Genomic DNA, 57,671 nt, shown 5'->3' on the forward strand with positions numbered 1-57,671 from the left:
GGGACACTGTTCGGTGACCAGGTGCTGGCCTCTGCCTTGCTCGACCGGCTCCTACACCACGCCACCACCATCAACATCCGCGGCAACAGCTACCGAATGAAGGACAAGCTGCGCGCCGGGGTGACACATGCGCTGAAGGAGGAGGTGACCGCATAGACCGAACATATGTCTGGGGAAAGATGCGCGATGATTTTGGGGAACTGAATCCGCTGTTTGTGGGGAATTGAGCGCGATTTTTTTGGGGAGTTTTAATCCGCTATTGACAGGAGATACAACCACAGGAGGTTTTGTTAACGATCATGTTGAAGACACAACGGAAACCTACGGGAAATACTCCTGGCCCTACTGGCGAACCTATGGAGTTGTCGAAGCTCCGACTATGGGGCAGAGAGGATATGTTGACTTAACTCTTTCTAGAGGCGGTAGCAGTTGGCACTTGCATTTAGAAAAGAGATTTGGTCTAAGTGCCTATTAAAATGGTAGAGCCTTCTCAAATTCGGGAAGGCTCTGTTGGCTTGTAAAAAATAAACAAAATGTAAAGGGTGTTACTATGAGGGGATTCTTGCCGTTCGTATCTGTGTGCATTCTCTCGCTGGTTCTCACAGCAGGCTGCTCGACCAAGCATGATGCGACGTTTGCGGGGGAGAGCGAACATTGGTCCGCAACGTACAATCTGGATTCCCAAACAGGGAACCAGGACAAAACGGTTGTCACGTTGCGTTATAAAGGAACAGACAGTAAGACGGTTGGAGTCGTGGATTTTTCGTTTGAAATGAATCGAAGAACGCTTGGCGGAAGTCAGAAATTATCCGAAAATGGATTGATCGTTTTCGAAGGGGCGTACAGTTCTCCTCCTGAGTCGCTTTCTTCCGATCAGGTGGTGAAAGCCACTGTGAAGTGGAACGGTGCGACGGAAACGATCGAGCTAAAACGGACCCGGTAATCGGCCAGAGATAAAGCCGCCGGCTGTGTGGGGCTGCCGGCGGGCCCGTTTTATTTCACCTGCAGTTTTGCTTTTTCCGCGAATGTGGTGTTCACCAGTTTTTCATACGGGCCGGGGGTTTTCAGTTCGCCCGCCTGCCGGATCACTTCGTGCATGTTGTCCCATTCTTCCTTGTCGATGATCGGATCTTTTGCCCAGGCGTCCGCTTTTTTGTAACGGTCCGCGACACGGGCGAGGATGTCTTTGTCAACCTGCGGGAAGTAGGGGGCGATCACATCGGCGATTTCCTGCGGGCTGGCGGTTTGTACCCAATTTTGCGCTTTCTGGATGGCGTTCGTAAACTTCTGGATCGTGTTGGGATTTGCCTTGATAAAACTTTCTTTTGCCATAAACACGGTATACGGCAGCTTGCCGCTGTCTTCCCCAAAATAAGCGACGACATACCCTTTACCTTCTTTTTCCAGAATCGAGGCGGCCGGTTCAAACGCTTGGTAAAAATCGCCAGTGCCCGATGCAAAGGCAGCCGTCTGGTTATCGAATGCGATGTTTTGGATGATCCGGTTGTCGACTTTCGGGTTGACGCCGTTTTTGCGTTGGACGAATTCGCTCACCATTTCCGGCATCGAACCGTTGCGGGACCCGATGATCGACTTGCCTTTGGTCATCGGCCAGTTGAAATTGTCGATTTTCTGTCTTGCCACCAAAAAACTGCCGTCCCGCTGCGTCAGTTGGGCAAAATTGACGACCGGCTCCGGCGCCCCCTGCTGGTTGACGAACACGGTCGTTTCGGCGCCCACCAGCCCGATGTCCGCCTGGCCCGACAGAATCGCCGTCATCACCTTATCCCCGCCCCAGGCGGTGGTCAGTTCCACCTCCACCCCCTGTTCCTTGAAAAATCCTTTTTCCAGCGCGACGTATTGCGGTGCGTAAAAGACGGAGCGGATCACCTCGGTCAGCCGGATGTTCGTTTTTTCAGCCGCAGGTTGGGAGCCGCATCCGGCAGAAGCGAGCACAAGCGCTCCTGCAAGGAAGAGACCGCCAATCGTTTTCCATTTCACTTGTCCATAACCTCCTTCTCGTAGCTCAGCAAACGGACACCCGGCACGTTGCGCGCCGGCTGGAAGGCAACTGGTTTGGGAAACACAGGCTCGAAGCCTTAATGAGACCTGGTCAGCTGGACGGCAATTGCGCTTGAAAAACGCAGGCCGGGGCCTTAAAGCGGCCAGGCCGGCCGCCTGTGGATCGTCGGGATCCGTCATTCCGTGGCAGTGCCCATGGCGCGCCAATCAGTCGGTGTCCGGTGGGATGCATGATACCCATCGTATGCAGCCGCCCAAAGTTGGTGAATGGACGGGCGGGCAGGCGTCATAAAGTTGTCAAACGGTTGCCAGGGGCTTGCTTTCAGATTTCGACAGTTTAGTGGTATAATAGGTCGAAACGATCCCTTTGGAGAGAACCATTTGCGGCAGAAAGGGCCGTTCGGCTACTCACGCCGAACACGACGGAGGCCGGGCAGCTAGGTCCGGCGACCATGCCGAAGTCTTTCGGCGACTCGCGCCGAACATCGAGTGGCTTTTTTCTTTTGAAACGGAGTGGGATCCATGAATATTGTCGTGGTGGGTCTGAATTACCGGACCGCCCCGGTCGAAATCCGGGAACGGTTCAGCGTATCGGACAAGGTGTTATCCGGTGCCTTGCAGCAGCTTGCGGAAGCGGACGAACTGCTGGAAACGGTCATCGTGTCCACCTGCAACCGCACCGAAGTATATGCGGTGACCGATGCGCCCGATTTCGGACGGGAAGCGATCATACAATTTCTGGCGGACGCCTCGGGCATCGACCGTGAGGTGTTTTTGCCGTATCTATATACGCATGTGGATGATCAAGCGGTGCGTCATCTGTTCCGCGTCACCTGCGGTCTTGATTCGATGGTGCTCGGGGAGACGCAAATTTTGGGGCAGGTGCGGGACGCCTTCTTGCACGCACAGGAGCTGAAGGTGACCGGCCCGACGTTTAACAACCTGTTCAAACGGGCGGTCACGCTCGCCAAACAAGCCCATTCCCAGACGGAAATCGGCCGCCACGCGGTGTCCGTCTCCTATGCGGCTGTCGAACTGGCCAAAAAAATTTTTGAGGAGCTGGACAACAAGACCGTTCTGATCATCGGCGCCGGAAAAATGAGCGAGCTGACGGCGAAGCACATGTTCGCATCCGGCGCTCGCCGGGTGTTGGTGGTCAACCGCACGTTCGAACGGGCGAAGGAGTTGGCGGACAAGTTTGAGGGCCACGCGCTTGAACTGAAATCGATCGACCTGGCCCTGAAAGAGGCGGATATCGTCATCTCGTCGACCGGGGCGGAAGGCTATGTGGTGTCCAAGAATCAGGTGGCAGCCGTCATGAAGCAGCGCCGCTACCGGCCGCTGTTCCTGATCGACATCGCGGTGCCACGCGACCTGGATCCGGAGATCAACAAGCTGGACAATGTGTTCCTGTATGACATCGACGATCTGGAGGGTGTGATTGCTGCCAATCTGGAGGAACGCAAAAAAGAAGCGGAAAAAATCAGCGTGATTATCGAACAGGAACTGGTGGCGTTCAAACAGTGGCAGACGGAGCGGGCGGCCATCCCGCTGATTCAGGCTGTCCAGAAAAAAGCGGGGGATATCCAGCAGGCGGCGATGGAAAGCCTGCAAAACAAGCTGCCGAACCTGACCGAACGGGAATTGTGGCAGATTCAGAAACACACGATGCATATGATCAATCAGATGCTGCATGAGCCGATCCGGCAGATCAAGGAGATGGCGGCGGAGCCGCAGGCCGAATTGTACCTGGAGGTTTTCTCCCGCATCTTTGGGCTGCAGGCGGGAACCGAACCGCTGAAGCAAACTGCTTCGCCGCAGCCGGAGGGGGAAAAGCAGCCGCATCTGCAAAAGTCCGGTTCCGCCGCAAGCTCGGGCGCATCTTATAAAACGACTCCGAAACAGGCTCCAGTCGAAGCCAACTGGGTTGGCAGCCTGTTGCGATGAGGGGGACAGAGCGATGCAGGGAAGTGTCCTGCTGTACGATGTGATGACGTTCATCTATGCGGTGGCTGTCTTGTTGTATTTCGTCGATTTTATCCAACCCAACCGAAAGGTGAACCGCACCGCGTTCGTCCTGCTGTCGGCGGTCTGGGTCATCCAGTCGGTGTTTTTCGTGTTGCGGATGCTCGAATTGAATTATGTACCGGTGATCACAACGTTCGAAACGATGATCTTCTTTTCCTGGATTCTGATCACGTTCTCGTTGGTGATCAACTTCTTCTATAAAATCGATCTGTTCACGTTTTTCACGAACGTCGTCGGGTTTGCGGTGGTGGCGTTCGTGACGTTCACCGACAAGGGGGCGACGTCGCTGTCCGCTTCCTTGCAGGGGGATCTGTTGGTGCTGCACATCGCGATGGCGTTTCTCAGTTACGCCTGTTTTTTGCTGGCGACGATTTTTTCGATCATGTATCTGATCCAGGAAAAATTGCTGAAAGAAAAACGCTGGAACGATTTGTTCCGGCGGCTGCCGGCGCTCGATCAACTGGAACAGTTTTCCTACCGGTTGGTGATGTTCGGCTTTCCGCTGCTTTTGATCGCGATGATTCTGGGCGCGATCTGGTATCATGCGCGCTTCCAGCACCTGCTGATTTTGGATCCTAAGCCGCTCGTGTCGGTCGCACTGCTGGTGATTTACGGAATTTACCTTTACCTGCGCGTGTCGGCCGGATGGTTGGGCAGAAAATTGGCTTGGATCAACATCACCGCTTTTCTCGGGGTTGTGATCAACTATTTGATCGTGGGACAATTTTTTTCCGGGTTCCATCATTGGAGATAATGGCGGATGATGGACAAACCTTTTTTTGGCGCGTTCCTGGATGTGGCCGGCCGGCTGTGCGTGGTGATCGGCGGCGGCCAGGTGGCGGAGCGGAAAGTGCGGTCGCTTTTGGATTGCCGGGCACGGGTGCGAGTCGTATCGCCCGCCTTGACGCCCGGATTGGAGGAGCTTGCCGCGGACGGGACAATCGAGTACGTGGCCCGGCCGTACCAACCGGGGGATGCAAAAGACGCATTTTTGACGATCGCCGCGACCGACTCCCTGACGGTCAACCGGCAAGTGGTGGAAGAAGCCGATGCGGAAGGCCGCTTGGTGAACACGGTGCATGCGGCGGCCGGCGGCAATCTGATTTTGCCGGCGGTGATGCGGCGGGGACCGCTGCAGGTGGCGATCTCCACATCGGGTACGGGGCCGGTGCTGGCCCGGCTGATCCGGGAGGAGCTGGAGGGTTATTTTGGCCCGGAATATGAACGGTATCTGGAAAAATTGGCCGCCATCCGAACCCGACTGCGGCAAACGGTTGCGGATGAGCAGACGCGAGCGGACATTTTGCGCAAGATTGTCCGCTCCAACGTGCGGGAGCTGCTGCGTGAAGGACGCGAGGCGGAAGCGGATCGGACAATCCGAGACATCATAGAGGGGCGGAAAGATGGATGAGGCGAATCAAAGTGGGAACCCGACAAAGCGCACTGGCGCTGACGCAGACGAACTGGGTGTGTTCCCAGCTGGAGTCGATCTACCCGGGGCTTGCGATTGGGACGGAAAAAATCGTCACGAAAGGCGACCGGATTCTTGGCGTCACCCTGTCGAAAGTGGGCGGCAAAGGCCTGTTTGTGAAAGAGATCGAACAGGCTCTGCTGGACGGTACGATCGATTTTGCCGTCCACAGCATGAAGGATCTGCCGGCGGAGATGCCGGACGGGCTGATGATCGCCGCCGTACCGGAACGGGAGGATCCGCGCGATGTGCTGATCAGCCGAGACGGAAGAAGTTTTTCCCAACTGCCGAAAGGAGCGAAAGTCGGCACCAGTTCGCTGCGGCGGGCGGCCCAACTGAAAGCGGCCCGACCCGATCTGGAAATCCGGTCCCTGCGCGGCAATATTGACACCCGTTTGCGCAAGCTGGACGAGGAAGGGTTGGATGCGATCATCCTGGCGGCGGCCGGCCTTTCCCGCATGGGCTGGTTGAGCCGGGCGACGGAGCGGCTGCCTGTCGACATCTGCATCCCGGCGGTCGGGCAAGGGGCGTTGGCGATCCAGTGCCGGGCCGACGATGAAAAGTTGATCGAACTGCTGTCGGTGTTGGATCATCTGCCGACTCGGCTGGAAGTGACCGCGGAGCGTGCATTTTTGGGGAAATTGAACGGTGGCTGCCAGGTGCCGATCGGCGGCTATGCGGAGTATCAGGACGGGTTTGTCTCCCTGCGGGGAATGGTGGGAACGCCGGACGGCTGCACGCTGCTCAAGGAGTTTGCGGAAGGGGAGCAGCCGCAGGAACTGGGCGTGCTGGTTGCCGAGAAGCTACTGGAAAAAGGGGCCCGCGAGATTTTGGCGGCTGTCCGCGAGGAGATGAAGTCGTAATGGCTCCCGGCAAGGTGTATCTCGTGGGAGCCGGTCCGGGCGACCCCAACCTGATCACCGTCAAAGGGCTGAATCTGCTGCAGCAGGCGGATGTGATCGTTTACGACCGTCTCTGTTCCCCGCGGTTGCTTTCGTTCGCGCCCGCTCACGCGCAGCGCATTTATTCGGGCAAAACGCCGGAACAGCACTGCATGACGCAGGAGGAGATCAATCGGCTGCTGGCCGAACAGGCGCAGGCGGGTAAGACAGTGATCCGCCTGAAAGGTGGCGATCCCGGCGTGTTCGGCCGCGTTGGGGAAGAGATGGAATATTTGGCGGAGCGCGGGATCGAGTATGAGGTGGTGCCGGGCGTCACGTCGGCCACCGCAGTCCCGATCTATGCGGGCATCCCCGTTACATACCGCGGGCTGGCGGCCTCGTTTGCCGTGATCACCGGCCATGAGGACCCGGCCAAAGGAACGTCCGGCATTGATTGGGAGCGGGTTGCGTTGGCTGCGGACACCCTGATTTTTCTGATGGGGGTGGGACGGATCGCCTCGATTGCGGAACATCTGATCCGCTGCGGGCGGCCGGCCGACACCCCGGTGGCGCTGATCCGCTGGGGCACCTGGGCGGAACAGGCAACGCTGACCGGCCGGCTAGCCGACATCGCGGAAAAGGTGGAGGCGGCCAACTTCCGCAACCCGGCGGTGATCGTGGTCGGCGATGTCGTCCGGCTGCGCGACAGGATTGCATGGGCAGAGAAAAGACCCCTGTTTGGCAAGCGGGTGATGATCACGCGCGCCCGTTCGCAGGCCAGCGAGTTGGCGCGGAGGATCGAAGCGTTAGGCGGCGAGGTGTATGAGTTTCCGGTGATCCGGCTGGCACCGCCCAGCGATTGGGGGCCTGTCGATCAGGCGCTGGCAGCGTTGGAGACGTTTGATTGGCTTGTGTTTACGTCGGTCAACGGAGTCGAATTTTTCTTTGAGCGGATGCGGGAGATATCGGTGGATATCCGCCGGATCCGGGGAAAAATCGCCGCTGTCGGGAGTTCGACAGAGGAGGCCCTGCGGGCGCGAGGCTTGATCGCCGATCTGAGACCGCAGCAGTATGTAGGTGAATCGCTGTTTGAAGCTCTGGCGCCGCACTTGCAACCGGGTCACAAGATCCTGTTGCCGCGTGCGGACATCGCACGTAAAGAGCTGCCGGGCGAATTGCGGCGGATCGGCTGTGAAGTGGCGGAAATCGACGTCTATCAGAACCAGCCCGTTTTTGAGAATGCGGAAGAAGCGGTGCAAATGTTGAAAGACGGCGATATTCACATTCTCACATTCACCAGCTCGTCCACCGTCAAGAACTTCGTCAAGATCCTGGAGGGCGAGGACATGGAAGCGATTTTGGACGGCGTCACGGTGGCTTCGATCGGTCCGATTACGACCGAAACGGCTAGAAAAATGGGCGTGCGGGTGGACGTCACCGCGGAAACGCACACGATTGCCGGTTTGTTGGATGCATTGATTCACAAAACCGTTTAGGGCATATTTTGGGCCCCCGCGCACAGGAAGACTTGGCAGAATACTCTACCCCCACTAAGTGCAAGCACTTAGCGGGGGCCCCGGTGCCGAAGCGTCACTTTCACGGGAAGCATTTAGGAGGAGTGGTTCTCATGCAACTGCCGACAGATTTTAAGCGGCTGCGCAGATTGCGGCGGACGGCGGCAATCCGTTCGCTGGTCAGGGAAACGGAATTGAACGTGCGGGATTTGATCTATCCGTTGTTTGTCGCGCACGGGACGGGCGTGAAGGAGGAGATCGGCTCGATGCCCGGCGTGTACCATTTGTCGGTCGACATGCTGCGGAGGGAGATCCAGGAGATCTCGCAAACCGGGATTGAGGCGGTGCTGCTGTTCGGGGTGCCGGCGCACAAGGACGATCTGAGTTCGGAAGCGTACGCGCAAGAGGGGATCGTGCAGCAGGGCATTCGTGCGATCAAAGAGGAAAATCCGGATTTGACGGTGATCACCGATGTCTGCTTGTGCGCCTATAATCCGCACGGTCACTGCGGGATCGTGCGGGGCGGGCAGATTTTGAACGATCCGACGCTGGAGCTTTTGGCCAAAACGGCGATTTCCCACGCGCAGGCGGGCGCTGACATCATCGCTCCGTCCGATATGATGGACGGACGGATTGCCGCGATTCGGGCAGGACTGGACCAGGAAGGGTTTGTCGACATCCCGATCATGTCCTACTCGGTGAAGTACGCATCGTCTTTCTATGGTCCGTTCCGGGAAGCGGCCCACTCGGCTCCCGCGTTTGGGGACCGCAAGACGTATCAGATGGACCCCGCAAATACGCGCGAGGCGCTGCGGGAAGCGGCGGCTGACGTGGAGGAAGGGGCCGATTTTCTGATGGTCAAGCCGGCGATGGTCTACATGGACATTATCCGGCAACTGCGTGATCGGTTCGACCTGCCGCTCGTGTCGTACAACGTATCGGGCGAATATTCGATGATCAAAGCGGCTGCGCAGAACGGCTGGATCGAGGAGCGGCAGGTCGTGCTGGAACTGCTGACCGGCTTGAAGCGGGCCGGCTCCGATTTGATCATTACCTACCACGCCAAAGACGTCGCCAAATGGCTGCGGGAGGGATGCCTCGATGCACAACGGATATGAAAAATCGCGCGTTGCATTTTCGGAGGCGAAACAGTATATCCCCGGCGGCGTGAATTCGCCGGTGCGGGCGTTTCGGGCGGTCGGCGGCGACCCGGTGTTTATCGAGCGCGGCCAGGGCAGCCGGATGTATGACATTGATGGTAACGAATATATCGATTATGTGCTGTCTTGGGGGCCGCTGATTCTGGGACACGCGCATCCGGAAGTGACGGAAGCGATTGTGGAATACACGAAAAAAGGGACTTCCTTTGGCGCGCCGACGCTGCTGGAGACGGAAATGGCGAAACTGGTGACGGAGATTGTGCCGTCGGTGGAAATCGTGCGGATGGTCAACTCGGGGACGGAAGCGACGATGAGCGCGCTGCGGCTGGCCCGCGGCTACACCGGACGCAGCAAGATCGTCAAGTTTGAAGGATGTTACCACGGCCACGCGGACAGTTTGCTGATCAAAGCCGGATCGGGTGTGGCGACGCTCGGATTGCCCGATTCGCCGGGGGTGCCGGAGTCGGTTGCCGCCAACACGCTGACGGTGCCGTTCAATGATATGGAATCGCTTCAGCTCGCGTTCGAAAAATTCGGCGAGGACATCGCTGCGGTGATCATCGAGCCGGTGGCCGGCAATATGGGGTGTGTACTGCCGCAACCGGGATTTTTGCAGGAGGTGCGCCGGATTACGCGGGAATACGGGGCGCTGCTGATTTTTGACGAGGTGATGACCGGATTCCGCGTCGCCTATGGCGGAGCGCAGGCGTTTTACGGCATCGACCCGGATCTGACCACGCTGGGAAAAGTGATCGGCGGCGGTTTGCCGGTCGGCGCGTACGGAGGCAAGCGGAAGATCATGGAGATGATGGCGCCGGCAGGGCCGATCTATCAGGCAGGGACGCTGTCAGGCAATCCGCTCGCGATGATCGCCGGTTACACCACGCTGAAGCTGCTGGGGCGGCCGGGCGTGTATGAAGAGTTGGCGGTGAAGAGCAAGCGGCTGGCCGACGGTTTCAAAGAGTCGACGGAGGAACGGGGAATCCCTTCGTACACCACGTATGTCGGCGGCATGTTCGGCTGCTTTTTCTCCGATCAGGAGGTCGTCGATTACAGCACCGCGAAAACGTGCGATTTGGAACGGTACGGCAAATATTTCCGGGAAATGTTGCGGCGCGGGGTCTATCTGGCACCGTCCCAATTGGAGGCGGGATTTGTTTCGTTGGCCCATACGGACGAGGATATCGACCGGACGCTGGAAGCTTCGCGGGATGCGTTGAAAGCATTATAATACAGACTCCCTGCACAGGCGGACGAACGCCTGTGTTTCTGTTTGGACAGCCGTGAAGGATGGGATGAACATGCGCAAGCGCGTTTGAACGGACGATTTGAATCGGGCTGTCAGGGCGTGTCCTGACGGCCTTTTTTGTCATATGGCGAAGCGCATGGACATAAAGTGAACTGATGCAGCAGAACGCGGAGGAGGGAGTATACGGTGGCGCTTGGCGAACAGTTTCCGGTGATCCGGATCGAGGTGGATCAGCGGTTGACGCTCGAAACGGGGGCGGACGGGCAATTGCAGGACGATGCGTCGGTTGCGACCGAAATCACGTATTTTGACAGGGTCGGAAATTTTTATATTCTGGAAGGTGTTCTCACGTTCTCCGGGTCGGTCGCAGCGGCTACCGGCGACAGCGAATCTGGCAGCCAACATCGGGTGTCGCCGATCTCCTGCCGGCTGCCGTTTGCGCTTCGGATTCCGGTGAAAGGACAGCCGAATTTTCTTGATGTAAACACGCGGATCGGTGAGTGGGGCGTCAAGCCGGCGGGGCCCGGACAGTTGCAATTGCTGGCGGAGTTGTTGATTCAGGGATTGAATGGACAAAACGGCTATTCGTTTTATTGCGGAGACCAGGAAGTTTCGGTGCCGCCGCAATACGCGACCAGCGAAGCGGCAGTACAGGAGGCGGACGCGGCAGCGGCGGGCCATGGGAGTGCGCGCTCCGGCATGCAACCGCAGCAGCAGGCGGACAAAGGGTACAACGAGCGGGAATGGATGATCGAAGCAAAAGAGAAGCAGGATGAACCGGATTCGCTTGTGTTTCAACCGGATTCCGGCTGGCTCGAACAACTGCAATCCGCGCTGCAGCAACCGGCCGCTGCCGTGCGGAGCGGCGAACAGCCTGCGGATGACAGCCAGCCGGTGGATAGACCGCCCGCAGATGGCGAACAACTGGGAAATGAAGAACGGCTGGTGGATCGGGCTGCATCCGAATCGGAACCAACGGTAGCTCCGGTGCGGGAGGAAGAGGTCTACCAGTTTGAGGCGCTTGCCGATGAACTGTCGGTGGAGGAGGATACGCCGTTGTCCGCGGAAGCGGCGTGGGCTGGCTGTGCGGCGGAAGCGGCGGAGTCAGCTGCGGAGCCGGCAACCGCGTCGGCGGAAGGGGAGGCAACCGGCGCGGCAGCGCCCGAAGTGGAAGCGGCTGCTGCGGAACCGGTGGCGTCCGAGCAGATGGCGGGTCCTGCCGTGGAACAGGTGGCCGCTCCTGTTGAGCCGGCGCCGGCTGGCCCGAAGATTTCATTCGGAGCGAAGAAGGAGGAAGTGAACGGCGCGCCGGTCAAGTTGTCAGGTCTGGCCTACGGCTCTGTGACGAAAGAGATGGGGCGGGAGGAGCCGGCGCAAGCGGGGGCGGCCGAACAGGCGAACGTCCAGCCAACAGCGCAGGCAGTGGCGAAGCAGACAGTGACGCAGGAAACGGCGGTGAAGGCGGCAGCCCCGCAAGCGGGGGGCGCGGAAGCGGCAGTAAAAGAGGGGGCGGCAGAGGAAGCGGTCGAGCAAGTGGCGGAGATTCAAAGGGACGAGGACGATGCTGCGGCGAGTGTCGTATACGATACGGCGGCAGAAGAGTCGGCCACATCGCTGTGGGGAAAATGGCTGCAGAAGGAATCGGACGAAAAGTACACGTTAAAATTCCGGATCGTGCAAGAGTCGGAATCGCTGGACGAACTGGCGAATCGGTACGGCACGCCGGTGGAAAGCCTGATGCGGGCGAACGGGCTCACCAGCGAGCAGATCGATGCGGGGCAAGTGCTGATCATTCCAGGAAGGCGGCGGTGAGCTGCCTTCTTTTGTTGTGTGGTCAGGGGCGGGAGATTAGCATCATGAACAGGACGAACGAAAGCAACATGAGAACGATCATGTCAAGAAAGTTAGGAAAGAAAAGCGCCCGCAGAAACAGCAGGAATACCGCCAGCGCCAACGCGAGTTTGACGAATCGAACCAGGCCGACAAAAAATCCCATTGCAAACCCCTCCCGGTCAACAGCCTACTGTAACGTATGTGGGTTGTGGGAAGGTTGACACAAGAAGCAGGCTCCGGAGGAAAAATCCGGCTAATCCGGCCCGCCGTTGGGAAAACTGAGAAAAGAAGCGAAAGGCGGGTGAGCGGATGTTTACAATACCGGAACTGGTGTTTCATTTTTTATGGGTTTCTGTGTTTCTTGTGCTGGCGGTGATTTTCTGGCTGACATGGCGGGGGCAGGAAGCGGACGGCGGCGGGCGGCCGGTTGGTTCCCGGTCCTTTTTTTTGCGAATCCGCCTGGTCTGGAACAATCTGTGGCGGAAACCGCTACGCACGTTGCTGCTGGTGGCGTCGTCGGCGATCACGGCGGGCATTCTGTTTCTCGGCTATTTTTTTCTGACCAGCATGGACCGCAGTCTGTCGGCGGCCGGCGGCCGGTTGGGGGCGGATGTGATGGTGGTGCCGAAAGGGTACGGGGTTGTCGCCCAGCAAATTTTGCTGTCGGGGGCGGTCAGCTCTTTCTATATGCCGGAGTCTGTGGTGGACAAGGTGCGGGCGATTCCGCGTGTGGCGGCCGCCTCGCCGCAATTGTACCTGGAAACGTATTCCGGTTCCTGCTGTCAGGTGGAGGGGAATTTTCCGGTCGTCGCGTTTGATCCGCTGACCGATTTTACCCTGAAACCCTGGCTGGCGAATGCAGGCAACCGGCCGTTTGGTGAACATTCGATCATCATCGGCAGCGAGGCGGGCGGTAAAAACGCGATTTATCATCTGGACAACCGGGCCTACGAGGAACGGCTGCATCTGTTCGGCCAGCCGTTTGTTGTCTCCCATCTTCTCTATCCGACCGGGACGGGAGTGGACCAAACGATTTTTATGGATATTCGGAAAGTCCGGGAACTTCGCCGATTGCCGAACAGTCCGCTGCGGTTTCCCGATCATTCGGTGTCGGTCGTACTGGTCAAAACGCAGCCCGGGGACGAAGAGTGGGTGCGGCGGGAGATTGAACGGCGGATTCCCGAAGTGTCGGCTGTGACGGGCGCCGGAATGCGGGAAACGGTTGAAAAACAGTTGTTCCCCCTGCGCCTGTTGTCGTTTTCGATGATCGGCATCGTGCTGGTCATGGCCGGCTTGCAGGCGATGACGCTGTTTTCCGCTGTCGTGTCGGAACGAAAGCGGGAGATCGGCATGTTTCGTGCGTTGGGGGCGAGAAAAGCGGACGTGTATCGCCTGTTGCTGCAGGAAGCGGCGCTGGCCGGTGTGATCGGCGGGGCAGCCGGGGCGCTGGCGATGTTCATCGTTCTGTATGACAACCGGACACTGATTCGCAAACTGATTCAGCTGCCGCTTTTGTTTCCCGATTGGGGATTGGCAGCGCTGATTGCGCTGGCGGCTGTTGCATTCACTGCGGGCCTCGGCATGCTGGCTGCTTCGGTGCCGATCCGTTCGATCGTCAAGCAGGAGCCGTACCTGGCGATCCGGGAGGGCGAGTGATGATCCGGCTCGAAAACATTTGCAAAAGGTATCGAACAGAGCAGGGAAATGTGACTGCATTGGAGAATATTAACCTTTCGGTTGAGCGCGGCGAGTTTCTGACCATCATGGGGCCGTCCGGTTCCGGCAAGTCCACTTTGCTGTCGCTGATCGGGTTGCTGAGCTGCCCGACCTGCGGCCGCCTGTTTGTCGACGGGCGGGAAGCCAGCCGTTTGTCGGATCGGGAGAAGACCGATTTTCGCGGGCGCAAATTCGGCTTTGTGTTCCAGTTCCCGAGTCTGGTGTCGACGCTCACCGCGCGGGAAAATGTGTTGCTGCCCAAACTGTTCGCCGGCAAAATCAAACCGGCCGATTGGCGGCGGGCGGATGCGCTGCTGGAGCAGGTGGGGCTGGCGGAAAAAATGCACAGACGCTCCCATGAATTGTCCGGCGGCGAGCAGCGGCGGGTGGCGTTGGCGAGGGCGCTGATCAATGATCCGGATGTCGTCCTGGCGGACGAGCCGACCGGGGGATTGGATGCGGAGACGGGGCAGCGGATGATGGAGATGTTGCGCGACATCCGGCAATTGGGAAAAACGGTCCTGGTTGTCACCCACGATCGCGAACTGGCGATGTACGGGGATCGGGTGATTCGCTTGCGGAAGGGAAGGATGGACGATGGCAACGGGACATTCAACGGCGAAACAGGTGAAGTGGCCGATTGAGTGGAAGCTGGTACTGACGAACGGAGCTGTGCTGGGAGGATTGGCGGGACTGCTCTCGCTGTTCGGAAAAGAGTGGTACAACTGGGTGGTGCCGGGGGGCATGATGATCGCCAGTTGGTGGACGGTCAACCGGGCTGCCGGCAGGCGGTTCTGGTCCGGCTTTGCCGCTTCGCTGTTGGCGGGGCTGCTGGCGTGGGTGATCTACCTTGCCGTGAATTATGCAAATTTGACGGCGCACGGTTCGTTTCTCCTGGCGGTCCAGTTGTCGGCGGCGTTTCTGCTGCCGTTGATCCTGATCATCGGCGTTTGCGGTTCCTGGCTGTTCAGCCGCACGCGGGAACGGGTATTGGCCGCACAGAAGCGGATGGAAGAGGAAAAGGCAAAACGGAAACAGATGAACTGCTACCGCGCGAAGAAGCATAGGAAGAAAAAATAGCGGCACACGGGAGATCGGTGTACGGGAGCGGTGCACGAACCACGATTGGCCCATTTTTGATTGTGTACAATCGTGGTTTTGACAGATTCCGGTTTTGGCGTATACTAGAATATGAAAGAATCTGTCGAACAACGTTGATGGGAAAGAGTAGAGCGTTTGAACTCCCCAGAGAGGGAAACCAGCGACGGAAAACAGGCGTTGCGATGCGAAACAGGCGTTGCAAAATGCGGCACCCGTCTGCGGCTGGAAGGTTTCCCGGCAGCTTCACGCTTGAATGTCGTCCCGGAGTTGCCCGGCTGAACGGCCAACGGTGATGCATCGCTGCTGCTTGGGGTGCGATCGACCGTTCCCAGTAGGCAGGGCCGGTGAATCCGTTATCTTCTTTGAGTGTGCACGCCTTCCGCCTGCCGTGTGGAAAAAGCGTGCAAAGCAAGGTGGTACCGCGGAAGCAAGCCTTTCGTCCTGCGTCGGATGGAAGGTTTTTTTTATTTGTTGGAGGAGGGAGTCAGGATGTCAACCGAACAGGCACATGAGCAAAAACAGATTCCGACCGTCTATGATCCGCAGGCAACGGAACAGCGGCTTTATGACTGGTGGGTGGAGAACGAATTTTTCAAGGCGACGGGCGATCCGGACAAACAACCCTATTGCATTGTGATTCCGCCGCCGAACGTGACCGGTATGCTGCACATGGGACATGCCCTGGACTGCACTCTGCAAGACGTGTTGATCCGGTACAAGCGGATGCAGGGGTATGATGCGCTGTGGCTTCCGGGCATGGACCATGCCGGGATTGCGACGCAGGCACGGGTCGAAGCGACGCTGCGGGAAGAGGGGCTCACCCGTTACGATCTGGGGCGTGAAAAATTCCTCGAGAAAGTCTGGGAGTGGAAGGAGCATTACGCGTCTGTCATCCGATCGCAGTGGCGGCGGATGGGATTTTCGCTCGACTATTCGCGCGAGCGGTTCACGATGGACGAGGGATTGTCGCGGGCGGTTCGTACCGTGTTCGTCAAGCTCTACGAAAAAGGGCTGATCTATCGCGGCCAGCGGATCATCAACTGGGATCCGGCAGCTCGCACTGCTTTGTCGGACATTGAAGTGGAATACAAGGACGTCAAAGGTGCTTTGTACCACCTGCGGTATCCGCTCAAAGACGGCAGCGGCTCTATCACGGTGGCGACCACCCGTCCGGAGACGATGCTCGGCGATACGGGGATTGCCGTTCATCCGGAAGACGAGCGTTACAAGGATTTGATCGGTAAAACTGTGATCCTGCCGATTATTGGGCGGGAGATTCCGATTTTTGCCGATGAATATGTCGACAGGGAATTCGGCTCCGGAGCGGTCAAGGTCACGCCCGCGCACGACCCGAACGATTTCGAGATGGGACTGCGCCACAACCTGCCGATGATCAGCGTGATGGACGAGAAAGCGACAATGAATGAAAATGCGGGTCCTTACCAGGGATTGGACCGCTTCGAATGCCGCAAGCGGATCGTCGAGGATCTCAAGGCGCAAGGCGTGCTGCTTAAAGTAGAGGAACACGAACATTCGGTCGGACACTCCGAGCGGAGCGGCGCTGTCGTCGAGCCGATTTTGTCGACGCAGTGGTTTGTCGCCATGAAACGGCTGGCGGAACGGGCGATTCAACTGCAAAAGAGTGGCGATGCGGTTCGCTTTGTGCCGGAACGATTTGAAAAAATCTACCTGCACTGGATCGAAAACGTCCGCGACTGGTGCATCTCCCGCCAGTTGTGGTGGGGACACCGGATTCCCGCCTGGTACTGCGACGAGTGCGGCGAAACGATCGTGTCGATCGATGATCCGGCCGCTTGTCCGAAATGCGGGCACGCAGAACTGCGTCAGGATGAAGACGTGCTGGATACCTGGTTCTCATCCGGCTTGTGGCCGTTCTCCACGATGGGCTGGCCGGAGCAGACGGACGACTTGCGACGCTATTATCCGACCGACGTGCTGGTCACGGGGTTTGACATCATCTATTTCTGGGTGGCCCGGATGATTTTCACCGCGCTTGAGTTTACCGGCCGGAAGCCGTTCAAGGACGTGTTGATTCACGGCCTGGTCCGCGACGCGCAGGGCCGGAAAATGTCCAAGTCGCTCGGCAACGGGGTGGACCCGCTTGCTGTGATCGAACAATACGGCGCGGATGCATTGCGGTTTATGCTGATGACCGGCAGCAGCCCGGGCAACGACCTGCGCTTCCATTGGGAAAAGGTGGAGTCGGCCCGAAACTTTGCGAACAAGATTTGGAACGCGTCGCGCTTTGTGATGATGAACCTGGGCGACTTCCAGTACGAGGACATTCGTCTGGATGGCGAGTTGGGCACGGCTGACAAGTGGATTTTGCATCGGTTGAACGAGACGGCGAAAGAGGTCAATGCGGCGTTGGACCGCTATGATTTCGGGGAAGCGGGGCGCCAGATCTACGAGTTCATCTGGAACGAATACTGTGACTGGTACATTGAACTTGCCAAACTGTACCTGTATGGTGACGATGCAGCGGCGAAAAAGACGACACAGTCGGTGCTCGTCTATGTGCTCGACCAGTCGCTTAGGCTGCTGCATCCGTTTATGCCGTTCATCACCGAGGAAATCTGGCAGCACATCCCGCATCAAGGGAAAACGATCACGCTGGCGGCATACCCGAAATACGAAGAGCGCTTTGTGAATGGGCAGGCCGCACGCGAGATGGAACTGTTGATGGACATGATCCGCGCCGTCCGCAATGTCCGGGCGGAAATGAACGTTCCGCCCAGCCGTCCTGTCACTCTGATCGTCAAACCGACGAATCAGGAAACCGAAGATCTCATCCGCCGCGGCGAGGCCTACATCCGCCGGTTCTGCAACCCGGAACGGCTGACGATCGACCCAAACGCCGCCACCCCGGAAAAATCGGTGACGGCCGTGGTGACCGGCGCCGAATTGTTCCTGCCGCTGGCCGGTTTGATCGATATTGAGGCGGAAATCGCCCGTCTGGAAAAAGAGCTGAAGCATCTGGAAGCGGAAGTCGAGCGGGTCGAAAAGAAACTGTCCAATCCCGGGTTCGTCACGAAAGCGCCGGCCGAGGTAATCGAGGCGGAACGGGCCAAGGGACGCGACTATGCGGAAAAATTGGAAAAAGTGAAGGCACGGTTGGCGGAGATTCGGGCGTAACCCCCAGCGAGGTGATGTGTACCTTCGAAGCACATTCCGGGTACTTCGCTGGGGACGGGGGCGCCCTGCAAAGTGATGGCGTGGACCGCGCCGTCACCACTTTGACCGATAACCGAATACGATGCTAAGGACTGATCGATTTGATACTGCAATGGATCTCAAGTTTCCCTCGATTTGACGGACGATGGGGCATCAAACTCGGACTGGAGCGGATGCAGGCGCTGCTTGCGCGGCTTGGCAATCCGCATCGGCAGCTGCGGTTCATCCATGTGGCGGGCACCAACGGCAAAGGTTCCACTTGCGCCTTTCTGGCGTCGATTTACCAGCAAGCGGGTTATCGGGTGGGGCGCTATACGTCCCCCTATATCATCCACTTTTTTGACCGGATGTCGGTGAACGGGGTTGACGTTACGGAAGCGCAACTCTCCCGCTATGCGGAACAGCTCAAGCCGCAGATCGCTGCCATCCGGCAGACGGAGATCGGGGAGCCGACCGAGTTTGAAGTGATCACCTTGCTGGCCATCCTGTTTTTTCTCGATCAACAGGTCGATGTGGTGGTGTGGGAGACAGGGCTTGGCGGCCGGCTGGATGCAACGAATGTGGTGACACCGCTCGCTTCGGTGATTACGAATGTGGGGCTTGACCATCAGCTTCATTTGGGACCGACGATTGAGGACATCGCGCGGGAAAAAGCGGGCATTGCCAAACCGGGTGTGCCGCTGTTCACGGCAGCTGAGCAGCCGGCGTTGAACGTGATTCTGGCGAAAGCGGCAGAAGTGCAGGCGCCTGCCGCCATTCTCGGCGCCGATTTTTCCTACAGGCGGAAACGCTATTCGCTGGCGGGACAGACATTCGATTTTGAGTCGACCGATGTCCGGTTGAACGATCTGGAAATTCGGATGCTCGGGGAACATCAATGCAAAAATGCGTCGCTCGCAGTTGCCACCGCACTCCACTTGTCGCAAAACGGCACCCTGCCGGTGAGCGAGCAGGCGTTGCGAAGCGGTTTGCAACTGACTCGTTGGCCTGGCCGGTTGGAGATCGTACGGGAGCAACCCTTGGTGCTGTTGGACGGCGCGCACAATCCGCACGGGACGGAAGCGCTTGCAGCCGCGCTCGACGAACTGCTGGGCGATCGAAAAGTGCTGCTGGTGATCGGAATTTTGCAGGACAAACTGGTGCCGGGCGTGTTGGACCCGATTTTGCCGTTTGCCGGGAGAGTGATTGTGACCGCCCCGAACTCCCCGCGCGCGGCGGATGTCAACGACGTGGCGATGTTTGTACGCGACCGGGTGCGGGTGCCGATCGAACAGATCCCGCATGTGGCGGAAGCGGTTCAGCGTGCGGTCGACAGCGTGCAGACGGAAGAAGCGGTGCTGGTCACAGGATCCTTGTACACCATTTCGGAAGCGAGACAATTTACCTCCAAGAAAGGATGACATGCTTGTGAATCAGTTCCAACGTGTCCATTTTGTGGGGATTGGCGGTTATGGCATGAGCGCGATCGCGCGGGTGATGATCGATCTCGGCTACCAGGTGTCCGGTTCGGACATCGCGCGGCAGGATGCCACCGATCGCTTGGAAGCGCTGGGCGCCACCGTTTATATCGGCCATAATCGCGCTCATGTGGCAGGAGCGGACTGTGTCGTGTATTCGACGGCGGTGACAAAGGATAACGAGGAACTGGTCGCAGCGCGCGAAGCGGGGATTCCCGTGTTCCACCGTTCGCAGATGCTGGCAAAACTGATGGAAACGAGAAAAGGGATTGCCGTCGCCGGCGCCCACGGCAAAACCACCACCACCTCGATGATCGCGTTTATTTTGCAGGAGGCGGACCGCCACCCCACCTATGTGATCGGCGGCGTCTTGACCAACGTCGGCGACAATGCAAAAGCGGGTTGCGGCGAATATCTGGTGGCGGAAGCGGATGAAAGCGACGGTTCGTTCATCCACTACCGGTCCTATTATGCGGTCGTGACCAACATCGAGGCGGACCATTTGGAAAACTACGGCGGAAGTTTTGAGCAGCTGAAGGACGGTTATCGCCGATTTATTGGCAATGTGGATCCGGCGGGGAAAATCGTCGCCTGCTGGGATGACCCGGTGGTCCGCGAGCTGCTGGCTGCTCATTCCGGAACCATCCTGAAATACGGCTTGCACTCCGCGACGGACGCTACCGCGGAGGAGATTGAGCTGCTGGAGCGGGGCTCCCGCTTCCAGATGGTTTGCGGCGGAAAGCGAATCGGACAATTGGAGCTGTCGATACCCGGCCGCCACAACATTTTGAATGCTTTGGCCGCCTCACTTGTCTGTCTGGACGCCGGTGTCGGGTTTGCCGATATCGCCGCTGCCCTGAAAAAATTCACCGGAGCCAAACGCCGTTACCAGGTCCACCTGGACACCCCGGAGTTGCTGGTGGTCGACGATTACGCCCATCACCCGACGGAGATCCGGGCGACGATTGCGGCGGCGAAAGCGAGCGGCCGGCGGGTGGTGGCGGTGTTCCAGCCGCAGCGTTACACGCGGACCTATTATCTGTTTAAAGAGTTCAGCCGCGCGTTTGCGGAAGCGGATGAGGTGATTCTGACCGACATCTACTCTCCTGCCGGCGAACAGCCAATCGACGGGGTGTCGGCAGAAAAACTGGCGACGCTCATCTCCGAAAACAGCGGTGTGCACACTGTTTATTGCCCAACGAAGGAGCAAGTGGTAGACTATCTGCTGAAGCATCTGCGGGATGGCGACCTGGTGCTGACGATGGGGGCCGGCGATATCTACAAAGTGGCGGAGCGGCTTGCCGCCGCAAGCGTGGTACCGTAACGCGAACGAATCGGGCCGGAAGCGAGGATTGGTGTCCGTTCTCGTTTATAATAAGAGAAATGGCGAAGCATGATGGAGGCGCGGGGATGGACGATTCTATCACCGTTGACGGCAAGACCATCCACGTGACCAAACCGGAGAAACTATTGTGGCCGGAGGCGGGGATCAGCAAACGGGATTACATCGAGTATCTGCTGGCGGTCTCCCCTTATCTGTTGCCGTACACAAAAGACCGGCTGCTGATGATGTGGCGCTACCCGGACGGTGTCGGCACGAAACGGATCGAAGAGAAAGCGGTGCCCGATTTTGCCCCTGATTGGATTCCCCGCGCTTTTTACAAGGACAAACACTGGATTTTGCTGAACGATGCCGCCACCCTGGCCTGGGTGGGGAATTACGCTGCATTGGAACTGCATGTTTCGTTCGACCGCTATTGGAAGAAGAATTATCCGACCGAATTGGTATTTGACCTCGATCCGGCCGACCCGGTCGACTTTGAGAGGGTGCTGGAAGTGGCCTTGCAATTGAAGGCTGTGTTGGACTCCCTGTCCCTCGTCAGCGTGGCCAAAATCTCCGGCGCCACCGATTTGCAGATTTATGTGCCGATCGATTGCCGCTATACGTTTGAAGAAACGCGCAAAATCAACAAATTCATCGCTGAATACATGGCCCGGCAAAACCCGCGCCGGATCACGCTGGAAAGAAACGTCAAAAAACGGGGCGGCAAATTGTATCTCGATTACCTGCAACTGTGGAAAGGCAGGACGATGCCGGCGCCGTACTCGGTCCGTACCCAAGCACGGGCGACCGTATCGATGCCTGTGACATGGGGAGAAGTGGAAAACGGCTTTGCTCCGTCCGATTTTACCATTCGCAACGCCGTGCAACGCATCCGGGAAAAAGGGGACCTGTTCAGCCCCCTGACTACGGACAAGCACAGTTACAACCAGGGATTGGACGAAATTCTGTCGTTCCTGGAGGCACATAGGAGGTAACCGGCTGCTTGGCCGCGGCACAAGACCGCGATGGCCCGAGCAAAGCCGACGATGGGCGGACGGTGCCGGCGTGTTTCCGTCCGCCAACAAAACCGTCAAGCCCGGACCAGGGACTGACGGTTTTGTTGCTTATGATTCTCCTTCCGTCTCTTTGTCGTTCAGTTGTTGTTCCTCTATCCGGTTGAACTTCTGCAACAACAGAATCGGGATCCCGGCCAACAGCAGCGCGGCTGCAACGCTTCCGATCACATCGAACCAGAGTGACGCCATATTCATCCCCCCTTATTTTCTTTATATTCGGAAGATTTTTTAAAATGAACCTCCGCTTTACTTTGCCGTTGCGTCAGGGTTTAAGATAAACGCGAGGAGGTTGCTGGCGATGAATGGCATGAAAATCAAGGAAATCGCAGAGAAACTGAAGATCTCGCCGCGAGCGATCCGATTTTATGAACAAAAGGGACTGATTGCTCCCGGCAAGCAAATGCACAACCAATACCGGACATTTTCGGAACGGGAGATCTGGCGGTTGCAAACGATCATTGCCTTGCGCGAGGTCGGCATGCCGATCGAGGAGATCAAAACGGTGCTGGCGCAGATTGAGCAAGGAGAGCAGGATGAGCTTCGATATTACCTGGAATTGCAGAGATCGGTGATGGTCAGCCAGTGGGTCGAAATGAAACAGATCATCGAAACCATCGACCGGATGATCGACCTGCTGCAACGAAACCGCTCGCTTGTCCTGGACGATCTGTACCGGTTGGCCGAAGGCTCGAGACGGCTGCGGGAGCTCCGGAAAAATTGGCGGGACCGGTGGAATTTTGACCGGCAAGCGGATTCCTACGACGAACGGGTGCGGAATCGACCGTATGATTACGAACAGGCACTCGATTTGACTGTTGAATGGATCGCGCCAAAACCGGGCGAATCCGGTTTGGATATCGGCACCGGAACAGGAAATCTGGCAGGGCGGTTTTTGGCCAAAGGGATTCGCATGGCGGGCATCGACCAATCAAAAGAGATGCTGAAACAATGCCGGCGCAAGCATCCCGGGATGGAAACCCGGCTGGGCAATTTTCTGGCGATTCCCTATCTGGACGGGCAATTCGATTTTGCGGTCACCAGTTTCGCGCTGCATCATCTGACGGACGAACAAAAGCTGCTGGCGCTGGAAGAAATGCGGCGGGTGTTGAAACCGCACGGGCGGATTTGCATTACCGATCTGATGTTCGAAAACGAACGGAAACGGGCCGAATATTTGGAAATGCTGCGCCAACAGGGAAACGTCGAAGCGATCCGGGCGATCGAAGACGAATATTATGCCGACCGGTCGCGGCTGCTCGATTGGTATGAGCGGCATGGATACAGGACGAGGCACAAACAAATCAGCGAGTTGCTGCACATCGTTTGCGCCGTTCCGGTTCAAGCGTGACGGTTGTCAGCACGAATTCGTACTCCTGGCGGTTCGCAGGAGACGACCGGGCCGCCATCCCGGAAAGGGGAGAAAAAAATGGACAAACAGCAACTGCAACAGCTTTATCTGCGGGCAGAGTATTATTGGGGAAAAGAGCCGAACCGGTTGGCCACAAGATTCCCCGATTTGGTCCCGGAAAACGAACGATCGGGCAAGAAACTGGTCGATCTGGGGGCCGGGGAAGGCCGCGACAGCGTATTTTTGGCGGAACAGGGGTTTGCGGTGTTGGCGGTGGACATCGCTCCTGCCGGTTTGGACAAGGCGCGCCGGTTGGCGGATGAAAGGAACGTGCGAATCGAGACGCTGGAAGCGGATGTGAATGACCTGATATTGCCCGAACTGGTCGATGTCCTGTACTCGATCGGAACGCTTCAGTATATTGAACCGCAAAACAGGCAGCGGCAATTCCGGCATTTCAAGCAGCGGACCGCACCCGGCGGCCTGCACGTACTGTTTGCGTTTGTGGAACATCCGGATGTGCAACCGGCGCCCGACTGGGGGCAAAACGAATATCTCTATGCAAGAGACGAACTGCAAAGCTATTACCGGGACTGGGAAACGGTTGATACTTATGAGTTTATTTTCGACTGCAATTCGAGCCATATTCCGCACCGTCACGCCGCCCGGGTGTTGATCGCCCGGAAGCCTGCCAGATAGACGAACCTAAAAAATCGTTGACAGAACCCATCAGGCAGGTATTATTAAAAATGAGAATCATTATCATCTTTTGGGGGTTTTGTCATGAAACGATTGGGCATTGGCCTGATGCTGGGATTATGCGGTTTTCTGGTGGCGGGATGCAGCGATGACGCCAAACCTGCCGTCAACAATACGGCCAACAAACAGGAGAAAGTATTTCATCTTTATGCCGGGGACGCGATGCAGGAGCTGGCGCCAGGGAAAACGCTGTATTCCTGGGGATTCGGTTTATGGGACGAGCAGAACAACAAACCGGCGTCGCCGCCTACCATACCGGGGCCCGAATTGCGCGTGCGGGAAGGTGATCATGTGAAGGTCGTGTTCCACAACAAGCAAAAAGAGCCGCATACGATCCATTTTCACGGGATCGACAACAGCTTCAACGGCGACGGAACGCCGGGCGTCAGCCAGGAAGAGGTAAAAACGGACGGTACGTTTACATATGAATTTGACGCCACGAAAGCGGGCACCTACTTCTACCACTGTCACGTCGAGCCGGACCGGCACCCGGAGATGGGACTGTACGGTGCTTTCATCGTCGAACCGAAGGAACAGAAAGCGAAGTATGACGGGGAATTCGTCCTGCTGCTGGGCGAGCGCGACCCGCTACTGAGCGTTGCGGAAGGCACGGAAGCCGGCAAATATGTCGGAACCGCAGCCGAACACGAAAAACTGGACGGCGAATATGATACGGCCGATCGCCATCCCAAATTTTTCACGATCAACGGCAAGATGGATCACGAGATTCCGCCTCTGCAGGTAAAAAAAGGGGGCAAGTACCTGATCCGCCTGATCAACGCCGGCAACGACGTCCATGCGATCCATACACACGGCCACCACTTTCAGGTGATCGCCAGCGACGGCCGGGACATCGCGCAGCCGGAAACGAAAGACACGGTGACGATTGGACCCGGAGAACGCTACGATCTGGTTTTGACCGCCGACAATCCGGGAGCTTGGCCGTTGCATTGCCATATCGGCCCGCACGGAACGCACGGCATGCACACGTTCATTGTGTACGAAGGATTCGAAGACAAAATGCACGGCCATGCGCTGCACCAGCTTGATTCGATCATGCACGAACTGGCGGAAATCAAGCAGAACCTGCACGACGAGCAATACGATCAGCTGAAAGCGGAACTGGGCGAATTGTCCGCGAACTTCAACAAGACAAAAGGTGCTCTGGCGACGAAAGATCAAGCGCTGGCCAACGGGATCGAAGCGACCGGCGCGGAGATCGCCAAAGCCCTGACCGCCGCCCCGGATCAGAAACGGTTGGAAACATTGGTCAATCAGTTGGAAGAACAATTGAACAAAGCACAGGAAATATTGATGGAGTAGATGGATTGAAAAGAGGCGTCCCCTTCCGACAATGTCGATGGCGGACGCCTCCTAGCGATGACTGGCATAATCCGCAACGTTCGCACATATGCATAAACAAGCTTGCCAAAGGGAATTGGCAAGCGAGCATCGATCAGGCTGGTGTCCATGTTGCAGGCCACGCAGCGGGGCAATCGGACCCGGACAAGTTACTGCAGTTTAACTTTTTAAAATTTGGTCTTGTAACCAACTATTACATTGGCTATACTAAGAAAGTAAATTGGGGTTTCCACAACAGGAGGGGGAATTTGCGCAAAAGCGCACAAAAAGGAGTGATTGGGTGCGAAAGTTCAGCCGCAAATCGATTTCCATTCTGGCAGCAGCCACTGCAGTCGCTGCAGCCGGGAGCGTTTCGGCTACCGCTTTGCACAAGACAGTGTTTTTGCAAGTCGATGGCCAGTCGCGAAAAGTAACCGCATTTTTCAGCGGATCCGTTGAGGAATTCCTGAAAAAGCAAGGCATTCAGGTCACCCCCGACGATGTGGTACAGCCAGCGAAAGGCGCCCATTTGACAGAGGGAATGAACATTCTTGTCAGACATGCCCGGCATGTGAAGATTCAAGATGGCACAAACGAGCCGCGGGCGATTGTGACGACCGCGTCAACGGTGGCCGATGTGTTGGAGCAAGCGGGCATCCAGTTGGGCGATCAGGACCGCGTCAACGCCGAGTTGAATTCGGCTCCGATTGAGGGCCAAACGATCACCGTCACCCGTCGAAATGTTCAAGTCGCAGTAACGGAAGAAGCCATACCTTTTCAGACCGAACGCCAGCCGAACCAGGAGATGTACAAGGGACAAGAAAAGTTGCTGACGCCCGGTGTGGAAGGGTTAGCGAAAGTGACGACCCGCATTGTCACGGAAAACGGGGTCGAAGTCGATCGGGAAGTGGAAAAACAGGTGGTCAGGCAACCGGTTAACGCGGTGGTTACATACGGCACGCTGGATCGGCCAATGGTGGTCGCTTCCCGCAGTGGCGGGAATTTTGCCGCTACCCGCAAACTGGTGATGTCCGCTTCCGCTTATGTGGCCGGCGGGCGGACGGCGACCGGCCGGGTTGCGCAGTATGGCATTGCGGCGGTTGACCCGAACGTGATTCCGCTTGGCACCAAGTTGTATATCGAGGGATACGGATACGCGATCGCGGCCGACACCGGCGGAGCGATCCAGGGCAACCGGATCGACCTGGTGTTCAATTCGCAGGAGGAATGCATGCAATTTGGCCGCCGACAGGTAGTCGTCTACATCGTCGAGTAAGCCGGCCGGGCAAACCGCTCCGTTGGGGCGGTTTTTCGTTTTTGTCCGTTCTGCTTATATAGACGACGCTTGCGAGCAAAAAGTTTCACGGTTCGACAAAAAAATTTTTTCGGAAGATTGGAAGATGATCGAGGTTGATAGACTCTGCTGCGAATCTATCATTTTTGGCATATCGGGCGACAGACTGTCATATGGTTGTAGCAAATGGTAGATTCGGAAGGAGCCAGCCACAATGGACAAGTCCCGTATGACGTTTACGTTTCGTCCGTCACGCCAGGAATCTCCCGCGGTCCCGAAAGAAGCGCGGGAGCGGCGGCCGTTTCAGAAACCTGGCCGATTCGATCGCCCGGAATATCGACGAAACCGGAACCCTTACGAAAAACGGGCGAACGCTCCGATTGCCGGCTTCTCCTGGCTGATCCCCGCTCTCTTGGCGACTGTTACCGGCCTCACCCTGGGGTTAGGCGTGCTGTTCGTGTTCAAAAATGCGACGCCGGAATCGAAACCGACCGTCACCACGGTCAATCCTGCTCCGACGACCGGCACATCCGCAGCCGCGCAAAGCTTCCCCGGGCTCGAGCTGGTTGCCTATCAAGTAGGCGCTTATGAAAACTATGAGCGGGCGAAAAAAGGGGCTGCCGAATTTGAAAAATTCGGCATTCATCCGGTGTTTCGCAATTCGGACAAGATCCAGCTGTTTATCGGAGTGGCCGCCGACAAAACGCAGGGACAAGCTGTCGCCGACGCGTTCAACCAGGCGATGGGTGGGGAGACAGATTCGGCGAAACCGCCTTTTTATGTCCGGGACTATAAAGTGGAAACGAGACAAGGGGTGATTCAGGGCGTGGCGGCACAAGACGCAGCCAAACTTGCCGCTGTCCTCGCACAAACCTCGCAAATCCTGAAGGACGGCGTCTCCCTGGCGGTGGCCAAAACACCGCAAAAGGAAGCGGCCGATGCGTGGAGCAAGCGGATCGAAACGCTCCGTCCGCAGATGGAGACCGCCCGCAAAATTCTGGACAAGGCAGGCCGCAAAGGAGAAGTCGCCCGGCTTGACGATATCGTGCAGCAATTGCAGGAAACCGCCGCTGCGATGGGCCAAGGCAAAGGGGTGCTGGAAGTGCAGCGGCATCTTGTCCAAAGCATTGTCGATTACGAGGAACTGATCGGCAAACTGGCGCCTGCGACCGGTTGATCGCTGCGGTTTGGACAATGATTCGCCGGATGTGATATGCTGAAACTCGGACCAAACCCAAGGAGGAAGAAGGGGTCGTTTCAGATGGCGCAAGTACGGATCGAACAAGATCTGCTGGGCGCGAAAGAAGTTCCGGCGGATGCCTACTACGGAATTCAGACGCTGCGGGCGGTGGAAAATTTTCCGATCACCGGAATTCCGCCGCACAAAGAAATGATTCGAGCCTTGGCGGCAGTCAAGAAAGCGGCTGCGATGGCGAATCGCGATGTCGGTGTGTTGCGGGCGGAGATCGCGGAGGCGATCATTCAGGCGACCGACGAGATTTTGGACGGCAAGCTGCACGACCAATTTATCGTCGATTCGATCCAGGGCGGGGCAGGCACCTCGATGAACATGAACGTGAACGAGGTGATCGCCAATCGCGCGATCGAGCTGATGGGCGGAAAAAAGGGAGAATACATCAAATGCTCCCCCAACACGCATGTCAATATGGCGCAATCGACGAATGACGTGTTTCCGACTGCGATCCGCATCGCTTCTCTCCATTTGGCGAGCGGGGTGCTGGAGGCATTGACCGGCCTGAAAAACGCGTTCGAGATGAAAGCGAAAGAGTTGGATTCAGTGATCAAAATGGGCCGCACCCACCTGCAAGACGCAGTGCCGATCCGGATGGGACAAGAGTTTGCAGCATATGCCCGTGTGATCGGACGCGACATCGAACGGATTCGGCGGTCGCTTGACAATCTGCGGGAAATCAATTTGGGCGCGACTGCGGTCGGTACCGGTCTCAACGCATTGCCGGAATACATCACGAAAGTCACGGAAAATCTGCGGCAGATTACCGGACTCGATCTGAAACGGGCGGAAGACCTGGTCGACGCCACCCAAAACACGGACGCTTATACCGAAGTGTCGGGAGCACTCAAGATTTGCGCCGTCAATTTGTCGAAGATCTGCAATGACATCCGGTTGATGGCGTCCGGTCCGCGGACCGGTTTCGGCGAGCTGAAACTGCCGCCGCGCCAGCCAGGGTCTTCCATTATGCCGGGCAAAGTGAATCCGGTGATGGCGGAAGTAGTCAACCAGGTTGCGTTTCAAATCCAGGGCAACGATCTGACAATTTGCCTGGCGTCGGAAGCCGGCCAGCTGGAGCTGAATGTAATGGAACCGGTGCTGGTGTTTAATTTACTGCAGTCGCTGTCGATTTTGCAAAATGCGGTGCGGGTGTTCACCACCCATCTGGTCGAGGGACTGACAGCCAACGTCGAGCGCTGCAAACAACTGGTGGAAAACAGCGTCGGCGTGATCACCGCCATCAACCCACACGTCGGCTACGAAACCGCCTCCATGATTGCGAAAGAGGCGATCGCCACCGGCCGGTCGGTGCGCGACATCTGTCTGGAAAAAGGCGTTTTGACGAAAGAGGAACTGGATGTCATCCTCAACCCGTTGGAAATGACAACACCCGGCATTGCCGGCGCTCGCCTGCTGTTTGGCGACCGGAAATAAGAGACCTGCTCGCCATGAAAATCATGCTTGTTTGGAATCAGCACCGTCCGGGTGCTGATTTTGTTATTTCCGGGTGACACATGTCAGGTATTTACTGATTTTTTATCATAAGTTAAAATAACATATAAAGAGATCATTGATGGAGGTCGCCATGTACGTTGATATTCTGATTCTCTCCCAGCTGATGTCCGGTCCCAAGCACGGTTACGAGATCAAAAAGAATGTGGAACGCATCCTCGGAAGCGGTTTTTCCATCAACAACAACACGCTGTATCCCGCATTGCGGCGGTTTCAGGAAATGGGCGCGGTGACAAAGGAAGTCGAGCTGCAGGAAGGGAAGCCGAACCGTCATATCTACCGCGTGACAGACTTGGGAGCCGAGGTGCTGGAGGAGATGCTGCGCGAATTTTCGCCGGAGATGGCGGGGGATGAGGCGGAATTTCTGGTGCGGGTGGCGCTGTTTGACATGCTTGATGTTGACTCCCGCAAGCAGATTCTGGAGGCTCGCAAGCGTGTACTGAACAAATGGCTGGAACATCTTGACCAAGTCGCCGAACCGCTGTCGCTGGCCAAGAGAAGGCCGTTTGGCTGGCGTGTGGTACAGTTTCAAAAACATCTAATCGAACAGGAGCTCGCCTGGATCCGCGAGCTGGAACAGGAAAGCGAGGGGTCATAATGCAACCGGGAAGATCGCAGAAAACGCTCACCCTGACACAGCAGACCGGCTTGTTGATGGGGCCGTTTTTGACGATGTTGGATTCTAGTATAATGAATGTGGCATTGCCTGAGATTGCCAACCGCATGAACAGCTCGCTGTCCGCCGTGCAGTGGGTGATCACCGCCTATCTGCTGGCGCTTTCCGCGGCATCGGCTGCCGTCGCTTATCTGGCCAAGCGGTTTGGTACGCTTCGCACGTACCGGATCAGTTTGATAGGCTTCACGCTAAGCTCGATCGCGTGCGCGTTCGCCCCCCAACTCGGCATGTTGATCGCCGCCCGCACCATGCAGGGAGCGTTGGGGGCTCCCCTGATCCCGCTGGTGATGGGGATGTTGATGGGGAGTGAGGGGAGCCGGTCGAAAAACGTGTCGCCTGCCTTTGGCATCCTGTTGTTTCTGGCGCCGGTGATCGGGCCGACCATCGGCGGAGTGCTACTTCACTATTTTGGATGGACTTCCATTTTTCTGATCAACGTGCCAATCGGCATTTTCGGTGTGCTGGCGGCGGTCCGACTTCCCGGAGATCCGGCTGACCAGGGGGATCCCTCGGTGCGTTTCGATCCGCTTGGCTTCCTGCTTCTGGCTGCCAGCTTGGCGTTGACGATTTATGGAGCATCGAACGGACCGTTGCACGGTTGGACTTCGACGGATGCCTGGCCGTATTGGAGCATGGGAGGCGGTTTGCTGTTGCTGTATGTGTTGTGGAGTTTGCGGCACCCGCAACCGGCCGTCCCGCTCAAACTGTTGCAAAGGCGCTCTGCAGCGCTGGCGGTTGCACTGTGCGCACTGACTTCGGTCGTCACGTTCTCGACGGTGGTTCTGATTCCGGTGCTCTTGGAGAATATCCAACAGCATTCACCGCTGGCAGTGGGGCTGTCGTTGTTTCCGCAGGCTTTGGTGACCGGTTTCGGTACCGTTTTGGGAAACAAATTTGCCGAGAAGCACGGGGTTCGTGCGAGCGCCGTCACAGGCATGCTCTTGCTGACCTTAGGCACGCTCTTGTTGCAGCTGGTCGATGAAACGACGCCTATCTGGCAGACGGCCGTTCTATTGACGTTCCGGGGAGTGGCGGTCGGTATGGTGATCCAGCAACTGCTATCGGTTATCCTCGCGGGATTGAATCGGCAGGAAACGGCGGATGCGAACACGCTGTTTAACATCTCGCAGCGTCTCGGAGGAGCGGTTGGGATCGCTTTGCTTACGACATTCTTGCAGATCAGGCAAGAACATCAGATCGAACGCTTGTTGGCTGGGCTGCATCTGCCAACTGCGTCTGTGCAGCACGGAATGCCAACCGGCGCCAAGTTGCCGGAGGCGGTGGGCTCCCAATTGGCGCAGGCGGCCATACAGGGGTTCCATGACACGTTTTGGCTGCTCACGTTGCTTGCTTTCGTCGGATTTGTGGCAGCGTTTCATTTGATGTAAAAAACGAATGGTCCCGATCCCGCGTGGAACCAGGGAGTGGTTGTTTGCGGAGGGGACCTGCAAAATTACATCACGAACGATCCTTAACTCGCGGGGATGTGGAGGATGAAAGCGGTTGTGGCAACTCGGTTTGGCGGCCCGGAAGTGCTGGAATACAGGGAAGTTGACCGGCCAGCTGTCAGCCCCAAACAGGTGTTGATCCGGGTGGCGGCTGCCAGCGTTAATTTTGCCGATATCAAAGCCGTGCAGTACTTGGATACAGCTTGGGAACCACCAGAAAAAAATGGCCGGAAACGTTGAAGGAAACGGCAGAAGCCACCCACTGTTGGCGGAAGGCAAGGTCAGGATGTTCATCGGCAAGCGGTTTCCTCCGGCGGATGCGGCGGCAGCACAAGGTTGGATTGAACGCCGCGAGAGTATCGGAAAAGCATTGCTGGTTCCGTAGCGGGTAGGTGCATGCTGACCGCAATGGAACAATTATGAGGGCGGTCTGCGGCCCTTTCCGGCGTTACCCGCTCTCCAGTTCACGCGCCACCAGCGCCAGCCGTTTTTCGATTTCGCGAAGTTCGTCGTGTGCGGAATTTTTCAGACGCTCGAACGCGGAAAACACCTGTCCGGTTTGCAAAAACGGATCGGCTGCCACCGTTTGGCCGGTTGTCACGTTAATCGCTTCCTGTTGCGACAGCTCACCCGACAAGCGGTGGCAGTATGCCAGATTTTCCAGCCAATTGACGAACGGTTTCGACCAGGGAGTCGAGGTGCGCCTTCAGATTGGATCTGTTCATCGCGACACTCCTCCAAGAGGTTTCTTTCTTTACAATTTCCCGAACAGTCCGGTTCCCGAACAGTCCGGCCCTATGCTCTTGCGTGCTTGCCGGAGGGAACCGGGTCCAACGCCGGGGTTGCCACCTGTCCGGCAGTTGTTTGGCGAGAGTAATCAAGAAAAAAGTGGATAAAACTAAGATGTACAGGTTCTTTCAAATAAGCAGGTCGAGCGTTGCAATCGAGGGAAAGCCATGAATGTCAGTTGGTTGTTACTGGTGGCCGGAACATTTGCCGGAACGTTTTTGTCGCTGCTAGTGGCGGCGGTGGGCGGTTTGCTGTTCGCAAGGCCAATTGTGAAAGGGGTAACCGCTTACTTTCTTAAACGGTTGATGAAAGACCGGTACGCCGAGAATGTATGGGAAATGGTTACCGCGATGAAGCGAATTTCTCCTATTACTGTTCTGGAAAACAGCTTGCGAGCCGAAACAGGAAAGGTCATTGAGCGGCCTTTTGGAAGTCCGCGCAAATTTCTCAATTTTGATGGTCTGGTCTTTTCTCCCGCTCAACTGGCTGTATTGCCCGCCCATGAAAATTCGCCGGTAGACACAAAGATTGTGATCGGACCCACGGCGAAAAAACCATTAACGCTCGATATCCCCCTGCTATTGGGAGCCATGGGGTATGGCGTCGGTGTCAGCGACAAGGTCAGGATTGCGATGGCCAAAGCAACAGCGGCGGTTGGAACTGCTACCAACACGGGAGAAGGAGGTTTTTTGCCGGAGGACAGAGAGTACGCGAAATATTTAATCTATCAATATCATTCCGGACATTGGACGAAAGAACCGGAAATTCTGAAACAGGCGGACGCGATCGAGATCCACATCGGGCAGGGGGCGACAGCCGGGGCAGCCAGTTTTATTCCGCCCGAATACATGCAAGGGGAAGCGCGCGAGATTTTGCAGGTACCACCGGGAGAGACCGTCGTGATCCCCTCCCGTCACCGGGAAATCAATCAACCGCACGATCTGAAACGCTTGGTGCACAAGCTCCGTCAGATCACGGGAGGAGTTCCGATAGGAGTCAAGCTTTGTGCCGGTGCCCGATTGGAGGATGATTTGCGGGTGGCAGTTCGAGCGGATGTCGATTTCATCAATATTGACGGCGGGCAAGCTGGAACCAAGGGAGGAGCGCCGATCCTGGAGGACGATTTTGGTCTTCCAACCATTTATGCCTTGTGCCGGGCTGTGCGTTTTCTGCAGGAACAGGGCACAAAAGAAAAAATCAGCCTGCTGGTGGGCGGAGGCTTCGCCACACCCGGGGATTGTTTAAAAGCTTTGGCGTTAGGCGCTGACGGGATCTGTTTGGGCACTGCCGCTCTATGGGCGATGACACATACTCAGGTGACAAAGTCTCTCCCTTGGGAACCTCCGACTCAGTTGACTTTTTACTCCGGATCCTTGACCAACCAATTTGACGAAGTGCAGGCGGCGAAAAATCTCGAGAATTTTTTCAAGTCCTGCGTGGAAGAGATGAAAGTGGCGATCCGCGCGCTCGGGAAAAATTCGGTTCGGCAGGTGAACAAAAACGACTTGGCTGCTCTCGACGAATGGACCAGCAAAGTGACGAACGTTCCTTTGGCTTATGAGACTGCCAACCGCACGGAAATCAAAACGGGTTTCAAAAAACGAAAGTTTCGCAGGATCAAAAAAACGTAATGCACAAAATAACTATCATGTGAGGAGTGCCATGACAAACGCCGGTTGGTTTGCCTTTGTGATCGGATCGTTTATCGGGGGACTATTTTCGCTCTTTTTCGTCGGAATGATGGGGATTTTTTTTGCAAGAACCGGAATCAAATACGGTTTGGGATTGTTGCTCGAGCGGATCATGAAAGATCGATATGCTGAAAACATATGGGAAATGGTGACGGCGATGCACCGAATTCATCCGCGGATTGTTGTGGAAAACAGTCTCCGCGCCGAATCGGGAAAATTAATTAAAAGGCCGTTTGGCACTCCGCGCAGGTTTCTTCATTTTGACGGACTTGTGTTTTCGCCTGCGCAATTGGCCATTTTTCCTGCATATGAAAACATGCCGGTCGATCTGCAGACCGTCATCGGCGCCAAAGCCCAAAAACCCCTTCAGCTTGAAATCCCGTTACTGATGGCTCCCATGGGATACGGGGTTGCACTGAGCGAAAAAGCGAAACTAGCGATGGCAAAAGCGATGGCAGCCGTGGGAAGCGCCTCCAATGTGGGGGAAGGGGCATTTTTGCCGGAAGAAAGACAGTATGCCAGACGTCTGATTCTGCAATACCACCCGGCGCATTGGTCGAAGTCGCCAGAAATACTGCGGCAGGCGGACGCTATTGAGATTTTCATCGGAAGGGGAGCGACAGCGGGTGTGGGGACCACGATTCCACCTGAACTGATTCAGGGGAAAGCCAGACGAATGATGAATATTCCGCCGGGGGAACCGTTGGTCATCCCTAACCGGCACAATGACTTGAGCCATCCGGAAGATTTGAGACGGATGGTGCGAAAACTTCGAGAGATCACAGAAGGAATTCCGATCGGCATCAAGATCGGCGCCAGCCATGCATTGGAAGCGGAATTGGAGATCGCCATCCGGGCCGGTGTCGATTTTATTACGGTTGACGGTGGGCAAGCCGGTATAAGCGAGGCAGCTCCTATCTTGGAGGACGATTTCGGATTGCCGACGATTTATGCATTGTCGCGCAGCGTTCAATATCTGAGAAAGCGGGGAGTCAAAGATCGGATCAGCCTCATCATCAGCGGTGGTTTCTCCACTCCCGGCCATTGTCTGAAGGCGCTCGCACTTGGGGCCGATGCGGTATATATCGGGACAATAGCTTTGTGGTCCATGGTACATACACAGATCACTAAGGTTGTTCCCTGGGAACCACCCACGCAACTTGCTTTTTACTCTGGCAGCCAAACGGATCAGTTGAATGAACAGGAAGCTGCCAGAAATTTGGAGAATTTTTTTGCTTCCTGGATAGAAGAGATGAAGATCGCGATGCGAGCGCTTGGCAAACATTCACTGCGTCAAATCAACGCCCATGATCTGGTGGCGCTCGACGAATGGACAAGCCATGTGACAAAAGTTTGTCTTGCATACGGCTGCGTCCAATCGGCTGATAAGGCAAAAACGTTTTATTGAGGAAGTTCCGGCAAGCAAAAAACGAAAGTAAGAGAGAAGAGGACATGCACCCGGGTACCTGCGCGCCCGGGTGCCAAAGTTCGGAAGAGCGGGTTATTTTTTCGGACCCTGCTCCGGAATCGGCGCTAGCGGTTTGCCGTCCTGCCGCAGATCGTTGTCGTTGCGGGGGCTTTTTTTCTTGTTTGCCTGTTCCTTGAGTGCCATTCGATTCCCTCCTTTCCCCACAGTATGCCCAGGTGGCGGTTCGCAATGAGGGGCGGTTGTACGTTCCGAATGTCGATTTTTACAATATTTTCTTCCGTTTTTTCTCTTTTCCGGCAGGACATATGCGGCTTTTTGTCGAATTAAAATCGGGATTGTCGAGTTCTGGAAAGTGGACATGTCAGGTTAAAGGGGGTATGATTATGGCAAGGTCATCCTCCGGTACAGGGAGACTCGTTTTGTCCCTAGCGGTCGGGTTGACGATCGGCACGATCGCGGGCGACCTGCTGGGAAAAGCGTTCCATCTTCCCTGGCTGACAAATGCGTGGACACCGATTCAGTGGCATCCGGCCGGAGATTTTGGCATGATCAAATATGATCTCAACTTGCAGGTTAAACTAAATTTGTCAAGCCTCGCCGGGCTGGTTGTTGCCTTTTGGATTTCCAGAAAAATGTAGGTGGTGCGCGTGGGCAAAATCGTGCTGGCTTCCGGTTCGCCGCGGCGGCGTGAGCTGCTTTCCGGACTGGGGCTGAGCTTTGAAGTGAGGGTGCCCGATGTTGACGAGTCGATCGCCGGGCAGATGACGCCGGCTGAAATGGTTCGCACATTGGCGTACAGAAAAGCGTCCGCTGTTGCGAATGATGTACGGGACGGGATCGTCATCGGCGCCGATACGATCGTCGTTCTGGATGGCCAGGTGCTTGGTAAACCGGCGGATAAGCAGGACGCTCGCCGTATGCTGGGCAAGCTGCAGGGACGCGGCCATACCGTCTATTCCGGAGTGGCGGTGATCGATGCGGCGACCGGCAAACACCTGGTAGACCACCGTTCAACGCTTGTACATATGCGCTGTTTGACGGATGCCGAGATTGCAGCGTATGTCCGGACCGGTGAGCCGATGGACAAAGCGGGGTCGTATGCGATTCAGGGCATCGGATCGACCCTCGTCAACCGGATAGAGGGAGATTATTTTACTGTCGTGGGACTTCCCATGGAATTGCTCGCTTCGATGTTGACCTCCTTTGGTATTCATGTGTTGGGCACGGCAGAGGAAATTCAGAGGTGAGCGAGTTGAAAAGCGAATCGGTAACGCGTGTGCCCGTTCGCGATCTGCCGACGGAAGACAGGCCGCGGGAACGGCTGCTCCGCGACGGCGCGATCAGTCTCAGCAATGCGGAATTGTTGGCGATTTTGTTGCGAACGGGATCGAACGGGCAATCGGTGATCGGACTGGCGGAGCAGTTGTTGTCCCGGTTTGGCGGATTGCGTCCGCTGATGGAAGCGGACATCCGCGAACTGGTCGATATCCAGGGCATGGGGCCCGCCAAAGCGATCCAGATCCAGGCGGCAATCGAACTCGGCAAACGCATCGCCCGGCTGACCAGGGAACCGGTAACGGTGATCCGCAATCCCCAGGATGTGGCGGACCTGCTGATGGATCGCCTGCGGTTTGAGAAAAAGGAACATTTCATCGTGATCCACATGGACATCAAAAATCAGGTGATGGCGCAAGAAATTGCCTCCATCGGATCACTTGATACTTCGATCGTGCATCCCCGGGAAATTTTCAAATCCGCACTGAAGAAAAGTTCCGCTTCGATCATCTGCGTCCACAATCATCCCAGCGGCGACCCGACTCCAAGCCGGGAAGACATTCTGGTCACCCGGCGTCTGGCGGAAGTGGGTCAAATTCTGGGCATCGAACTGTTGGATCATGTGGTGATCGGGGAACACCGTTTTGTGAGCATGAAGGAAGAGGGCTTGTTTTAGCCTGAGACACAGCACTCGTCGTGAAGGGAGTATTCGATCATGTTTAGCAGTCGTGATATGGGAATCGATTTGGGAACCGCCAATACGTTGGTCTATGTGAAAGGAAAGGGAATCATCGTCCGCGAGCCGTCGGTCGTGGCCATCCGCACCGATTCCGGCGCGATTGAAGCGGTCGGCGAACAGGCGAAAATGATGATCGGCCGCACGCCCGGCAACATTGTGGCCGTGCGACCGATGAAGGACGGGGTGATTGCCGATTTTGACACAACGGCCACGATGCTGCGTTATTTTATCCGGCAGGCAATGAAGAAAAAATCGCTCCTTTCCGGCCGTCCGCGGGTGATGGTGTGCGTGCCGTCGGGCATCACGGCGGTTGAGAAAAGAGCTGTCGAAGATGCCACGCTGCAGGCGGGCGCGCGCGAAGCGCATACAATTGAAGAACCGATGGCGGCGGCGATCGGCGCCGGGTTGCCGGTAGGCGAGCCGACCGGTTCGATGGTGGTTGACATCGGCGGCGGTACGACGGAGGTCGCGATCATCTCGCTCGGCGGCATCGTCACCAGCCGTTCGATCCGCGTCGCGGGTGACGAAATGGATGAAGCGATCATTCAATACATCAAAAAAACCTACAACCTGATGATCGGGGAGCGCACCGCCGAGGAGCTGAAGATCTCGATCGGCTCCGCCATCCCGGCCGAACGCAAGGAAACGATGGAGATTCGCGGCCGCGATCTCGTGTCGGGACTGCCGAAGACGTTGACCATTTCGGCGGAAGAGATCGCCCGGGCGTTGGAAGACACCGTCAATGCGATCGTGGACACCGTGAAGATCACGTTGGAAAAAACGCCGCCGGAACTGGCCGCGGATATTATGGATCGCGGCATCGTGCTGACAGGGGGAGGGGCGCTTTTGCGGGATCTCGACCGGCTGCTGGCGAAAGAGACGGGCATGCCGGTGGTGGTAGCCGAGAATCCGCTCGATTGCGTCGCTTTGGGAACAGGCAAAGCGCTGGATCTGATCCATCTGTTCAAGAATCGGGGCGGATATGGCGCCAAGCGCAGATTCTCACGCTAACCAGGTAAAGGATGTGGGTTTCGGGTGCCCCGATTTAGCAACAACAAACGGCTGTTGGTATTGCTGGTGAGCCTGATTGGGCTGACCGTGATCGTCTCGTTCTCGATCAAACGGGAGCAGCTCACTTGGCCGGAGAAACTGTTGCTCGACGCGGTTTCATCCGTGCAAAAACTGATCTATCAGCCGGTCGCGCATATCGCCGGGTTCGTCGATGAGGTTCAGCAGATCCGTGCGCTGTATGAGGAAAACACGATCCTGAAAGCCAACTTGCGGGATTACAACATGCTCAGCGCCCGCCTGGCCGAACTGGAGCAGCGCAACAAACAGTTGGAAGCGGCGCTGAATTTTAAGGAACACAGCAAGTTTACCATGTTTGCGGCGAACGTCACCGGCCGCAGCACGGATTGGAACTCGTCGATCACGATCGACAAAGGGGCAAAAGACGGCGTCAGGAAGGATATGGCGGTGATCGCGCCGGACGGCGGACTGGTCGGTAGAGTGATGAGCGTCGCCGATCACAACAGTACGGTCAGCTTGATCACCGACACGAACGGGCCGGGCATTTCCGCCATGGAGGTTTCATCGCGGGCGGTCGGGATCGTCAGCGGGTCCAGCAGCCAGCTGGGGGCGGTCGAGATGAGCCTGGTCAACCGGGAAGTCAACCTGCAGCCGGGACAGAAGGTGGTCACTTCGTATTTGTCGGATGTGTTCCCGGCCGGCATCCCGATTGGGGAAATCGTCGACAGGGCGCCGGAAAATTCCGGGCTGACCCAAAAAGCGACAATCAAACCGGCCGCCAAGCTGGACCGGCTGGAAATCGTGTTTGTCGTGCAGCGCGAATCGGCGGCTGGCGGCGGGCGCTAGGAGGCGGGTATGCGTCCGGTCTATCTGTTTCTCGTTTTGTTGTTCGGATTGATCGTGCAGACCACCGTGTTCGTGCAAAAACCGTTCAATTGGTTCCAGCCGATGCTGCCCGTGTTGTTGACCGTGCTGATCGCCTTCTATCGCGGCTCGCTGCTGGCGATGCTGCTTGGAGGCCTGGTGGGGCTGATCCAGGATGTCGTGTATGGCAGTTTTATCGGAATGCACGCGTTTTGCCTGGGGGCGGCTGGATATTTTTCGGGCTTGGTGTTCCGCTCGTTTCTGCAGCGAAGCCTGATCATGCTGATCTTTGTCATCCTGGGCTTTACGGGCGCTTACGAAATCGCTAATTACGGGATCGCCATGATCTTCGGGCGAATCCGCGTCGACCTGCTGGCCGTGCTGACAAATGCGATTCGGCTGATGATCTTTAACGGCGTGTTCGCCCTGCTGTTGTATCCGCTGGCGGACAAATGGTTGCCGGCGAAAGACAAACGGAGATTGGGAGAGGAATATCTCTAACCGGCTGACGGGGAGGGAGTTCCTTGTGCAAGATATCGGAATCGATCGGAAGAAACGATGGATGTGGGTAAAAGTCGCAGTGGTTGGGGCTTTCGCCGCCCTTCTGCTTCGACTTTTTACTATGCAAGTCAGCAACGGCGCCGTCTACCGGGCAAAAGTCGAACAGGACCGCGTTGACCGGTTTGCGATCGACGCCCCGCGTGGCCGGATTCTCGACCGCAACGGCGTGGTGCTGGCAGATGTGAAAACGGTCTTCAATCTCGTCTATCTGCCGCTCGAGGGCCGGGACAAAGCGGAAGCGATTGCGCAGGTGCTGGCGCCTGTGTTGGGAAAGCGGCCGGACGAGCTTCTGGCTGTGATGGATTCAGGTGAACGGCCCAAGCTGCCGCGTTCGGTTCCCAGGCGGATATTTTCCGATCTGAACGACAAACAACGATCGTTTATTCGGGAGCATCAGGACACCCTGCCGGGTGTTCATCTTGTTGTAGAGTCAAAACGGGAATACAAGCAGCGCCAGCTGGCTTCCCATGTGATCGGGTACCTGAATTCGATCCCGCCGGAAGAGTGGGCGACCTATCGGGTGCGGGGATACACCTTGGATGCGCAGGTTGGGGTGTACGGCATCGAAAAACAGTATGAACCTCATCTGAAAGGGACGAATGGAGCGCTCGTGATCGAGAGCGGACGGGATGCGTCCGGCAAGTGCAGCGTGCGGGAAGCCGCCTGCGTTCCGGGCCACAATCTGATACTCAACCTCGATGCCCGTTTGCAAACGGTGACGGAACAGGCATTGGCAGAGCAAATCCGGGCGATCAACGCCGATCCGAAAAGGCGAAAAGTCTCCCATGCGTCGGCCGTGGCGATCAACCCGCAGACGGGAGAAATCCTGGCGATGGCGAGTTATCCGGGGTTTGAACCGCAAATCTGGGTGGGCGGGATTTCACCTGCCGCCTATCGGGCATTTCAGCCGGCCCAGCAAAATTGGGCCGTCCAAGTGCCGGTGCCGCCCGGCTCCACAGTGAAACCTCTCACCCTGCTGCTGGCCCTGGAAAAAGGGGCCGTCTCGCCGCGCCAGACGATTTATGATCCGGGACGGCTGCAGGTGGGATGGGAACGCAATGGTGCTCCCCACTATTTTTATTGTTGGAACCATTCCGGTCACGGACCGGTCGACGCCCGCCGGGCGCTCGCCGTTTCCTGCAACGTCTACATGTACCAGTTGAGCTTGTGGCTGGGCAACTACTCGCCAACGAAAAATGCGGCACACTGGCTGCAGGCGGAACTGCCGGCGGCCCTCCGCGATTTTCGCGAATATCATCGAAAGTTTGGGCTTGGTGTGCCGACAGGTGTCGACCTGCCGGAGGAAGTGAGAGGCCGCTTCTCGACGACCGGTCAGCTGGCGGACCTGCCGTTTGCGGCGATCGGTCAGAATCAAGCTTACACCGCGTTGCAACTGGCCCAGTACGTAAGCGTGCTTGCGAACGGAGGGAAACGGCTGGAACCGCATGTGGTGAAAGAAATCAGGACGCATGACGGCAAGCTGGTGCAGCGGGTCGGGCCGAAAGTGTTGAATGAAGTGAACATCAGCCCGGCCGCCTTGCAAGTGGTGCGGGAAGGGATGCGCGATGTGACCGGCAAGCCTTACGGAACCGCCTATCAAACGTTCAAAGATGCGGCCTATTCGGTTGCCGGCAAGACGGGAACGGCAGAGACGGGGCGGGGAGAGGACAACGCTTTGTTTATCGGGTTTGCTCCCTATGAAAATCCGCAGATTGCGATCGCGGTCGTCGTGCCGGAAGGCGGGCACGGGGCGGATTCGAGTGGCCCGATTGCCAGAAAAATGCTCGACGCATTTTTTCAGGAAGGAATACGGCCCTGATTTGACGAATTATTACGAGCGTAGTACGTGATTTCGAGTGCAGCAGAAGACAGGAGGACCCGACATGCAGGATCAACCCGGGTGCGAGATGCCTCGCATGGCCAGACATCCTGTAACGATCAAAGGCGTCCGCGATGGATTGGTGTTTCTGCTTGACGATCAATGCCGGTTTGATGAAATCATTGTCGATCTCAAGGAGAAATTGCACGGCGCCCAGGGCCAACTGTTTATCGGTCCGATTGTGCACGTGACGATCCAGACGGGCCGTCGAAGTTTGACGCATCAGCAAAAAGAACAGATTCGCGGACTTTTGAGCGTGTACGGAAACCTGATCATCCAGGAATTTGTTTCAGACAATCCGGAAGACTCCACCCGCCGGCCACCAGTCTCGCTTCTTTACAGGGGAACGGTGCGCTCTGGTCAGGTGTTGCAATACGACGGGGATATTACGATTATTGGCGATGTCAATCCGGGCGGCCAGGTGTTGGCCAGCGGCGACATTTTTGTGATGGGCACGCTTCGCGGCATGGCGCACGCAGGTTGCAACGGGAACGAAAATGCGATCATCGGCGCTGTCTACTTTCAGCCGACGCAGTTGCGGATCAGCAACGTGATTTCCCGTTCGCCCGACGTGCCGTCGCAAATGCAATTGGAAGCGACCGAGATGGAGTTCGCTTATTTGCGCAACGGCAAGATGGCAGTTGACAAACTGCTGAACTTATACAGCATTCGGCCGAGAAAGTAGCCGGTAGAAACGGTGCAATCCAGCTCTGAAGCTTCGCGTCGCTTGTAATGGGTGAGATTTGAAGTGAGTTTGGGGTCACTTTGAGAGGACTGTGGGAGGGGGGCTTGCCAAATGGGTGAATCGATCGTAGTCACATCGGGAAAGGGCGGCGTCGGCAAAACATCCACGTCCGCCAATGTTGGAACGGCACTTGCTCTGTCCGGGAAAAAAGTGTGTCTGGTTGATGCGGACATCGGCCTCCGCAATTTGGACGTGGTGCTGGGGCTTGAGAACCGGATCATTTACGATATCGTCGACGTGGTCAACGGCTCCTGCCGGCTGGAACAGGCGCTGATCAAGGACAAACGGTTTGAGCATCTGTTTTTGCTGCCGGCCTCGCAAACGAAAGACAAGACGGCGCTGGTGCCGGAATCGGTGAAACAGATCGTGGCCGAACTGAAGGAAAAATTCGATTTTGTGATCATCGATTGTCCCGCCGGCATTGAACAGGGGTTTCAGCTTGCGATTGCCGGCGCCGACCGGGCGATCGTCGTGACGACTCCCGAGAATACGGCCGTACGCGATGCCGACCGGGTGATCGGACTGCTGGAAAAGGCGAAAATCCACGGCCCAAAGCTTGTCATCAACCGCATCCGGCCGCAAATGGTGCGGCAGGGGGACATGCTGGACATCGATGAGATCGTGGCGATCCTGGCGATCGATCTGTTGGGAGTCGTGCCGGATGACGAGTGTGTCATCTCCGGTTCGAATCACGGCGAGCCGGTGGTGCTGAATCCTTCGTCCAAGGCAGCGATCGCCTATCGGAACATCGCCAGACGGATTTTGGGCGATTCGGTGCCGCTGATGAACCTGTATGACAATCCGGGATTTTTCAGCAAGTTCAAGAAACTGATCGGATTTGGCCGCTAAGCGGGGAAGCGGCAGAAACAAAAAATGGCCGAAAAGCAAGCGGTCGGCGGCAACGGGACATACTGGAAACGAGAGGGGAATCGGTAGAAACAATCTGATTCCCCGTTTGTTTTCGGAGGGAACCGCATGATCGAGCGTGCGCCGAACAAACGCATGGAGGACCTGGATGTCCCGATTATCCTGATCGTAGCCGTGCTGGCCGTCCTCTCGGTGCTGATGGTCTCCAGCGCGTCGCGCGTCAATCTGACGGGCGATCCATCGTATTTTTATATCCGGCAGGCACTGTGGTTTGCGCTCGGGTTTGCGGCCATGTTTGCGGTGATCCGCTATGACTATGCGGACTACTGCCGGTATTGGAAGTGGTTGTACGGGTTCGGTGTCGGATCGCTGCTGCTCGTGTTTGCGGTCGGCAGCGTGACGAACGGTGCGCAAAGCTGGTTTCACCTGGGACCGTTCAAGTTCGAACCCGCCGAATTGATGAAAATCATCTTCATCCTGTTCCTTGCACAGTTGCTGCAAAACGCAGAACAAATTGGATCATTCCGGCAATTTGCCAAAATTTTGTCGCTTGTGCTGCTGCCGGTCGGATTGGTGACCCTGCAGCCCGATCTGGGAACGGCGATGATGATGGCTGCGATCGTCTGCGGGATGTTCTGGACGGCAGGCATCGTCCGCCGGCAGATCCTAGTGCTCGTTTCGCTGGCTGGGGGAACGCTGGCTGCTCTCTGGGCGATCTACCTGTTGCGGAAAGACCTGTTTTTTTCGCTGATCCATCCTTATCAATGGGAGCGGCTGACGATGTTTCTCCATCCGGATGCCGCGCAAAACGGCGCCGGTTATCAGTTGCACCAGTCGATGCTGGCAATCGGCGCCGGCCAGGTCTGGGGGGAAGGGCTCTACCGCGGCATTCAGACACAGGGGGCGTGGATTCCGGAGCGGCACACCGACTTTATCTTTGCCGTGATCGGGGAAGAACTCGGCTTTGCCGGAGCCGGATTGTTGCTTTTCTCCTATTGCTGGCTGCTGCTGCGGATGATCAAAATCGGCCGGGAAGCGCGCGACCCGCAGGGTTCGTTGATCGCCGCCGGGGTGGTGTCGATGTTTCTCGTCCAAGTGTTTGAAAATGTGGGAATGACGATGTCGCTGACGCCGATCACGGGCATCACGTTGCCGCTGATGTCCTACGGGGGGAGTTCGATCCTGTCCAGCATGCTGGCGATCGGCCTGGTGCTGAACGTGGGGTACCGGCGGAAGAAAATCAAATTTTAAGCGGTCATATCCTAGTCCTACGGCGAATAGGATATATCACGATCGTGTGGACAAAGGGGGTACGACCGTGAAACAATCGCCATCTTGGGATGAACAAGAAACCCAATTTCCGCCTCCCTCGCATCCCGTGTTTCAAAACCTGCGGGAACAGGACGAACGAACAGGCTACCGCCGGCCGTCATTCAGCCCTTACCGGTTCGCCGGACGGCGGTGGGGAACGCCGGATCGGCCCCGCTTCTCCCGCTGGGACGGCCCTTGGTCGGATCGGGCATACAGAGAATATGAACTGGAAGAAACGGAAAGCAACCGCATCGTCGGGCAGGTGATCGGAGCGGCAGTGCTCGTGCTGGTGACGTATGTGTCCTTCCACTCTTCGCACCCGCTGGCCGAACGCTTCCAACAGATCGCGAAAACGGTGATGACGCAGGAAACCGATTTTTCGGCTCTGTCCAACTGGATGGCGGCCCATCTCGGCGACGCGAGGCTGGCGCTGCCGGTGTCGGTGCCAGGTGCCAAAACGGTCGGCGAAGATCTCAACTACGTGGCGCCGCTTGCCAGCTTTAAGCTGATCAGCGGTTTTGACGCAAGCAAGCAGCCGGGCGTGATTCTGCAGACCGCCGCCGGTTCGGAAGTGAAAACGGTCGCCAAAGGCAAAGTCAAAGCGTATGACAAGAATGAGCAGTACGGGATATATGTGATTGTCGATCACGGCGATGCGGCGGGGGAAACGCTGTACGGGCACCTCGAGTCGGTCTCGGTGAAACCGGGTGATTGGTTGTATACGGGTCAGGTGATCGGAACCACCGGCAAAAAAGACCCGTCCGATTTGTACTTCGCCCATTTTGTCAAAAACAAGCCGGTCGATCCGCAGGACATTTTGGCGCGAGTGGGGCGGTGATCGTGGAAAAACGGCCGGTGAAGGGGATGAAATGGAAGCTTCATCCTCTTTTTGTTCTGCTGCTGGTTGCTTCCGCCTGGACTCCCTATTTCCGGGAGATACTGCTGCTGTTTGGCACCGTGCTGCTGCACGAATTGGGGCATGTGACCGCCGCCCTGTTTTACGGGTACCGGGTGAAGGAACTGGAACTGCTGCCGTTTGGCGGGGTTGCCCGACTGGAACACGGATCGATGGGATGGCGGCCGCGGCACGAAACGATCATCGCGATCGCCGGGCCGTTTGTCAATTTTCTGCTACTGATGCTGGCCATCTCTTTGCACGGATCCGATTTGCTGCCGGACGAGGTTGCGGCCGATTTGATCGAAATCAATCTGTCACTTGCATTTTTCAATCTGCTGCCTGCGCTACCGCTCGACGGAGGCCGGATTTTGCGGGCGGCGTATGCACGCTCCCTCGGATTTCAGAGGGCGACGGGGGTGGCGATCGGTATGGCGTTTCTGCTTTCAACCGTTTTGATGGCTGCCGGGTTGTTGGCGTTGTTGGCCGGGTTTGTGCAAGTGGGGATGGTCACGCTCGGCGTGTTTTTGTTCGTCTCCGCTTGGCAGTTGCGCCGTCAGATGTACTATGATACAGTCCGGTTTCTCGATACGAAACGGCGGCAACGATTCGATCGCCCGCTGCCTGTCCGCTCACTCGCCGCCGCGGCCGACACTCCCTTGATGCAGGTGCTCACGCAGTTTGCGCCGGATGCTTACCACGTGGTGTACGTGCGGGATGAAAAGCGGCAAACGCTGCGCATCCTGATCGAGGAAGAGCTGCTGGACGCCGCCATGAAACCGGGTGGAGTCCGCATGCCGCTCGGCCGATTGTTTGCTGAACCGTGAACGCGGGCGGCTCCGGCCCCTTGCCAGAATCACGGAAAATGTGTTACGGTTAACTATACAGGGTTTTCCGGATCTCGAGGAGGGAAGTCGGAATGGCCAGTTTATGTGCGGCTTGTGAATTGAGGGAATATGATCTGTTTCGGGGTGTCGAACAAACGGAACTGGAGCAGCTTGGAAAAGGCAGTCAACCGACTGTTGTGCCGAAGCGAAATTATATTTTTACGCCGGATGAGCCAAGTAACTCGGTGTATCTCTTAAAAAGCGGCCGCGTACGGATTTCCCGGCTGTCCGACACGGGCAAGCATTTCACGCTGGTGATCCTGGAGCCGGGGGCGATTTTCGGCGAGAGCGCCATCTTCGGCGATCAACCGCGCAAGTATTATGCGGAAGCGCTCGACGATGCCCATATCTGCAAAATCGACAAGCTCGAATTCGAAAAAATCATCGCGCGCAATCCGATGGTTTCGCTGCGGCTGGCGCAAATCGTCGAGCGGCGGCTGGAAGAAGCGCAGGAACAAATGGAGAATCTCGTGTTCTACGACGTGCAAACGCGGCTCGCCCGGCTTCTGTTGAAGCTGGCCGATCTGCACGGCGAGCGGGTTCCGGGCGGCGTCAAAATCGGCATCCGGCTGACACACGAGGATCTCGCCAGCCTGATCGGATCGACGCGGGAGACGACCAGCAAAATTTTGAATGAGTTCAAGGCGGCCGGACACATTGCGGTGGTTAAACGGCACATTGTCTTGCTCGACCAAAAAGCGCTTGCCGATATGCAATAAACAATAGAAGCAGGGAGATCGCAGACATTCGCGGATTGGGTGTCTGCGTTTTTTTATACTTGCGGCAAGGGGCGCTTCCCCGACAGTGAAGCAAGCAGGAATTTCAGACGATTTCAACGAATTATTGACGCAAATCGGGACGCGGGATGTTTCCTGAGGGAGGGAGAGGTATGCAGGAACTGCATTTTCAGAAGCGGCTGCCGGAGGATCAGGTGCGGGCCGCCATCCTGCTGGTGCATGGAGCGGGGGAGCACAGCGGCCGTTACCAGCATGTCATCGACTGGTTTGGCGAGCGGCAGCTGGCGGTGTTTGCCGGCGATCTGCCGGGGTTCGGCCGGTCGCCGGGCAGGCGGGGCCACATTGCGGCATTTGCCGAGTATGTGGAGACGGTTCGCGGTTGGCTGACGGAAGCGAAACAGTCAGTTGGCGAGGCGCCGATTTTTGTACTGGGGCATTCGATGGGTGGACTGGTCACGGTGCGGTTGCTGCAGCAGACCGACGCGAGCGGGCTACCGCTTCATGGAGTGATTCTGACGTCGCCCTGCCTGCGGCTGAAAATGCAGGTTCCTGCCTGGAAACGAAAGATGGCGAGCGTCCTCAATCGGCTCGTGCCCGGTTTTCGCCTGCCGAACGGGATTGCACCGGCGGACGTTTCCCGTTCCCCCCAGATCGTGCAAAGCTATGCGGCAGATCCGTATAACGAGCGGCGTGTTTCCGTCCGCTGGTATAACGAATTGCAAGATGCCATGCAGTCAGCGTCGGTCGAAGCGGGAAAAATCCGGCATCCGCTGCTGCTATTGCAGGCGGGTGCGGACCGGCTGGTAGATCCGGAGGCGGCGATTCCGTTTTTTGAAAAATTGGCCTCACGGGATAAACAATTCAAGATCTACCCCGGCTGCTACCACGAACTGTTGAATGAACCGGAAAGGGAACAGGTGTTGGCCGACATCCTCGAGTGGATCGACACCAGGATCTAGCGATATTGTTTCCCGCCCGTCCGGCCGGAAAACATTTCCGGGGCAGCTTCATACACTGCAAAGAGACGCCTTTGCAAAAGGGGGCTGTTCCATGTCGACCTATATCTGGATTGCAGCGGTGAGCGGCTTGATCTTGCATCTGCTGCTCTCGACCGCCCGCATCTACCGCAGGCTGATTTTCGAACTGTTGCCGCAGGCGGCTGAGGAGCACCGGCATACCATGCAGTTCGACCTGATTGGCTCATTGATTGAGAGGCGGCTGTGGCGGCTCGCATTGGTGCTGCCGATCGCTTTCCTATGCACGTTTGTCTTGCTGCCGTACGATTTGCTGAAAGGGTGGCATTGGATCGAAGTGCGGATTTTGCGCCTGTTGGAAAGGCGCACGTCATAGTCCCATCCAGAGGTGGCGCGGTTCACCAACAGGGGCAGTCGGTGCAGGCCGGCTGACCATTTTTTTGCGATTGACAAGCAGGCGCGGCAGGGGTAGATTGGGTATCGTTCAGGAGGTTAGGCGGAAGGGGAATAGCCATGTCGTTTGTGTCGCGCTTCAGTGTAAAAAATCAGGTTGCAATCCTGATCCTGGTTGTTCTGGTCACGTTTGGCGGGGTCTACTCGGCCACCAGGTTCAAGCAAGAATCGATGCCGGATATTTCGATCCCTTACCTGTTTGTGACAACCGTATATGCTGGGGCGACGCCGCCAGAGGTGTTGCACCAGGTGACGCTGCCGCTGGAGAACGCATTGAAGAACGTCGAAGGTGTGAAGGCGATCAGTTCCAGTTCGGCCAACAATATCGCTGCGATTACGCTCGAATTCCCGTTTAGTGTGAACATTGCCGAGGCCAAGCGGAAAGTGGAAGAAGCGCTGAACAGCGTGCAACTCCCGTCGGACGCGGAAAAACCGAAGGTCACCAAAATTTCGTTCGACAGCGGCCCGATAATGTATACGGCTGTCTCGGCAAAAGAAGGGACATCGGAATCGGAACTCCAGAACATCGTGAAAAATCAGATCGTGCCCGCCCTGCAGGGAATCGAAGGCGTCGGCAAGGTGGAGACGCTTGGCCTGCAAGCGGACAACGTGTATATCAAGCTGGATCCGGCCAGGATGGCCGAAAAGAAAGTGTCGTTTCAGCAAGTGAGCCAGGTGCTGCAGGCGATGAACCTGACGATTCCGCTGGGCGAAGCGACCTTTAATAAAGTCCGGGAACCGGTCCAACTGACCGGTCGCGTACAATCGCTTGACGAACTGAAAAATCTGTTGATCACCCCCACCCAGGTGAAACTGCAGGAGATCGCGGAAGTCAAAAAAGGGTCGGAGCAGCGCGACACCATCTCACACGTGCAAGGACATCCGAGCATTGCGATCAACGTGGTGAAAAACAGCGACGCGAACACGGTGGAAGTGTCCGAACGCGTGATGGAGCAGTTGCAGAAATATACGAAAGACAGCAGCAAAGTGCAGCTGGACGTGATTTACGACGCATCGAATGATGTGAAAAAATCGGTCGCCGGCATGGCGCGGGAAGGGCTGTTGGGAGCGCTGTTTGCCTCGCTCCTGATTCTCTTGTTCCTGCGCAACCCGCGGGCGACAGTGATTGCGATCGTCTCGATTCCGCTGTCGATTTTTGTGGCGATGTCGCTGCTCAAATATTTTACCAACATCACGCTGAACATCATGACGCTCGGCGGGATAGCGGTCGCTGTTGGGCGGGTGGTGGACGACAGCATCGTCGTGATCGAAAACATCGTCCGCCGTTTGCAAGGGGAGACGGCTTCGAAAGAGCTGATCCTCGACGCGACAAAGGAAGTCGGCAAGGCGATCACCTCTTCGACGATTACGACGGTCGCCGTGTTTGCGCCGCTGGGGTTGCTGGACGGAATGGTCGGCAAGATTTTTGCTCCGTTCGCGCTGACGGTCGTATTTTCGCTGCTGGCGTCATTGCTGGTTGCCGTCACGGTGGTGCCGATGCTGGCGTCGCTGCTGATGCGGCGCAGGTTGCCGAAGCATCGGGTGCAAAGCGGATTGAGCCGCGGGTATCGCAAGTTGTTGAACTGGTCGCTGAACCACAAATCGGTCGTGCTGCTGGTGTCCGCGCTGGTCCTGGCGGGGAGCTATCCGCTGGCACTGCTGGCCGGCTTCACCTTCATCCCGGAGCAAAAAGAAAAGTTTGTCCGGATGACGCTGACCATGCCGAAAGGAACGGAAGTGGCCGCGGTCGACGAGAAAGTGCGGGAACTGGACCAGAAACTGCGCGAGTCGGGCAAAGTCAGGCTGTCGCAAGTAACGTCAGGCAGTCCCAGGGGAGAATTCAACCCGTTGACGATGTCGGCCGGAAAAAGCAACGAGGCGAGCTGGATCGTCAGCCTCGATCCGAATACGGATGTGGTGGCGTTTATCGAAGAAATGAAAGAGAAACTGCATCCGGGCGTGCCCGGAGCAACGCTTGATATCCAGCAAATGCAGGGAGGGCCGGGCGGCAGCGGCGTGTACATCATCGTAACGGGCCATTCGATAAACGACATTCGGGAAGCGACCAAGACGATCACCGACATGGTGAAGCGGGTCAAAGGCACCGACAACGTGCGCAATACGTTGGTTGACGAAACCAGTAGCGTGGAGATTCGCATCCGCCCCGGCGACGCCTTGAAACACGGGCTGACGACTGCGCAGGCTGCCGGCATGCTGCGCCCCTTCCTGGCGGAGCAGAAGATCGGAAAAATCGGTGACGGCAAACAGATGGACGAAATCTACCTGTCTCTGCAGGGCAACCCGCTCCGATCGGCGGCGGATATTGAAAATTTGCCGGTTCCGACGCCGGCCGGCACAGTGGTTAGGGTAAAAGACATAGCGGATGTGAAAGAGGTGCGGCAACCGGCTGTCCTGCAACTTCGAAACGGTCAAGAATACTCGACTGTGACGGGCAATATCATCGACAAGAACGAGGGGAAAGTCAATCGGGAACTGACCGCCGCCTTGCAATCGCTGAAACTTCCGGCCGGCGTGCAGTATGAGATCGCAGGCAGCAACAAAGAGATGCAAGACATGTGGCACGACATGGGGATGGCGATCCTGGTTGCGATCGGCATGGTCTACGTGGTGATGGTGGTTACGTTCGGGGAAGGAAGAGCACCGTTTGCCATCCTTTTCTCCCTGCCGTTTGCCGCTGTCGGCGCGTTGACGGGTACGGTGCTGGCCAAACAGCCGATTTCGGTGGCCAGTTTGATCGGCATGCTGATGCTGATCGGCATCGTCGTAACGAACGCGATCGTTCTGGTTGACCGGGTGCAGCAACAACGGGAAAACGGAATGACCATCCGGGAAGCGTTGTTGGAAGCCGGCGGCACCCGTTTGCGGCCGATTTTGATGACGGCGATCGCTACCATCTGTGCGCTGCTGCCGCTCGCGTTCGGCTTTGAGGAAGGTGCCCTGATTTCAAAAGGGTTGGCGGTCGTGGTGATCGGCGGTCTCCTGTCGTCCACGTTGCTGACGCTGGTCATCGTTCCGATCATGTATGAAATCACCCACCGCCGCACAGTCCGCCGGGAACTGCTGGCAGCGAGGCGTTTTCCGAAGGACACAGAGCTGACCGATTCGCGAAGCTTGTAAAAAAGTGACATGCCTGTATGCAGCGGCATGTCACTTTTTTCTCAGAAACTGAACAAGCGCCGAAGCGGCCACCACCAGGGAGTTTTGCGGAACGGGGAGGGCGGTTGGGCGGATGGTGCCGTGTCCTGGGCTTTCGCCTGCGCCTGGCGGATTGCCTCGTTTACATTGATCAGGCCCCTTCCGTAATACGGGTCAGGACCTGCCGGCCCCAGGTCGGTTGAACTGCGCAAAATGATATCTTTTACCTGATCGGCGCTGAGACCCGGATTGACCGACCTGATCAGGCCGGCCAAGCCTGCCACATGCGGCGACGCCATCGATGTTCCAGACATCGCAGCGTATCGGTGGCCGGGAAACGTGCTGGCGATCGAAACACCAGGAGCAGCCACGCCTGCGTTCGAACCGTAGTTCGAAAACGTCGCCCGCTGCCGGTTCTCATCGACCGCCGTCACCGCCAACACTTCCGGATAGGCGGCCGGGTAGCTTGGCTGGTCGGTATCATCATTGCCCATTGCGGCGACCACCAGCACGTCTTTCGACGCCGCATACTGGATCGCTTCATGCAGATAGCGGGAGTCTTCGTATTCGCCAAGCGACAGGTTGATCACCTTCGCTCCGTGATCGACCGCCCAGCGAATCCCGTCCGCAATGTCTAGCACGGAACCGCTGCCGTCCGCTCCGAGCGCTTTGATCGGCATCACTTTGGAATTCCAATTCATGCCGGCCACACCTTCGATGTTGTTCGTTTTTGCCGCAATCACACCCGCCACATGCGTGCCGTGTCCGTTGTCGTCCTGCGGATTGTCGCTGTCATTGAGCATGTTGTGTCCGGTTACCAACTGGCCTGCAAATTCCGGATGGGCGAGATCGATGCCCGTGTCGACCACAGCGATGATTGTACTCGGATTGCCGGTGGTCGTGTTCCAAGCGTTTTCGATCTGGATCAGCGGAAAATTCCACTGGTACCTTGGATACAAAATATCGTTCGGCAGGCTGTTGTGCCGCATCACACGGTGCGGTTCGACCATGCGGACGCCAATTTTTTTGAAATAGTCGACCAGTTGTTCCGTTGTCATCGAATTTGAGCGGAACACAAATGATGGCAAATGGTTTCGTTTCACGACTGTGCCGTTAATGTCAGTCTGGATCCGGGATAGGGTGGCGGCATCCGGTTCGTGGTGGAACTGGACCAACACTTCGTTCGCTTTTATACGCGGTTTCACATTTTCTGCCGGAGGCCGAACGGTAACGGAAGACGCATGCCATTTCGTCCCGTCCACATTTTGTGAAGCCGCATCGCCGCCCTGCACGTGCGGCTGTTCCGGGTGAAGCAGCACCTGGTCGCCGTCTTTCGTTTGCAGGTGGGTCTGTGTGCCCATTTGGCCGTCGACCCGATCGGCCACAGACCGCAGGTAGCCCATTTCTGCCTCCGCCGCCAAAATGCCGGCCGACTGCAGCCCCTGCACCAGCGGCAGCGCGATCGCCATCAAGAGCTGGCTCGCCTGGCCGGGTCCGTCGTACAGATCGGTCACGTAAAATTCACCCGTCTTCCGGACGCCGTCCACACTCTCCCGCATAAACTGCGGTTTGGTCGGCGTTCCCTGGGTGATCGCCCGCCCGTCCGACGTGTGCAGGACGAGCGCCCGGAACTGCGGATGCTCCTGAATCGCGTTTTTCATCAACTGGCTGCGCATCGCCGGATCGGTCGTATGATCCAGCTGGTTTGCCAGCTGCTGCAGTGCGATACGACAATCCCGAACGCACAGAGCAGTCGTCACCGCCATGTCCTGCGCGGCGATTTCCGCCCTTCCCTGCGGGCTTGTATGGTGCGCTCGCAAATTCCGTGCTCGATCAACAGGCCGGTCGGCCGGCGCTCCCGGGTAGTTGGCGATGCGAGGCGGATTTTGCAGCGGCAGGTGGAACGGCCTCGGTCCCAAAACGGTCGTAAACGCTAATAATACAGCCAGCGTGGCTCCCGCCCAGAGATAGCGTCTCATCGAAATCCCTCCTCAATAATTCCCACGAAAATGACACACAGCTTCGAAGTGGATTCCGAGTACTTTCGTGGGGACCCGAAAAAAGACAAACCAACGAAGTGTGGTGAAGCTTTGAAGCGAATTCTCATTCCTGTCGCTAGTAGTGTGTCTCCTGTAGCGGGAAGCAAAACGGCCAAATTTTTCGCCTGCTGATGGAACATACTAAAACAAGTAGCGGCAGGAAAGGACGGGGAAACATGGGACTGCATCTGTTGTTTTCCTGGTTGCTGATCGGCGCGATTTTGCTGTTCACCCCGCCCGTGTTTGACGGGGATGCGGAGACGGCGCGCAACTACCTGAATACGATCGCGCAGATCCTCGCCACGATTTTCACGCTGTCGATCTCGATCGTAATGGTGGCGATCCAGATGACCGCAAGCAAATACAGTCACCGGATCCTCGATTTTTACTTGCGGTTTCCCTATAACGTTTCGCTCTTTTCGTTTTACCTGCTGACGATTTTCCACGCGATCTACATGCTGTCGAAGATGCGGGAATTGCACAACGGCCTGATCTCACAAGCAATGGACAAGTGGATCAGCGCCGATCTGGTGCTTTTGATCGTCGGCTGCCTGTGGCTATTGGTTTACATGTACGCGGTGATGAAGCTGATGAAACCGGAGACGATCATCAGCAAAATCGAGAAGGAGTATCTGGCCGCCTACAACCGGGGCGCGTATCAGGAGGCGCTGGACAAAATCGAACAGATCGCCGATATCGGCAAGCGTTCCATTAACGATATGGATACGATGACTGCCATTCGCTGTGTCAAAAATATCGCCGACATGCTGCACAACACCCGGTTTCCGACCGCCGAACAGGACAAGGTGCTATGGTACCACAAACGGATTGTCGATCAGCTGCAGGGGCTCGCCAGCCTTTCGTTCAGCCGGCGGGAAACGGCCGTGTCTGGGGCGATTTTGCGGGAAATGTTCGAGATGGGGATGAAGTATGTGGAGTCCGGTTCCCTGAAAGCGGCCGGCGTCATCGTCGAAGGCTACACGCTGATCGTCATGAACAGCCTGGCCGGTCAGCAGCAGATGCATATGATTGCCAAGGTGGTGCAGCACATCTATGACATCACGTGCGAAGTGGTGCGGAAAAGTACGGACAAGGAAGCGGTGCATGGCTTTGTCATCACCGCTTTTCGGCATTTGCAGGAGATCGGCCGCCAGGTGGCAAAAAGCGAACTGCACGGACATTCATTTGTCGCGCAACATATCGTGTCGAACGCGTTCGGCTGTTTGCTGGCGACGATCATCGAGAAGGACGGGCCGATTTTTCCGCATCCGCTGATTTATGAACTGTTTTACGAATATGTCGAACTGACGAAACTGCTGTTCATCCGCGGCGATATGAAAGATGTGGTGGCGATCTCGACGTGGATGCGCGAGGAAATGCTGCCGAACCGCTCAGAGCTGTATATCATCCGGCCCTATCTGTACCTGTTATTGCTGCTGGCGTCAACCGCGCTGTATTTGCAGCGAACGGCGATCGTCACACTGTTGGTGCGGGCGGTCGGCAAATATTTTGAACCGAATCGGGAGCTGCTGGATCACGTGTTGGAACACCGGTTGGACATCCGCCATTTGTATGATTATCAGGAACCGCAACGGTATTTGACGGAGGTGTACCTGCTGTGGGAGGGATATTACAAGTACGCCAGCCAGTATCCGGACGGTCCCAGGCAGGCGTTGGATGTCACCCCGAAGCTGCTGGCCAGTCGGGCCGAGTGGGTCGACCTGTTTGATGGCTTGCCGCCGGAGCAGTTTTTGCGGTAAGCGGTGGCGGGAGTCGGGCGTATCGGCAGAATTTTTTCGGCAGCGAGCGGACCCTGTGCTGCCTGTCGGGGATCCCAGCATGTCTTTCCTTTCCGGGACATACACATGTCTATAGGAAAGGGGGGCTTGTATGGGCAAAAAACGGGCGGCTGCCGGCGGCGGGTTCCGCGTCCGGTTGCTTGTGGCGGTGCTTGCGGCAATTCTGGTGCATCATCTCCTGTTGACGATGGTGCAGAATGTGCTCCCTTTCCCGCGATCGTTCGGACGCGCGGAAAAAATCGGCACAACGGACACAAGCCACGCCCTGGTTCCGGTCGGGGAGGGTTCGGTGGCGTATGTAAACGGCGACTCGCTCGTCGTCCAGAATGGAACAGACGGTTCCCGGCAACAGAAAAAGCTGCTGTTGCCGGATCCCTCCCTGAAGCAGAGTTCCCGCTTCGCGATGGTTGCCGACTCGATTTACTGGATCGATCAAAACAAGCTGTTTCGCAGTCAACTGGAAGGGGAATTGTGGGGGCCGGTGCGTGATTTGGGAACCGCCACCGCCTTTGACGTGATAACGGATGGCCGCAATGTGTTTCTGATCGTCAGCGATGACAGGCAGTTGCGGATCGGCAGATGGACGGATGGAAACATGTCCGGCTGGAGTTACCTGGCGATTCAGGATGTCACGAGGGTGAAGGCTGATTTTCATTCGAACGGAAACCTGTTGATCGCCTCGCTGTCCGAATACGGGGTGTCCGACAAATCGGTGTGGTGGACAGAGTGGAGCCCGGCTACCGGACAAACGGTGCGGCAGGCGAAAATTTACTCGTTTCGGCTGAACGGCGGCCAGACGGTCGATGATTTTCAATTTGCGGCAAACGGCGGAACCGCTTGCCTGTTCCATACGGTGGCAGCGGACGGGAAGGAAAGTGGGTTGCACCTCACGCAATTTTCCCTGGAAAATCCGGGCACGGTGCAATCCAGTGAAGTGAGCATCGGGCAAAATTCGTTCCGCCACGTATCGGATGTCCAGCTGCACAAGCGTCCGGAAGGAGAGTTGGAGGCGGCGGCTGTGGCGGACGAACAGGTGTGGATGCTCCGCTTTCGGCACGGAGAAAAAATTGGTGAGGAGCGCCTGTCGGCCAAATGGGAGCAGGCCAGCCACCCCGTGTTTTTGTCAAGTGTGGAGGGACAAGCAACCGGATTGGCCTGGTTGGACCGCTCTGGCAGCGGACTGTTTTCCGTCCTTTCGACGAATGACGATCCGGTTTTCCGCAACAAAATGAACCGCTTCCGCTGGAGTGATCTGTGGCAGGCGATGTGGGAGCTTCCCGGCTTGCTTGCCGGAACCGTCTATGCTTTGGCGGCCTGCATCAAGTGGCTGCTGCCGCCCTGCTTGTATCTGGCGGTTTTGAGATGGGGGCGGAAACCAACGGAAAAACCGGATTTGCATACGGCGATCGCACTCGGCCTGTATCTGGCCAGCAAACTTCTGTTTGTCGATCAGTTTTATGCCGCTGGGACGCTCAAGTTTATGCCAGGCTGGATGACAGCTGCCGGGAGCCCCTACCTGCTGGCCGGTTGCATCAGTTTGCTGAGCTTGGCAATCGCAGGTGAATTTTGGCAGGCGAAGTCGGCCGACTCTCCGGCTCGCTGGTTTTTCCGGTTTGCCTCGGTCGATGTGTTGAACAGTGTGTTGTGGTACGGATTTTTTATTCGCTAGGAACAACGGCGCCCTTGCCGATTCGCTGCAAGGGCGTATAAGTTTTTGTCCTGCTTGTGTAATGAGGGTTATCAACTTCGGGTCCATAAACAAACTCCAATCACCGGATATGGTTAAGGTGATCGTGCAAGTTTCTGGATATGCGAGTGGTGAACACATCTTTTTCCGGCTGGCATTGGCCCCTCTTTTCTGTATTACTCACCCTCATTTTTGACTCCTGTATTAT

Annotated in this window: 51 protein-coding genes; 46 read left to right on the forward strand and 5 right to left on the reverse strand. The window is 56.9% G+C overall.

All coding sequences use genetic code 11. The features are described 5' to 3' along the window. Together C230_RS21940 and C230_RS0107930 are read left to right on the forward strand one after the other, a co-directional pair. On the forward strand, positions 1–156 hold a 156-nt coding region (locus C230_RS21940), incomplete at its 5' end, for an ATP-binding protein (RefSeq protein WP_018131496.1). Between the two features lie 406 nt (positions 157–562). After that, a complete protein-coding gene (locus tag C230_RS0107930; RefSeq protein ID WP_018131497.1) occupies positions 563–943 on the forward strand; it encodes a hypothetical protein in 381 nt (126 codons plus the stop codon). 50 nt (positions 944–993) lie between these two features. Here the strand turns inward: C230_RS0107930 and C230_RS0107935 are convergent, their stop codons facing one another. Beyond that, a complete protein-coding gene (locus C230_RS0107935; protein ID WP_018131498.1) occupies positions 994–2,001 on the reverse strand; it encodes an ABC transporter substrate-binding protein in 1,008 nt (335 codons plus the stop codon). A 543-nt stretch (positions 2,002–2,544) separates the two neighbouring features. Between C230_RS0107935 and hemA the strand changes: the two genes are divergently transcribed. The 8 genes from hemA (at position 2,545) to C230_RS0107975 (ending at position 12,137) form a co-directional block, all read left to right on the forward strand. Further along, positions 2,545–3,969, forward strand: a complete 1,425-nt coding sequence (gene hemA, locus C230_RS19785) for a glutamyl-tRNA reductase (protein WP_018131499.1) — start codon at positions 2,545–2,547, stop codon at positions 3,967–3,969. A gap of 13 nt (positions 3,970–3,982) precedes the next feature. After that, positions 3,983–4,804: a cytochrome C assembly family protein gene (locus C230_RS0107945; RefSeq protein ID WP_018131500.1), complete on the forward strand. Its 822-nt coding sequence runs from the start codon at positions 3,983–3,985 to the stop codon at positions 4,802–4,804. 6 nt (positions 4,805–4,810) lie between these two features. Continuing rightward, positions 4,811–5,461 carry a precorrin-2 dehydrogenase/sirohydrochlorin ferrochelatase family protein gene (locus tag C230_RS0107950; RefSeq protein WP_018131501.1) on the forward strand — a complete coding sequence of 217 codons (651 nt, stop codon included), beginning with the start codon at positions 4,811–4,813 and terminating at the stop codon, positions 5,459–5,461. Beyond that, positions 5,458–6,384 carry a hydroxymethylbilane synthase gene (hemC, locus tag C230_RS0107955; protein WP_018131502.1) on the forward strand — a complete coding sequence of 309 codons (927 nt, stop codon included), beginning with the start codon at positions 5,458–5,460 and terminating at the stop codon, positions 6,382–6,384. Before C230_RS0107950 ends, hemC begins: the two co-directional genes overlap by 4 nt. After that, on the forward strand, positions 6,384–7,898 hold the full coding sequence (cobA, locus tag C230_RS0107960) for a uroporphyrinogen-III C-methyltransferase (protein WP_018131503.1): 1,515 nt from the start codon (positions 6,384–6,386) through the stop codon (positions 7,896–7,898). The genes hemC and cobA overlap by 1 nt, the downstream gene beginning before the upstream one ends. A 131-nt stretch (positions 7,899–8,029) precedes the next feature. Continuing rightward, a complete protein-coding gene (hemB, locus tag C230_RS0107965; RefSeq protein ID WP_018131504.1) occupies positions 8,030–9,034 on the forward strand; it encodes a porphobilinogen synthase in 1,005 nt (334 codons plus the stop codon). After that, complete coding sequence (gene hemL, locus C230_RS0107970) at positions 9,018–10,307, forward strand: glutamate-1-semialdehyde 2,1-aminomutase (protein WP_018131505.1); 1,290 nt, start codon at positions 9,018–9,020, stop codon at positions 10,305–10,307. Before hemB ends, hemL begins: the two co-directional genes overlap by 17 nt. A 204-nt stretch (positions 10,308–10,511) precedes the next feature. Next, complete coding sequence (locus tag C230_RS0107975) at positions 10,512–12,137, forward strand: LysM peptidoglycan-binding domain-containing protein (RefSeq protein ID WP_018131506.1); 1,626 nt, start codon at positions 10,512–10,514, stop codon at positions 12,135–12,137. 22 nt (positions 12,138–12,159) lie between these two features. Here C230_RS0107975 and C230_RS22955 read toward each other — a convergent pair whose 3' ends face one another. Next, on the reverse strand, positions 12,160–12,321 hold the full coding sequence (locus C230_RS22955) for a hypothetical protein (protein WP_018131507.1): 162 nt from the start codon (positions 12,319–12,321) through the stop codon (positions 12,160–12,162). Between the two features lie 146 nt (positions 12,322–12,467). Here C230_RS22955 and C230_RS0107985 point away from each other — a divergent pair, with 146 nt between their 5' ends. The 7 genes from C230_RS0107985 (at position 12,468) to ligD (ending at position 21,946) form a co-directional block, all read left to right on the forward strand. Further along, positions 12,468–13,814, forward strand: coding sequence for an ABC transporter permease (locus C230_RS0107985; protein ID WP_018131508.1), 1,347 nt, complete (start codon positions 12,468–12,470; stop codon positions 13,812–13,814). Further along, the gene (locus C230_RS19790; RefSeq protein ID WP_018131509.1) at positions 13,814–14,518 is read left to right on the forward strand and encodes an ABC transporter ATP-binding protein; all 705 of its coding nucleotides are present in this window, start codon (positions 13,814–13,816) and stop codon (positions 14,516–14,518) included. The genes C230_RS0107985 and C230_RS19790 overlap by 1 nt, the downstream gene beginning before the upstream one ends. Beyond that, positions 14,472–14,954 carry a hypothetical protein gene (locus C230_RS0107995; protein ID WP_018131510.1) on the forward strand — a complete coding sequence of 161 codons (483 nt, stop codon included), beginning with the start codon at positions 14,472–14,474 and terminating at the stop codon, positions 14,952–14,954. The genes C230_RS19790 and C230_RS0107995 overlap by 47 nt, the downstream gene beginning before the upstream one ends. A gap of 510 nt (positions 14,955–15,464) precedes the next feature. Next, entirely contained in the window at positions 15,465–18,131 is a 2,667-nt protein-coding gene (locus C230_RS0108000; protein WP_026174209.1) for a valine--tRNA ligase, read from the forward strand. 140 nt (positions 18,132–18,271) lie between these two features. After that, positions 18,272–19,570 (forward strand): bifunctional folylpolyglutamate synthase/dihydrofolate synthase, encoded by a 1,299-nt coding sequence (locus C230_RS0108005; protein ID WP_156807394.1) that lies wholly within the window; start codon positions 18,272–18,274, stop codon positions 19,568–19,570. A gap of 7 nt (positions 19,571–19,577) precedes the next feature. Continuing rightward, a complete protein-coding gene (gene murC / locus C230_RS0108010) occupies positions 19,578–20,951 on the forward strand; it encodes a UDP-N-acetylmuramate--L-alanine ligase (RefSeq protein ID WP_018131513.1) in 1,374 nt (457 codons plus the stop codon). An 86-nt stretch (positions 20,952–21,037) separates the two neighbouring features. Beyond that, the gene (gene ligD, locus C230_RS0108015; RefSeq protein ID WP_018131514.1) at positions 21,038–21,946 is read left to right on the forward strand and encodes a non-homologous end-joining DNA ligase; all 909 of its coding nucleotides are present in this window, start codon (positions 21,038–21,040) and stop codon (positions 21,944–21,946) included. A 129-nt stretch (positions 21,947–22,075) separates the two neighbouring features. On the opposite strand, the gene C230_RS22465 is transcribed toward ligD, so the two are convergent. After that, on the reverse strand, positions 22,076–22,216 hold the full coding sequence (locus tag C230_RS22465) for a hypothetical protein (protein WP_018131515.1): 141 nt from the start codon (positions 22,214–22,216) through the stop codon (positions 22,076–22,078). 118 nt (positions 22,217–22,334) lie between these two features. Between C230_RS22465 and C230_RS0108025 the strand changes: the two genes are divergently transcribed. The 9 genes from C230_RS0108025 to C230_RS0108065 all read left to right on the forward strand — a co-directional run bounded on the left by C230_RS0108025 (position 22,335) and on the right by C230_RS0108065 (position 31,897). Continuing rightward, positions 22,335–23,375: a MerR family transcriptional regulator gene (locus C230_RS0108025; protein WP_026174211.1), complete on the forward strand. Its 1,041-nt coding sequence runs from the start codon at positions 22,335–22,337 to the stop codon at positions 23,373–23,375. A 78-nt stretch (positions 23,376–23,453) separates the two neighbouring features. Further along, positions 23,454–24,074, forward strand: coding sequence for a methyltransferase domain-containing protein (locus C230_RS0108030; RefSeq protein ID WP_018131517.1), 621 nt, complete (start codon positions 23,454–23,456; stop codon positions 24,072–24,074). An 84-nt stretch (positions 24,075–24,158) separates the two neighbouring features. Beyond that, positions 24,159–25,457 (forward strand): multicopper oxidase domain-containing protein, encoded by a 1,299-nt coding sequence (locus tag C230_RS21305; RefSeq protein WP_018131518.1) that lies wholly within the window; start codon positions 24,159–24,161, stop codon positions 25,455–25,457. Positions 25,458–25,776: 319 nt separating this feature from the next. Next, positions 25,777–26,751: a ubiquitin-like domain-containing protein gene (locus tag C230_RS23570; protein WP_018131519.1), complete on the forward strand. Its 975-nt coding sequence runs from the start codon at positions 25,777–25,779 to the stop codon at positions 26,749–26,751. A gap of 232 nt (positions 26,752–26,983) precedes the next feature. Then, complete coding sequence (locus C230_RS0108045; protein WP_018131520.1) at positions 26,984–27,946, forward strand: hypothetical protein; 963 nt, start codon at positions 26,984–26,986, stop codon at positions 27,944–27,946. Between the two features lie 84 nt (positions 27,947–28,030). Then, entirely contained in the window at positions 28,031–29,455 is a 1,425-nt protein-coding gene (aspA, locus tag C230_RS0108050; protein ID WP_018131521.1) for an aspartate ammonia-lyase, read from the forward strand. Between the two features lie 151 nt (positions 29,456–29,606). Then, a complete protein-coding gene (locus tag C230_RS0108055; protein WP_018131522.1) occupies positions 29,607–30,131 on the forward strand; it encodes a PadR family transcriptional regulator in 525 nt (174 codons plus the stop codon). Continuing rightward, positions 30,131–31,597, forward strand: a complete 1,467-nt coding sequence (locus tag C230_RS19805; RefSeq protein ID WP_018131523.1) for a DHA2 family efflux MFS transporter permease subunit — start codon at positions 30,131–30,133, stop codon at positions 31,595–31,597. Before C230_RS0108055 ends, C230_RS19805 begins: the two co-directional genes overlap by 1 nt. 105 nt (positions 31,598–31,702) lie before the next feature. Further along, on the forward strand, positions 31,703–31,897 hold the full coding sequence (locus tag C230_RS0108065; protein ID WP_018131524.1) for a hypothetical protein: 195 nt from the start codon (positions 31,703–31,705) through the stop codon (positions 31,895–31,897). Positions 31,898–32,105: 208 nt separating this feature from the next. On the opposite strand, the gene C230_RS22470 is transcribed toward C230_RS0108065, so the two are convergent. Then, positions 32,106–32,258, reverse strand: coding sequence for a hypothetical protein (locus tag C230_RS22470; RefSeq protein ID WP_018131526.1), 153 nt, complete (start codon positions 32,256–32,258; stop codon positions 32,106–32,108). Positions 32,259–32,613: 355 nt separating this feature from the next. On the opposite strand from C230_RS22470, the gene C230_RS0108080 reads away from it, so the two are divergent. From C230_RS0108080 to C230_RS0108170, 18 genes are all read left to right on the forward strand, one after another. After that, positions 32,614–34,077, forward strand: a complete 1,464-nt coding sequence (locus C230_RS0108080; protein ID WP_018131527.1) for an FMN-binding glutamate synthase family protein — start codon at positions 32,614–32,616, stop codon at positions 34,075–34,077. A 31-nt stretch (positions 34,078–34,108) separates the two neighbouring features. After that, positions 34,109–35,545 (forward strand): FMN-binding glutamate synthase family protein, encoded by a 1,437-nt coding sequence (locus C230_RS0108085; RefSeq protein ID WP_018131528.1) that lies wholly within the window; start codon positions 34,109–34,111, stop codon positions 35,543–35,545. Between the two features lie 404 nt (positions 35,546–35,949). After that, positions 35,950–36,204 carry a DUF4321 domain-containing protein gene (locus C230_RS0108095; RefSeq protein WP_040393209.1) on the forward strand — a complete coding sequence of 85 codons (255 nt, stop codon included), beginning with the start codon at positions 35,950–35,952 and terminating at the stop codon, positions 36,202–36,204. Positions 36,205–36,213: 9 nt separating this feature from the next. Then, a complete protein-coding gene (locus C230_RS0108100; RefSeq protein ID WP_018131531.1) occupies positions 36,214–36,813 on the forward strand; it encodes a Maf family protein in 600 nt (199 codons plus the stop codon). Continuing rightward, on the forward strand, positions 36,810–37,517 hold the full coding sequence (gene radC / locus C230_RS0108105) for a RadC family protein (RefSeq protein ID WP_018131532.1): 708 nt from the start codon (positions 36,810–36,812) through the stop codon (positions 37,515–37,517). Before C230_RS0108100 ends, radC begins: the two co-directional genes overlap by 4 nt. Before the next feature lie 39 nt (positions 37,518–37,556). Beyond that, on the forward strand, positions 37,557–38,591 hold the full coding sequence (locus C230_RS0108110; RefSeq protein ID WP_026174214.1) for a rod shape-determining protein: 1,035 nt from the start codon (positions 37,557–37,559) through the stop codon (positions 38,589–38,591). Positions 38,592–38,615: 24 nt separating this feature from the next. Next, the gene (mreC, locus tag C230_RS0108115; RefSeq protein ID WP_018131534.1) at positions 38,616–39,455 is read left to right on the forward strand and encodes a rod shape-determining protein MreC; all 840 of its coding nucleotides are present in this window, start codon (positions 38,616–38,618) and stop codon (positions 39,453–39,455) included. 9 nt (positions 39,456–39,464) lie between these two features. Then, positions 39,465–39,974: a rod shape-determining protein MreD gene (gene mreD, locus C230_RS0108120; RefSeq protein WP_018131535.1), complete on the forward strand. Its 510-nt coding sequence runs from the start codon at positions 39,465–39,467 to the stop codon at positions 39,972–39,974. 25 nt (positions 39,975–39,999) lie between these two features. Continuing rightward, positions 40,000–41,853, forward strand: a complete 1,854-nt coding sequence (mrdA, locus tag C230_RS0108125; RefSeq protein WP_018131536.1) for a penicillin-binding protein 2 — start codon at positions 40,000–40,002, stop codon at positions 41,851–41,853. A 64-nt stretch (positions 41,854–41,917) separates the two neighbouring features. Further along, complete coding sequence (minC, locus tag C230_RS0108130) at positions 41,918–42,598, forward strand: septum site-determining protein MinC (RefSeq protein ID WP_018131537.1); 681 nt, start codon at positions 41,918–41,920, stop codon at positions 42,596–42,598. A gap of 111 nt (positions 42,599–42,709) precedes the next feature. After that, positions 42,710–43,507 (forward strand): septum site-determining protein MinD, encoded by a 798-nt coding sequence (gene minD / locus C230_RS0108135; protein WP_018131538.1) that lies wholly within the window; start codon positions 42,710–42,712, stop codon positions 43,505–43,507. Between the two features lie 126 nt (positions 43,508–43,633). Beyond that, a complete protein-coding gene (gene rodA / locus C230_RS0108140; RefSeq protein ID WP_018131539.1) occupies positions 43,634–44,776 on the forward strand; it encodes a rod shape-determining protein RodA in 1,143 nt (380 codons plus the stop codon). Between the two features lie 67 nt (positions 44,777–44,843). Next, the gene (locus C230_RS0108145) at positions 44,844–45,674 is read left to right on the forward strand and encodes a M23 family metallopeptidase (RefSeq protein ID WP_018131540.1); all 831 of its coding nucleotides are present in this window, start codon (positions 44,844–44,846) and stop codon (positions 45,672–45,674) included. A gap of 2 nt (positions 45,675–45,676) precedes the next feature. Beyond that, positions 45,677–46,558 (forward strand): M50 family metallopeptidase, encoded by an 882-nt coding sequence (locus C230_RS19810; RefSeq protein WP_051074232.1) that lies wholly within the window; start codon positions 45,677–45,679, stop codon positions 46,556–46,558. A gap of 92 nt (positions 46,559–46,650) precedes the next feature. After that, positions 46,651–47,337 carry a Crp/Fnr family transcriptional regulator gene (locus C230_RS0108155; protein WP_018131542.1) on the forward strand — a complete coding sequence of 229 codons (687 nt, stop codon included), beginning with the start codon at positions 46,651–46,653 and terminating at the stop codon, positions 47,335–47,337. 170 nt (positions 47,338–47,507) lie between these two features. Further along, positions 47,508–48,314, forward strand: a complete 807-nt coding sequence (locus C230_RS0108160; protein WP_018131543.1) for an alpha/beta hydrolase — start codon at positions 47,508–47,510, stop codon at positions 48,312–48,314. A gap of 91 nt (positions 48,315–48,405) precedes the next feature. Beyond that, positions 48,406–48,705, forward strand: coding sequence for a hypothetical protein (locus C230_RS0108165; protein WP_018131544.1), 300 nt, complete (start codon positions 48,406–48,408; stop codon positions 48,703–48,705). Positions 48,706–48,842: 137 nt separating this feature from the next. Next, the gene (locus C230_RS0108170) at positions 48,843–51,920 is read left to right on the forward strand and encodes an efflux RND transporter permease subunit (RefSeq protein ID WP_018131545.1); all 3,078 of its coding nucleotides are present in this window, start codon (positions 48,843–48,845) and stop codon (positions 51,918–51,920) included. A gap of 41 nt (positions 51,921–51,961) precedes the next feature. On the opposite strand, the gene C230_RS21310 is transcribed toward C230_RS0108170, so the two are convergent. Further along, positions 51,962–53,917: a S8 family peptidase gene (locus C230_RS21310; RefSeq protein WP_018131546.1), complete on the reverse strand. Its 1,956-nt coding sequence runs from the start codon at positions 53,915–53,917 to the stop codon at positions 51,962–51,964. Positions 53,918–54,153: 236 nt separating this feature from the next. Between C230_RS21310 and C230_RS0108180 the strand changes: the two genes are divergently transcribed. Together C230_RS0108180 and C230_RS0108185 are read left to right on the forward strand one after the other, a co-directional pair. Continuing rightward, entirely contained in the window at positions 54,154–55,737 is a 1,584-nt protein-coding gene (locus C230_RS0108180; RefSeq protein ID WP_018131547.1) for a DUF2254 family protein, read from the forward strand. Between the two features lie 130 nt (positions 55,738–55,867). Next, complete coding sequence (locus C230_RS0108185) at positions 55,868–57,445, forward strand: hypothetical protein (protein ID WP_018131548.1); 1,578 nt, start codon at positions 55,868–55,870, stop codon at positions 57,443–57,445. Positions 57,446–57,671: the final 226 nt, after the last annotated feature.

The sequence above is a fragment of the Effusibacillus pohliae DSM 22757 genome (assembly GCF_000376225.1).
GTDB classification, from domain to species: domain Bacteria; phylum Bacillota; class Bacilli; order Tumebacillales; family Effusibacillaceae; genus Effusibacillus; species Effusibacillus pohliae.

What these genes read in the sequence shown, in the direction of transcription:
- hemA (WP_018131499.1), top strand. Translation starts at nt 2,545, where the DNA reads ATGAATATTGTCGTGGTGGGTCTGAATTACCGGACCGCCCCGGTCGAA.
- C230_RS0107945 (WP_018131500.1), top strand. Translation starts at nt 3,983, where the DNA reads ATGCAGGGAAGTGTCCTGCTGTACGATGTGATGACGTTCATCTATGCG.
- C230_RS0107950 (WP_018131501.1), top strand. Translation starts at nt 4,811, where the DNA reads ATGATGGACAAACCTTTTTTTGGCGCGTTCCTGGATGTGGCCGGCCGG.
- hemC (WP_018131502.1), top strand. Translation starts at nt 5,458, where the DNA reads ATGAGGCGAATCAAAGTGGGAACCCGACAAAGCGCACTGGCGCTGACG.
- cobA (WP_018131503.1), top strand. Translation starts at nt 6,384, where the DNA reads ATGGCTCCCGGCAAGGTGTATCTCGTGGGAGCCGGTCCGGGCGACCCC.
- hemB (WP_018131504.1), top strand. Translation starts at nt 8,030, where the DNA reads ATGCAACTGCCGACAGATTTTAAGCGGCTGCGCAGATTGCGGCGGACG.
- hemL (WP_018131505.1), top strand. Translation starts at nt 9,018, where the DNA reads ATGCACAACGGATATGAAAAATCGCGCGTTGCATTTTCGGAGGCGAAA.
- C230_RS22955 (WP_018131507.1), bottom strand. Translation starts at nt 12,321, where the DNA reads ATGGGATTTTTTGTCGGCCTGGTTCGATTCGTCAAACTCGCGTTGGCG.
- C230_RS0107985 (WP_018131508.1), top strand. Translation starts at nt 12,468, where the DNA reads ATGTTTACAATACCGGAACTGGTGTTTCATTTTTTATGGGTTTCTGTG.
- C230_RS19790 (WP_018131509.1), top strand. Translation starts at nt 13,814, where the DNA reads ATGATCCGGCTCGAAAACATTTGCAAAAGGTATCGAACAGAGCAGGGA.
- C230_RS0107995 (WP_018131510.1), top strand. Translation starts at nt 14,472, where the DNA reads ATGGCAACGGGACATTCAACGGCGAAACAGGTGAAGTGGCCGATTGAG.
- C230_RS0108000 (WP_026174209.1), top strand. Translation starts at nt 15,465, where the DNA reads ATGTCAACCGAACAGGCACATGAGCAAAAACAGATTCCGACCGTCTAT.
- ligD (WP_018131514.1), top strand. Translation starts at nt 21,038, where the DNA reads ATGGACGATTCTATCACCGTTGACGGCAAGACCATCCACGTGACCAAA.
- C230_RS22465 (WP_018131515.1), bottom strand. Translation starts at nt 22,216, where the DNA reads ATGGCGTCACTCTGGTTCGATGTGATCGGAAGCGTTGCAGCCGCGCTG.
- C230_RS0108025 (WP_026174211.1), top strand. Translation starts at nt 22,335, where the DNA reads ATGAAAATCAAGGAAATCGCAGAGAAACTGAAGATCTCGCCGCGAGCG.
- C230_RS0108030 (WP_018131517.1), top strand. Translation starts at nt 23,454, where the DNA reads ATGGACAAACAGCAACTGCAACAGCTTTATCTGCGGGCAGAGTATTAT.
- C230_RS21305 (WP_018131518.1), top strand. Translation starts at nt 24,159, where the DNA reads ATGAAACGATTGGGCATTGGCCTGATGCTGGGATTATGCGGTTTTCTG.
- C230_RS0108045 (WP_018131520.1), top strand. Translation starts at nt 26,984, where the DNA reads ATGGACAAGTCCCGTATGACGTTTACGTTTCGTCCGTCACGCCAGGAA.
- aspA (WP_018131521.1), top strand. Translation starts at nt 28,031, where the DNA reads ATGGCGCAAGTACGGATCGAACAAGATCTGCTGGGCGCGAAAGAAGTT.
- C230_RS0108055 (WP_018131522.1), top strand. Translation starts at nt 29,607, where the DNA reads ATGTACGTTGATATTCTGATTCTCTCCCAGCTGATGTCCGGTCCCAAG.
- C230_RS19805 (WP_018131523.1), top strand. Translation starts at nt 30,131, where the DNA reads ATGCAACCGGGAAGATCGCAGAAAACGCTCACCCTGACACAGCAGACC.
- C230_RS0108065 (WP_018131524.1), top strand. Translation starts at nt 31,703, where the DNA reads ATGAAAGCGGTTGTGGCAACTCGGTTTGGCGGCCCGGAAGTGCTGGAA.
- C230_RS0108080 (WP_018131527.1), top strand. Translation starts at nt 32,614, where the DNA reads ATGAATGTCAGTTGGTTGTTACTGGTGGCCGGAACATTTGCCGGAACG.
- C230_RS0108085 (WP_018131528.1), top strand. Translation starts at nt 34,109, where the DNA reads ATGACAAACGCCGGTTGGTTTGCCTTTGTGATCGGATCGTTTATCGGG.
- C230_RS0108095 (WP_040393209.1), top strand. Translation starts at nt 35,950, where the DNA reads ATGGCAAGGTCATCCTCCGGTACAGGGAGACTCGTTTTGTCCCTAGCG.
- C230_RS0108110 (WP_026174214.1), top strand. Translation starts at nt 37,557, where the DNA reads ATGTTTAGCAGTCGTGATATGGGAATCGATTTGGGAACCGCCAATACG.
- mreD (WP_018131535.1), top strand. Translation starts at nt 39,465, where the DNA reads ATGCGTCCGGTCTATCTGTTTCTCGTTTTGTTGTTCGGATTGATCGTG.
- minC (WP_018131537.1), top strand. Translation starts at nt 41,918, where the DNA reads ATGCAGGATCAACCCGGGTGCGAGATGCCTCGCATGGCCAGACATCCT.
- minD (WP_018131538.1), top strand. Translation starts at nt 42,710, where the DNA reads ATGGGTGAATCGATCGTAGTCACATCGGGAAAGGGCGGCGTCGGCAAA.
- rodA (WP_018131539.1), top strand. Translation starts at nt 43,634, where the DNA reads ATGATCGAGCGTGCGCCGAACAAACGCATGGAGGACCTGGATGTCCCG.
- C230_RS0108155 (WP_018131542.1), top strand. Translation starts at nt 46,651, where the DNA reads ATGGCCAGTTTATGTGCGGCTTGTGAATTGAGGGAATATGATCTGTTT.
- C230_RS0108160 (WP_018131543.1), top strand. Translation starts at nt 47,508, where the DNA reads ATGCAGGAACTGCATTTTCAGAAGCGGCTGCCGGAGGATCAGGTGCGG.
- C230_RS0108165 (WP_018131544.1), top strand. Translation starts at nt 48,406, where the DNA reads ATGTCGACCTATATCTGGATTGCAGCGGTGAGCGGCTTGATCTTGCAT.
- C230_RS0108170 (WP_018131545.1), top strand. Translation starts at nt 48,843, where the DNA reads ATGTCGTTTGTGTCGCGCTTCAGTGTAAAAAATCAGGTTGCAATCCTG.
- C230_RS21310 (WP_018131546.1), bottom strand. Translation starts at nt 53,917, where the DNA reads ATGAGACGCTATCTCTGGGCGGGAGCCACGCTGGCTGTATTATTAGCG.
- C230_RS0108180 (WP_018131547.1), top strand. Translation starts at nt 54,154, where the DNA reads ATGGGACTGCATCTGTTGTTTTCCTGGTTGCTGATCGGCGCGATTTTG.
- C230_RS0108185 (WP_018131548.1), top strand. Translation starts at nt 55,868, where the DNA reads ATGGGCAAAAAACGGGCGGCTGCCGGCGGCGGGTTCCGCGTCCGGTTG.